Origin of the sequence: Chimaeribacter coloradensis, from assembly GCF_002858715.1 — a bacterium.
Taxonomy (GTDB): domain Bacteria; phylum Pseudomonadota; class Gammaproteobacteria; order Enterobacterales; family Enterobacteriaceae; genus Chimaeribacter; species Chimaeribacter coloradensis.
Map to the genome: position 1 here is coordinate 226,384 of NZ_PJZH01000002.1, position 56,440 is coordinate 282,823.

General features: G+C 58.5%; 54 protein-coding genes, 1 other RNA gene and 1 pseudogene (2 of these 56 running past the window's edge). 30 read left to right on the top strand and 26 right to left on the bottom strand.

Going from position 1 to position 56,440, the window contains the following annotated elements; all coding sequences use genetic code 11:
- Together secD and secF are read left to right on the top strand one after the other, a co-directional pair.
- On the top strand, window positions 1-1,688 hold the 3' portion of the coding sequence (secD, locus tag CYR32_RS03310; protein ID WP_101822562.1) for a protein translocase subunit SecD. Its footprint begins 160 nt before the window's first position; 1,688 of the gene's 1,848 nt are visible here — the last part of the coding sequence; its start codon lies beyond the left edge, outside the window; the stop codon is at window positions 1,686-1,688.
- Window positions 1,689-1,698: 10 nt separating this feature from the next.
- Entirely contained in the window at window positions 1,699-2,667 is a 969-nt protein-coding gene (gene secF, locus CYR32_RS03315) for a protein translocase subunit SecF (protein ID WP_101822564.1), read from the top strand.
- Between the two features lie 53 nt (window positions 2,668-2,720).
- On the opposite strand, the gene CYR32_RS03320 is transcribed toward secF, so the two are convergent.
- Window positions 2,721-3,323 carry a SadB/YajI family lipoprotein gene (locus CYR32_RS03320; protein ID WP_101822973.1) on the bottom strand — a complete coding sequence of 201 codons (603 nt, stop codon included), beginning with the start codon at window positions 3,321-3,323 and terminating at the stop codon, window positions 2,721-2,723.
- 196 nt (window positions 3,324-3,519) lie between these two features.
- On the opposite strand from CYR32_RS03320, the gene nrdR reads away from it, so the two are divergent.
- The 6 genes from nrdR to pgpA all read left to right on the top strand — a co-directional run bounded on the left by nrdR (window position 3,520) and on the right by pgpA (window position 7,796).
- Window positions 3,520-3,969: a transcriptional regulator NrdR gene (nrdR, locus tag CYR32_RS03325; protein WP_101822566.1), complete on the top strand. Its 450-nt coding sequence runs from the start codon at window positions 3,520-3,522 to the stop codon at window positions 3,967-3,969.
- Between the two features lie 8 nt (window positions 3,970-3,977).
- Window positions 3,978-5,126 (top strand): bifunctional diaminohydroxyphosphoribosylaminopyrimidine deaminase/5-amino-6-(5-phosphoribosylamino)uracil reductase RibD, encoded by a 1,149-nt coding sequence (gene ribD / locus CYR32_RS03330; RefSeq protein WP_101822568.1) that lies wholly within the window; start codon window positions 3,978-3,980, stop codon window positions 5,124-5,126.
- Window positions 5,127-5,268: 142 nt separating this feature from the next.
- Complete coding sequence (gene ribH / locus CYR32_RS03335; protein ID WP_101822570.1) at window positions 5,269-5,739, top strand: 6,7-dimethyl-8-ribityllumazine synthase; 471 nt, start codon at window positions 5,269-5,271, stop codon at window positions 5,737-5,739.
- 20 nt (window positions 5,740-5,759) lie between these two features.
- Window positions 5,760-6,176, top strand: coding sequence for a transcription antitermination factor NusB (nusB, locus tag CYR32_RS03340; RefSeq protein WP_101822572.1), 417 nt, complete (start codon window positions 5,760-5,762; stop codon window positions 6,174-6,176).
- Window positions 6,177-6,264: 88 nt separating this feature from the next.
- Complete coding sequence (gene thiL / locus CYR32_RS03345) at window positions 6,265-7,242, top strand: thiamine-phosphate kinase (RefSeq protein WP_101822574.1); 978 nt, start codon at window positions 6,265-6,267, stop codon at window positions 7,240-7,242.
- A 68-nt stretch (window positions 7,243-7,310) separates the two neighbouring features.
- Complete coding sequence (gene pgpA, locus CYR32_RS03350) at window positions 7,311-7,796, top strand: phosphatidylglycerophosphatase A (RefSeq protein WP_101822975.1); 486 nt, start codon at window positions 7,311-7,313, stop codon at window positions 7,794-7,796.
- A 58-nt stretch (window positions 7,797-7,854) separates the two neighbouring features.
- Here the strand turns inward: pgpA and CYR32_RS03355 are convergent, their stop codons facing one another.
- The 4 genes from CYR32_RS03355 to xseB all read right to left on the bottom strand — a co-directional run bounded on the left by CYR32_RS03355 (window position 7,855) and on the right by xseB (window position 12,040).
- Window positions 7,855-8,829, bottom strand: coding sequence for an aldo/keto reductase (locus tag CYR32_RS03355; protein WP_101822576.1), 975 nt, complete (start codon window positions 8,827-8,829; stop codon window positions 7,855-7,857).
- A gap of 131 nt (window positions 8,830-8,960) precedes the next feature.
- Complete coding sequence (gene dxs, locus CYR32_RS03360) at window positions 8,961-10,823, bottom strand: 1-deoxy-D-xylulose-5-phosphate synthase (RefSeq protein WP_101822578.1); 1,863 nt, start codon at window positions 10,821-10,823, stop codon at window positions 8,961-8,963.
- Between the two features lie 33 nt (window positions 10,824-10,856).
- Entirely contained in the window at window positions 10,857-11,786 is a 930-nt protein-coding gene (ispA, locus tag CYR32_RS03365) for a (2E,6E)-farnesyl diphosphate synthase (protein WP_101822580.1), read from the bottom strand.
- A gap of 5 nt (window positions 11,787-11,791) precedes the next feature.
- Entirely contained in the window at window positions 11,792-12,040 is a 249-nt protein-coding gene (xseB, locus tag CYR32_RS03370; RefSeq protein ID WP_101822582.1) for an exodeoxyribonuclease VII small subunit, read from the bottom strand.
- A 260-nt stretch (window positions 12,041-12,300) separates the two neighbouring features.
- Here xseB and thiI point away from each other — a divergent pair, with 260 nt between their 5' ends.
- Window positions 12,301-13,749 (top strand): tRNA uracil 4-sulfurtransferase ThiI, encoded by a 1,449-nt coding sequence (gene thiI, locus CYR32_RS03375; RefSeq protein ID WP_101822584.1) that lies wholly within the window; start codon window positions 12,301-12,303, stop codon window positions 13,747-13,749.
- Window positions 13,750-13,811: 62 nt separating this feature from the next.
- Here the strand turns inward: thiI and yajL are convergent, their stop codons facing one another.
- Window positions 13,812-14,420, bottom strand: a complete 609-nt coding sequence (gene yajL / locus CYR32_RS03380; RefSeq protein WP_101822586.1) for a protein deglycase YajL — start codon at window positions 14,418-14,420, stop codon at window positions 13,812-13,814.
- A complete protein-coding gene (gene panE, locus CYR32_RS03385; RefSeq protein ID WP_101822588.1) occupies window positions 14,383-15,294 on the bottom strand; it encodes a 2-dehydropantoate 2-reductase in 912 nt (303 codons plus the stop codon). The genes yajL and panE overlap by 38 nt, the downstream gene beginning before the upstream one ends.
- 197 nt (window positions 15,295-15,491) lie before the next feature.
- On the opposite strand from panE, the gene CYR32_RS03390 reads away from it, so the two are divergent.
- Window positions 15,492-15,983, top strand: a complete 492-nt coding sequence (locus CYR32_RS03390; protein ID WP_101815624.1) for a YajQ family cyclic di-GMP-binding protein — start codon at window positions 15,492-15,494, stop codon at window positions 15,981-15,983.
- Window positions 15,984-16,045: 62 nt separating this feature from the next.
- Here CYR32_RS03390 and CYR32_RS03395 read toward each other — a convergent pair whose 3' ends face one another.
- The 8 genes from CYR32_RS03395 to CYR32_RS03430 all read right to left on the bottom strand — a co-directional run bounded on the left by CYR32_RS03395 (window position 16,046) and on the right by CYR32_RS03430 (window position 25,101).
- Window positions 16,046-17,413, bottom strand: a complete 1,368-nt coding sequence (locus CYR32_RS03395; RefSeq protein ID WP_165698171.1) for an MFS transporter — start codon at window positions 17,411-17,413, stop codon at window positions 16,046-16,048.
- Between the two features lie 219 nt (window positions 17,414-17,632).
- Window positions 17,633-18,520: a heme o synthase gene (gene cyoE / locus CYR32_RS03400; protein ID WP_101822592.1), complete on the bottom strand. Its 888-nt coding sequence runs from the start codon at window positions 18,518-18,520 to the stop codon at window positions 17,633-17,635.
- A gap of 16 nt (window positions 18,521-18,536) precedes the next feature.
- Complete coding sequence (locus CYR32_RS03405; RefSeq protein ID WP_101822594.1) at window positions 18,537-18,869, bottom strand: cytochrome o ubiquinol oxidase subunit IV; 333 nt, start codon at window positions 18,867-18,869, stop codon at window positions 18,537-18,539.
- On the bottom strand, window positions 18,869-19,483 hold the full coding sequence (locus CYR32_RS03410; RefSeq protein WP_101822596.1) for a cytochrome o ubiquinol oxidase subunit III: 615 nt from the start codon (window positions 19,481-19,483) through the stop codon (window positions 18,869-18,871). The genes CYR32_RS03405 and CYR32_RS03410 overlap by 1 nt, the downstream gene beginning before the upstream one ends.
- A complete protein-coding gene (cyoB, locus tag CYR32_RS03415) occupies window positions 19,473-21,464 on the bottom strand; it encodes a cytochrome o ubiquinol oxidase subunit I (RefSeq protein ID WP_101822599.1) in 1,992 nt (663 codons plus the stop codon). The genes CYR32_RS03410 and cyoB overlap by 11 nt, the downstream gene beginning before the upstream one ends.
- 3 nt (window positions 21,465-21,467) lie before the next feature.
- Window positions 21,468-22,418, bottom strand: coding sequence for a cytochrome o ubiquinol oxidase subunit II (cyoA, locus tag CYR32_RS03420; protein ID WP_101822601.1), 951 nt, complete (start codon window positions 22,416-22,418; stop codon window positions 21,468-21,470).
- 477 nt (window positions 22,419-22,895) lie between these two features.
- On the bottom strand, window positions 22,896-24,377 hold the full coding sequence (gene ampG / locus CYR32_RS03425) for a muropeptide MFS transporter AmpG (protein ID WP_101822603.1): 1,482 nt from the start codon (window positions 24,375-24,377) through the stop codon (window positions 22,896-22,898).
- Between the two features lie 145 nt (window positions 24,378-24,522).
- Window positions 24,523-25,101, bottom strand: coding sequence for a lipoprotein (locus tag CYR32_RS03430; RefSeq protein WP_101822605.1), 579 nt, complete (start codon window positions 25,099-25,101; stop codon window positions 24,523-24,525).
- Between the two features lie 329 nt (window positions 25,102-25,430).
- Here CYR32_RS03430 and bolA point away from each other — a divergent pair, with 329 nt between their 5' ends.
- The 9 genes from bolA to CYR32_RS03480 all read left to right on the top strand — a co-directional run bounded on the left by bolA (window position 25,431) and on the right by CYR32_RS03480 (window position 36,175).
- Complete coding sequence (gene bolA / locus CYR32_RS03435; RefSeq protein WP_101815633.1) at window positions 25,431-25,745, top strand: transcriptional regulator BolA; 315 nt, start codon at window positions 25,431-25,433, stop codon at window positions 25,743-25,745.
- Window positions 25,746-26,175: 430 nt separating this feature from the next.
- On the top strand, window positions 26,176-27,477 hold the full coding sequence (gene tig / locus CYR32_RS03445; protein ID WP_101822607.1) for a trigger factor: 1,302 nt from the start codon (window positions 26,176-26,178) through the stop codon (window positions 27,475-27,477).
- Window positions 27,478-27,894: 417 nt separating this feature from the next.
- Window positions 27,895-28,518 (top strand): ATP-dependent Clp endopeptidase proteolytic subunit ClpP, encoded by a 624-nt coding sequence (gene clpP / locus CYR32_RS03450; protein WP_101815635.1) that lies wholly within the window; start codon window positions 27,895-27,897, stop codon window positions 28,516-28,518.
- Between the two features lie 154 nt (window positions 28,519-28,672).
- A complete protein-coding gene (gene clpX / locus CYR32_RS03455) occupies window positions 28,673-29,947 on the top strand; it encodes an ATP-dependent protease ATP-binding subunit ClpX (protein ID WP_072926501.1) in 1,275 nt (424 codons plus the stop codon).
- A 191-nt stretch (window positions 29,948-30,138) separates the two neighbouring features.
- Window positions 30,139-32,493 carry an endopeptidase La gene (gene lon, locus CYR32_RS03460; RefSeq protein WP_101822609.1) on the top strand — a complete coding sequence of 785 codons (2,355 nt, stop codon included), beginning with the start codon at window positions 30,139-30,141 and terminating at the stop codon, window positions 32,491-32,493.
- Window positions 32,494-32,695: 202 nt separating this feature from the next.
- Complete coding sequence (gene hupB, locus CYR32_RS03465; RefSeq protein WP_101822611.1) at window positions 32,696-32,968, top strand: nucleoid-associated protein HU-beta; 273 nt, start codon at window positions 32,696-32,698, stop codon at window positions 32,966-32,968.
- A 250-nt stretch (window positions 32,969-33,218) separates the two neighbouring features.
- Window positions 33,219-35,099 (top strand): peptidylprolyl isomerase, encoded by a 1,881-nt coding sequence (gene ppiD / locus CYR32_RS03470; protein WP_101822613.1) that lies wholly within the window; start codon window positions 33,219-33,221, stop codon window positions 35,097-35,099.
- Window positions 35,100-35,236: 137 nt separating this feature from the next.
- Window positions 35,237-35,599, top strand: coding sequence for a ComEA family DNA-binding protein (locus CYR32_RS03475; RefSeq protein ID WP_101822615.1), 363 nt, complete (start codon window positions 35,237-35,239; stop codon window positions 35,597-35,599).
- Window positions 35,600-35,758: 159 nt separating this feature from the next.
- Window positions 35,759-36,175 carry a YbgC/FadM family acyl-CoA thioesterase gene (locus CYR32_RS03480; protein ID WP_101822617.1) on the top strand — a complete coding sequence of 139 codons (417 nt, stop codon included), beginning with the start codon at window positions 35,759-35,761 and terminating at the stop codon, window positions 36,173-36,175.
- Between the two features lie 128 nt (window positions 36,176-36,303).
- Here the strand turns inward: CYR32_RS03480 and queC are convergent, their stop codons facing one another.
- Entirely contained in the window at window positions 36,304-37,002 is a 699-nt protein-coding gene (queC, locus tag CYR32_RS03485; protein WP_101822619.1) for a 7-cyano-7-deazaguanine synthase QueC, read from the bottom strand.
- A 110-nt stretch (window positions 37,003-37,112) separates the two neighbouring features.
- Entirely contained in the window at window positions 37,113-38,165 is a 1,053-nt protein-coding gene (locus tag CYR32_RS03490) for a PLP-dependent cysteine synthase family protein (protein WP_101822621.1), read from the bottom strand.
- Between the two features lie 124 nt (window positions 38,166-38,289).
- On the opposite strand from CYR32_RS03490, the gene CYR32_RS03495 reads away from it, so the two are divergent.
- The 5 genes from CYR32_RS03495 (at window position 38,290) to amtB (ending at window position 44,419) form a co-directional block, all read left to right on the top strand.
- Window positions 38,290-38,751: an Lrp/AsnC family transcriptional regulator gene (locus CYR32_RS03495; RefSeq protein ID WP_101822623.1), complete on the top strand. Its 462-nt coding sequence runs from the start codon at window positions 38,290-38,292 to the stop codon at window positions 38,749-38,751.
- 94 nt (window positions 38,752-38,845) lie between these two features.
- Window positions 38,846-40,615: a SmdA family multidrug ABC transporter permease/ATP-binding protein gene (locus CYR32_RS03500; RefSeq protein WP_101822625.1), complete on the top strand. Its 1,770-nt coding sequence runs from the start codon at window positions 38,846-38,848 to the stop codon at window positions 40,613-40,615.
- Window positions 40,608-42,410 (top strand): SmdB family multidrug efflux ABC transporter permease/ATP-binding protein, encoded by a 1,803-nt coding sequence (locus tag CYR32_RS03505; protein WP_101822627.1) that lies wholly within the window; start codon window positions 40,608-40,610, stop codon window positions 42,408-42,410. The genes CYR32_RS03500 and CYR32_RS03505 overlap by 8 nt, the downstream gene beginning before the upstream one ends.
- A 341-nt stretch (window positions 42,411-42,751) precedes the next feature.
- Window positions 42,752-43,090: a P-II family nitrogen regulator gene (gene glnK / locus CYR32_RS03510; RefSeq protein ID WP_002208627.1), complete on the top strand. Its 339-nt coding sequence runs from the start codon at window positions 42,752-42,754 to the stop codon at window positions 43,088-43,090.
- 39 nt (window positions 43,091-43,129) lie between these two features.
- Window positions 43,130-44,419: an ammonium transporter AmtB gene (gene amtB, locus CYR32_RS03515; protein ID WP_101822629.1), complete on the top strand. Its 1,290-nt coding sequence runs from the start codon at window positions 43,130-43,132 to the stop codon at window positions 44,417-44,419.
- Between the two features lie 205 nt (window positions 44,420-44,624).
- Here amtB and tesB read toward each other — a convergent pair whose 3' ends face one another.
- Window positions 44,625-45,485, bottom strand: a complete 861-nt coding sequence (gene tesB / locus CYR32_RS03520; RefSeq protein ID WP_101822631.1) for an acyl-CoA thioesterase II — start codon at window positions 45,483-45,485, stop codon at window positions 44,625-44,627.
- Window positions 45,486-45,759: 274 nt separating this feature from the next.
- Here tesB and CYR32_RS03525 point away from each other — a divergent pair, with 274 nt between their 5' ends.
- On the top strand, window positions 45,760-46,320 hold the full coding sequence (locus tag CYR32_RS03525; RefSeq protein ID WP_101822632.1) for a YbaY family lipoprotein: 561 nt from the start codon (window positions 45,760-45,762) through the stop codon (window positions 46,318-46,320).
- 30 nt (window positions 46,321-46,350) lie between these two features.
- Here the strand turns inward: CYR32_RS03525 and CYR32_RS03530 are convergent, their stop codons facing one another.
- On the bottom strand, window positions 46,351-46,662 hold the full coding sequence (locus CYR32_RS03530) for an MGMT family protein (RefSeq protein ID WP_101822634.1): 312 nt from the start codon (window positions 46,660-46,662) through the stop codon (window positions 46,351-46,353).
- A gap of 231 nt (window positions 46,663-46,893) precedes the next feature.
- Here CYR32_RS03530 and ffs point away from each other — a divergent pair.
- An RNA gene (gene ffs, locus CYR32_RS03535) (signal recognition particle sRNA small type) lies at window positions 46,894-46,990 on the top strand.
- A 462-nt stretch (window positions 46,991-47,452) separates the two neighbouring features.
- On the opposite strand, the gene CYR32_RS03540 is transcribed toward ffs, so the two are convergent.
- From CYR32_RS03540 to CYR32_RS03550, 3 genes are all read right to left on the bottom strand, one after another.
- The gene (locus tag CYR32_RS03540; protein WP_072926899.1) at window positions 47,453-47,656 is read right to left on the bottom strand and encodes an HHA domain-containing protein; all 204 of its coding nucleotides are present in this window, start codon (window positions 47,654-47,656) and stop codon (window positions 47,453-47,455) included.
- 51 nt (window positions 47,657-47,707) lie between these two features.
- Window positions 47,708-48,076, bottom strand: a complete 369-nt coding sequence (gene tomB, locus CYR32_RS03545; RefSeq protein WP_101822636.1) for an Hha toxicity modulator TomB — start codon at window positions 48,074-48,076, stop codon at window positions 47,708-47,710.
- A 157-nt stretch (window positions 48,077-48,233) separates the two neighbouring features.
- Window positions 48,234-48,587 carry a hypothetical protein gene (locus CYR32_RS03550; RefSeq protein WP_101822638.1) on the bottom strand — a complete coding sequence of 118 codons (354 nt, stop codon included), beginning with the start codon at window positions 48,585-48,587 and terminating at the stop codon, window positions 48,234-48,236.
- Window positions 48,588-48,889: 302 nt separating this feature from the next.
- On the opposite strand from CYR32_RS03550, the gene CYR32_RS21960 reads away from it, so the two are divergent.
- The 4 genes and pseudogenes from CYR32_RS21960 (at window position 48,890) to CYR32_RS03565 (ending at window position 51,512) form a co-directional block, all read left to right on the top strand.
- Window positions 48,890-49,021, top strand: coding sequence for a hypothetical protein (locus CYR32_RS21960; protein WP_277621932.1), 132 nt, complete (start codon window positions 48,890-48,892; stop codon window positions 49,019-49,021).
- A 68-nt stretch (window positions 49,022-49,089) separates the two neighbouring features.
- Window positions 49,090-49,758 (top strand): annotated as a pseudogene (locus CYR32_RS03555) (metal ABC transporter ATP-binding protein); the annotation flags it as partial.
- Entirely contained in the window at window positions 49,755-50,612 is an 858-nt protein-coding gene (locus CYR32_RS03560; RefSeq protein WP_101822642.1) for a metal ABC transporter permease, read from the top strand. The pseudogene CYR32_RS03555 and the gene CYR32_RS03560, both read left to right, overlap by 4 nt.
- Window positions 50,613-50,633: 21 nt before the next feature.
- Window positions 50,634-51,512: a metal ABC transporter substrate-binding protein gene (locus CYR32_RS03565; RefSeq protein WP_101822644.1), complete on the top strand. Its 879-nt coding sequence runs from the start codon at window positions 50,634-50,636 to the stop codon at window positions 51,510-51,512.
- Window positions 51,513-51,624: 112 nt separating this feature from the next.
- Here the strand turns inward: CYR32_RS03565 and ykgO are convergent, their stop codons facing one another.
- The 4 genes from ykgO to CYR32_RS03585 form a co-directional block, all read right to left on the bottom strand.
- Window positions 51,625-51,765, bottom strand: coding sequence for a type B 50S ribosomal protein L36 (gene ykgO / locus CYR32_RS03570; RefSeq protein WP_101822647.1), 141 nt, complete (start codon window positions 51,763-51,765; stop codon window positions 51,625-51,627).
- Between the two features lie 10 nt (window positions 51,766-51,775).
- Window positions 51,776-52,036 carry a type B 50S ribosomal protein L31 gene (locus CYR32_RS03575; RefSeq protein WP_101822648.1) on the bottom strand — a complete coding sequence of 87 codons (261 nt, stop codon included), beginning with the start codon at window positions 52,034-52,036 and terminating at the stop codon, window positions 51,776-51,778.
- 153 nt (window positions 52,037-52,189) lie between these two features.
- Entirely contained in the window at window positions 52,190-55,348 is a 3,159-nt protein-coding gene (gene acrB, locus CYR32_RS03580) for a multidrug efflux RND transporter permease subunit AcrB (RefSeq protein WP_101822650.1), read from the bottom strand.
- 16 nt (window positions 55,349-55,364) lie between these two features.
- On the bottom strand, window positions 55,365-56,440 hold the 3' portion of the coding sequence (locus CYR32_RS03585) for an efflux RND transporter periplasmic adaptor subunit (protein WP_101822652.1). It continues 136 nt past the right edge of the window; only the last 1,076 of its 1,212 coding nucleotides appear in the window; the start codon falls outside the window, past its right edge; the stop codon is at window positions 55,365-55,367.

The following is a 56,440-nucleotide window of genomic DNA, read 5'->3' on the forward strand; positions in this document are numbered from 1 at the left end:
AAAGTGCACTAGAGAAAGACCAGATCGCGAGCAAGTCGATCGCCCTGGAAAACGGCGCTATCCTTGCGCGCTTCAAAGATACCGACGTTCAGCTGCGTGCACGTGAAGTGCTGACCAGCGTGCTGGGCGACAACTATGTCATCGCGCTGAACCTGGCGCCGGCAACCCCAACCTGGCTCTCTGCCATCGCAGCGGAACCGATGAAACTCGGCCTCGACCTGCGCGGCGGCGTTCACTTCCTGATGGAAGTGGATATGGAAACGGCCATGGGCAAGCTGCAGGAACAGACGATGGACTCCCTGCGCAGCGACCTGCGTGATAAAAGCATCCCTTACGCCACCGTCCGCAAGCTGGACAATAACGCCGTGGAAGTGCGCTTCCGTGATGCCGCCACCCGTGACAACGCCATCAGCTACCTGACGCCGCGCCACCGTGACCTGGTGCTGAACGCCTCCGGTGACAACGCCGTGCGCGTAGTGATGACGGATGAGCGCCTGCGCCAGTCGCGTGAAGACGCGGTGCAGCAGAACATCAACATCCTGCGCAACCGTGTGAACCAGCTGGGCGTGGCCGAGCCACTGGTACAGCGCCAGGGCGCTGACCGCATCGTGGTTGAACTGCCGGGCATCCAGGACACCGCGCGTGCCAAGGAGATCCTGGGCGCGACCGCCTCACTGGAATTCCGCCTGGTGAACACCAACGTTGACGCCACCGCTGCTGCTTCCGGCCGCGTACCGGGCGACAGCGAGGTGAAAAACACCCGTGAAGGCCGCCCGGTTGTGCTCTACAAGCGTGTGGTGCTGACCGGTGACCACATCACCGACTCCACCTCCAGCATGGGTGAGTACAACCAGCCGCAGGTCGACATCTCGCTGGACAGCGCAGGCGGTTCGGCCATGTCTAACTTCACCAAGGACAATATCGGCAAGCCGATGGCGACCCTGTTCGTGGAGTACAAAGACAGCGGCAAGAAAGACGCCAACGGCCGCGGCATCCTGATCAAGCAGGAAGAAGTCATCAACGTGGCGACGATCCAGTCCCGCCTGGGTAACCGCTTCCAGATCACCGGCATTGACGATGCGAATGAAGCCCGCCAGCTCTCGCTGCTGCTGCGCGCCGGGGCGCTGATTGCGCCGATCCAGATCGTGGAAGAGCGCACCATCGGCCCGACCCTGGGGATGCAGAACATCCAGCAGGGGCTGCAGGCGTGCCTGTGGGGCCTGGTCGCGTCCATCGTCTTTATGGTGGTTTACTACCGTAAGTTTGGTGTGATTGCGACGACCGCGCTGATTGCCAACCTGATCCTGATTGTCGGCATTATGTCCCTGCTGCCGGGGGCGACCCTGACCATGCCGGGTATTGCCGGGGTGGTGCTGACGCTGGCGGTTGCCGTGGATGCGAACGTACTGATTAATGAGCGTATCAAGGAAGAGCTGAAGAACGGGCGTTCCGTTCAGCAGGCGATCCATGAGGGCTATAAAGGCGCGTTCTCCAGTATTATTGATGCCAACGTGACGACGCTTATCACCGCCATCATTCTTTATGCGGTCGGCACCGGGTCGATCAAAGGGTTTGCTATCACCACCGCTATCGGTGTGGCGACCTCGATGTTTACATCCATCGTCGGAACCCGTGCCATCGTCAACCTGCTTTACGGCGGCAAACGCATCAACAAGCTGTCTATCTGAGGAGTGCGTTGTGGCACAACAATATACTGTTGAACAACTGAATTACGGCCGTAAAGTCTATGACTTTATGCGCTGGGACAACGTGGCGTTCTGTATCTCCGGCCTGCTGTTGATTCTGTCGGTGGTTATCATGGGCGTGCGCGGGTTCAACTGGGGCCTGGATTTCACCGGCGGGACCGTGATTGAGATCAGCCTCAGCCAGCCGGCAAACCTCGATACCCTGCGTGAATCGCTGGAGAAAGCGGGCTTTGCTGAGCCGGTGGTGCAGAACTTCGGCAGCAGCCGTGACGTGATTGTGCGGATGCCGCCGGTCACCGGCAATGCCGGGCAGGAGCTGGGTAACAAGGTGATCTCGCTGGTAAACAGCCAGATTGACAAAAGTGCCTCGGTTAAGCGCATTGAGTTCGTCGGCCCGAGCGTGGGGAACGATCTGGCGCAGGCCGGCGGCATGGCGCTGCTGGTGGCGCTGATCTCCATCCTGATCTATGTCGGCTTCCGCTTTGAGTGGCGGCTGGCACTGGGTGCGGTTCTGGCGCTGGCGCACGACGTCATCATCACCATGGGGATCCTGTCTCTGTTCCGTATCGAGATTGACCTGACCATCATCGCCTCGCTGATGTCGGTTATCGGTTACTCGCTGAACGACAGCATCGTGGTCTCTGACCGTATCCGTGAGAATTTCCGCAAGATCCGTCGCGGCAACGCTTACGAAATTACCAACGTGTCACTGACCCAGACCCTGAGCCGTACCATCATGACTTCCGCCACCACGCTGGTGGTGGTGCTGATGCTCTACATCTTCGGCGGCGCGCTGCTGGAAGGCTTCTCCCTGACCATGCTGATCGGTGTATCGATCGGTACCGTCTCTTCGATCTATGTGGCCTCGGCGCTGGCGCTGAAGCTTGGCATGAAGCGTGAGCACATGCTGCAACAGAAAGTAGAGAAGGAAGGGGCCGATCAGCCGACTATCCTGCGCTGATCCACACGTGCTCCCTGTTAAAAACCCCGCGCTGCGGGGTTTTTTTATGGGCGTTATGGGGCAGGCGGCGCGTTTTCCGGCGGGGCTGAGGCAGAAGCCGGGGCAAGCACCACATCCCGCAGCCGGACAAAGCCCAGCTGTTCCGGGGCCTGGCCGCTGAACCGCAGTTCAATCGTCTGTTCGGTTTTCGGCAGCAGGGAAGGGGTGACGCTCACCGGCTGGGAGAGCATATCCACCAGCAGCGGCTTGCCGGTGGTCGGGTCAAGCTGGCCCCAGTCCACGGTGGCGGTAAACGCGGGCAGGGCGGTGCCGGATCGCGCACGGATGTGCATCAACGCCTGCGTCCCGCTGGCTTCCGGCGCGATGTGGCTCAGGGAGATGCTGATTTCGCCTGCGGCGCTTTTCAGCGCAGCGGGGCTGTTGGCCGCCGGCAGCAGATAGACGCCATCGGTGGAGGTGCGGTTCAGCTGGCTCTGCTGTTCCAGCGCGGTCGCCTCATCGGTCAGCGCCTGAAGCTTCTGGTTAAGCTGCACCACCTCCGATTTCAGCTTCGGCACCTGCGGGTTTTGTGCACAGGCGCTTAACATAACCGCAGAGGCCAGCAGGGCAACGCGGCCCCACGGGCGGGGGCGGCGCACAAGGTAACTGATTGTCATCATGGTAATTTCCTTTTCCAGATCCACTCCTTACAGCGTAGCCCGCCCGGCGGGGAAAGTCATGCAAAACGCCTGCGCTGCCGCCGCCGGTTAATACAAAAAATAACCACGCCTCAACAAATGGGCATCAGCCTTTGTAGTCCGCAGAGTTCGCGGTAAACTGTTCACCAGTCAGTAATGCTAAGCAGGAAGTTCCATGCACTGTCCATTTTGTGCCGCCGTTGATACGAAAGTGATCGATTCACGCCTGGTTGGGGATGGCTCGCAGGTGCGCCGCCGTCGCCAGTGTCTGGTTTGCAGCGAACGTTTTACCACCTTTGAAGTGGCGGAACTGGTGATGCCGCGGGTGATTAAAAGCAACGATGTGCGCGAACCCTTTAATGAGGATAAGTTGCGTAACGGTATGCTGAAGGCGCTGGAAAAACGCCCGGTCAGCTCCGACGACGTAGAGATGGCGATAAGCCACCTTAAATCCCAGTTACGCGCCACCGGCGAGCGTGAAGTCCCGGCCAAAATGGTGGGCGGCCTGGTGATGGACGCGCTGAAGCGGCTCGATAAAGTAGCCTATATCCGTTTTGCCTCGGTCTACCGCAGTTTCGAGGATGTCCGCGAATTTGGCGAAGAGATCGCCCGCCTGCAAGATTAAGGAAGCCTATGCAGCACGATGAATTTTACATGGCGCGGGCCTTTGAGCTGGCACGTCTGGGGCGATTTACCACCACCCCGAACCCTAACGTAGGCTGTGTTCTCGTGCGCGACGGTGAGATTGTCGGCGAAGGCTACCACCTGCGCGCCGGGGAGCCGCACGCGGAAGTCCATGCCCTGCGCATGGCGGGTGATAAGGCGCGCGGTGCCACCGCCTATGTGACGCTGGAACCCTGCAGCCACCACGGGCGTACGCCGCCCTGCTGTGACGCGCTGATCGCCGCCGGGGTCAGCCGGGTGGTGGCCGCGATGCAGGACCCGAACCCCGAGGTCGCAGGCCGCGGCCTCTACCGACTGAAACAGGCCGGGATTGAGGTGCGCCATAACCTGATGCTGGAGGAGGCGGAAGCGGTGAACCGCGGCTTCCTGAAGCGGATGCGCACCGGCTTCCCTTATGTCCAATTGAAGATGGGCGCGTCGCTGGATGGCCGCACCGCGATGGCCTCAGGCGAAAGCCAGTGGATCACCTCGCCGGAAGCCCGGCGTGATGTGCAGCGCTTGCGCGCGGAGAGTTCCGCCATCCTCAGCAGCAGCGCCACCGTGCTGGCCGACGACCCGTCACTGACGGTGCGCTGGGAGGAGTTAAGCAGTACGCTCCGCCGGCGTTACCCCTCGCCGAACGCTGCCCAGCTCTCTGCGGCGCACCCGGCAGAGGCCGCCGACCTGCGCCAGCCGCTGCGGGTGATTATCGACAGCCAGAACCGCGTGACGCCGCAGCACCGGCTGGTCAGCCAGCCGGGCCACACCCTGCTGGCCCGCCTTCAGGCCGATGAGCAGCCCTGGCCGGAGCGTGTGGAGCAGTGGCAGGTGCCGGCGCGCGACGGGCGCGTTGATCTGGTGCTGCTGATGATGCAACTGGCAAAGCGCCAGGTGAATTCGGTGTGGGTCGAGGCGGGGGCCGGGCTGGCCGGGGCGCTGTTGCAGGCCGGCCTGGTGGATGAGCTGATCGTCTACCTTGCGCCGACGCTGTTGGGCGACAGCGCGCGCGGCCTCTGTACGCTGCCGGGGCTGACCGCGCTGGCGGATGCGCCGCCCTTCGCCTTCAGTGAAGTGCGCCAGGTCGGCCCCGACCTGCGGCTGCGGCTGAAACCGGTGTGACATCCTGGCTTTGCCTGCGCCAAACCACCGCGAAGAAATCGTTTGCCCGGCAGGGGAAATGAAAAGCCCCTGCGCAGGCAAGGAAAGAGTGTGATAGAATCCGCCCCCCTGCGGGATATTGAACCCAAATTAAGGAAAACGTATGAACGTTATCGAAGGTGCTGTTGCGACGCCTGGCGCACGTGTGGCGATTGCCATCGCCCGTTTTAATAATTTCATCAATGACAGCTTGCTGGACGGCGCCGTTGATGCCCTGAAACGCATCGGTCAGGTTTCTGAAGACAATATCACCATCGTTTGGGTCCCCGGTGCTTATGAGCTGCCGCTGGCTGCCCGCACGCTGGCCAATACCCAGCGTTATGACGCGATTATCGCGCTCGGCACGGTGATCCGCGGGGGCACTGCCCACTTCGAATATGTGGCCGGTGAATGCAGTTCCGGTCTGGCAAGCGTTGCCATGACCAGCGAAATTCCAGTGACCTTTGGCGTGCTGACCACCGAAAGCATCGAACAGGCCATCGAGCGCGCTGGAACCAAAGCGGGTAACAAAGGGGCAGAAGCTGCCCTGACCGCACTTGAAATGATCAATGTCATCAAGGCCATCAAGGCCTGAATTTAGTTAAGGGGATTTCCGTGAAACCTGCAGCCCGCCGCCGCGCCCGTGAATGTGCCGTCCAGGCACTTTACTCCTGGCAAGTGTCTAAAAATGACATTGCCGACGTTGAATTACAGTTCCTGGCTGAGCAGGATGTCAAAGATGTCGACATTGCCTATTTCCGTGAGCTGTTGTCCGGCGTGGCAGTTAACGCGGCCAGCCTGGATGCCCTGATGGCACCGGTGTTGTCCCGCCAGCTGGAAGAGCTGGGCCAGGTGGAGCGCGCGGTACTGCGTATTGCGCTGTTCGAGCTGAGCAAGCGTGAAGACGTCCCCTACAAAGTGGCGATCAACGAAGCGATCGAACTGGCGAAAACCTTCGGTGCCGAAGAGAGCCACAAGTTTGTTAACGGCGTGCTGGATAAAGTCGCCCCGACAGTGCGTAAAAAACGCTGACGAGCCCGCAGGTTTCCTGCTGATTATCTGAACGCCACAAGGCCGGTTATCCGGCCTTTCTTATTTATCTCACGCGTTGGAATTGACGATGGCAAACGGTGAATTTGACGTCATTGCCCGTTACTTTGACCGGTTTAAGCATAGCCGCCGGGATGTGCAGCTGGGCATTGGTGATGATTGTGCCCTGCTGACGGTAGCGGAGAAACAGGTGCTGGCGATCAGCACCGACACGCTGGTGGAAGGGACGCATTTCCTGCCCTCTATCGATCCGGCCGATCTCGCCTATAAAGCACTGGCGGTAAACGTCAGCGATCTGGCGGCGATGGGGGCCGATCCGGCCTGGTTGTCGCTGGCGCTGACGTTGCCGAAGGTGGATGAGCCGTGGCTGGCCGCCTTCAGTGACAGCCTGTTCGAGCAGATCAACTACTACGGGATGCAGCTGATCGGCGGCGACACCACCCGCGGCAACCTGAGCCTGACCCTGACGGTACACGGCCTGGTGCCCGCCGGGCGCGCCCTGACGCGCAGCGGCGCGCGGGTAGGGGACTGGATCTACGTCAGCGGCACCCTGGGCGACAGCGCCGCCGGGCTGGCGCTGCTGCAAAACCGCCTCACGGTCAGCGACGACGCCGACCGCCGGGCGCTGCTGGCACGCCACCTGCGCCCCCAGCCGCGGGTGTTGCAGGGGCAGGCGCTGCGCGATCTCGCCAACGCCGCCATCGATATTTCCGACGGCCTGATCTCTGACCTCGGGCACATCCTCAACGCCAGCGCCTGCGGCGCGCGCATTGACCTGGATGCGATCCCTTACTCTGACGCCATGCGGCGGCAGGTAGATCCGGAGCAGGCGCTGAAATGGGCGCTGACCGGCGGCGAGGATTACGAGCTCTGCTTTACCGTGCCGGAGATTAACCGCGGGGCGCTGGATGTGGCCCTCCACCACACCGGTGCGCCTTTTACCTGCATCGGCCAGCTGGCCCCGCAGTCTGAGGGCATCCAGTACCTGCGTGATCACCGGCCGGTTGAGCTGGACTGGCATGGTTTCGATCACTTTATGGACCAATAGTCATGGCAAAACCGATGAAAGCGTCGCTGCAGGCGACGGAACAGGCGTTGGACGACGCCATTGACCAGATGGACGCGGCGAAAAAGCGGCTGCGGATGCGCAACCCGTGGCACCTGCTGGCGACCGGGTTCGGCAGCGGCCTGTTCCCGTGGGGGCCGGGCACGGCGGGGTCAGTGGCGGCGATCCCGTGCTGGATAGTACTGACTTACCTGCCGTGGCAGGTCTACTCGATGGTGGTGATGTTCAGCATCTGCATCGGCGTTTACCTCTGCCACCAGACCGCGAAAGATATGGGCGTGCACGACCACGGCAGCATTGTCTGGGATGAGTTCGTCGGCATGTGGATCACGCTGATGGCGATCCCGGTGCGGAGCTGGCAGTGGGTGCTGGCCGGGTTTGTGGTGTTCCGGATTTTCGACATCTGGAAGCCCTGGCCGATCCGCTGGTTTGACCGGAATATTCATGGCGGCATGGGCATCATGATAGATGATGTGATCGCCGGGGTGATTTCCGCGCTGGTCATCTACCTGATTGGCCACCACTGGCCGTTCTGACCGGTGAGAAAAAGAAAACGGGCGCCTGCGCCCGTTTTTTTATGGCCGTGGAACGGGGTCACTTGAACCCGGTCACCGCATGGGGCTGGTAGGCGCGCTCAAGCGCCGCGATCTCGTCCGCCGTCAGCGACAGATCCAGCGCGGCGACCGCATCCTCCAGGTGCCCCGGCCGTGAGGCACCGATAATCGGCGCTGTGACCACCGGCTTGCTCAGCAGCCAGGCCAGCGCGACCTGCGCGCGCGGCACGCCCCGCGTTTCAGCAATGGCGGCCACCTGGGCCGCGATCTCCGCATCCGCCGCGTCCGTGGCAGCGTAAAGGCTTTTGCCGTACTCGTCGGTTTCTGAACGGGCGGTGGTTTCGCCCCAGGGGCGGGTCAGGCGGCCGCGTGCCAGCGGGCTCCAGGGCAGCACCGCGATGCCTTCCTCCGCGCAGAGCGGGTGCATCTCCTTCTCCTCTTCGCGTTGCAGCAAATTATACTGATCCTGCATCGAGACGAAGCGCGCCCAGCCCTGTTTGCGTGAGAGATCCAGCGCCTGGCGGAACTGGGAGGCATGCATCGACGACGCGCCGATAAAGCGGACTTTGCCCGCCCTGACCACCTCATCCAGCGCCGCCAGCGTCTCTTCAATCGGCGTGTCGTAATCCCAGCGGTGGATCTGCAACAGGTCGATATAGTCGGTGCCGAGGCGCGTCAGGCTGTCATCCACCGATTGCAGGATCGCCGCACGGGACAGGCCGCCTTTGAGGTTGCTGAGGGGGAAAAAGACTTTGGTTGCCAGCACGATCTCCTCGCGCCGGGCGAAATCACGCAGCGCGCGGCCGACAATCTCTTCGCTGCTGCCGTCGGAGTAGCTGTTGGCGGTATCAAAAAAGGTGATGCCCGCCTCGATGGCCTGTTTCAGCAGCGGGCGGCTCTGCGCCTCCGGCAGTGTCCAGGGGTGGTTACCGCGGGACGGCTCCCCATACGTCATGCAGCCGAGGCACAGGCGTGACACCTTCAGGCCGGTGCTGCCCAGCGTGGTGTATTTCATGGTGATCTCCGGGATAGGTAAACAAATCAGGGCGATTGCCTAACTTTAGTTGGCCTGGGCGGGGATAGCGAACCGGGAAAGGTAACAAAAAAGGAAAAACGGGCGCACAGGGCGCGCGCCCGCAAACATCATCAGGCCAGCCAGTCCTGGATGCGGCGCTCAATACCAGCGGCATCCAGGCCGTAGTCCGCGCGCACCTCTTCCTGCGTACCCTGCGGGATGAACTCATCCGGCAGGCCGAGGGTCAGCACCGGCACCAGGCAGCGTTTTGCCATCAGCAGTTCAATCACCCCGCTGCCCGCGCCGCCCATGATGGCGTTCTCTTCCAGCGTCACCAGCACCTCATGGCTGGCGGCCATCTCCAGCACCAGCGCCTCATCCAGCGGCTTGACGAAGCGCATGTCCACCAGCGTGGCATTCAGCGCCTCCGCGGCTTTCTGCGCCTCCGGCAGCAGGGTGCCGAAGTTGAGGATCGCCACTTTTTCGCCTTCACGGCGCACCACGCCTTTGCCGATCGGCAGCATCGTCAGCGGCTCGCAGACCGCCCCGGTGCCGTTGCCGCGCGGGTAGCGTACCGCCACCGGCCCGTCAGCGTAATGGTAGCCGGTGTGCAGCATCTGGCGGCATTCGTTCTCATCGCTGGGGGTCATGATCACCATGTTCGGGATGCAGCGCAGGAAGGAGAGGTCAAACGCCCCCTGGTGGGTCTGGCCGTCAGCGCCGACAATGCCGCCGCGGTCAATGGCGAACAGCACCGGCAGCTTCTGGATCGCCACGTCGTGGATCACCTGGTCGTAGGCGCGTTGCAGGAAGGTGGAGTAGATCGCCACCACCGGCTTGTAGCCGCCAATCGCCAGCCCGGCGGCAAAGGTCACCGCGTGCTGTTCGGCAATCGCCACATCGAAATATTGCGCCGGGTACTCGCGGGAGAATTTCACCATGCCGGAGCCTTCGCGCATCGCCGGGGTGATCGCCATCAGCGTGTTGTCCTGCGCGGCGGTTTCGCACAGCCAGTCACCAAAGATTTTGGAGTAGGTGGGCAGGCCGCCCGCGCTTTTCGGCAGGGTACCGGTGGCCGGGTCAAACTTCGGCACCGCATGCCAGCTGATCGGGTCATTTTCCGCCGGGGCGTAGCCTCTGCCCTTTTTGGTCATGATGTGCAGCAGCTGCGGGCCTTTCAGGCCGCGCATGTTTTTCAGCGTCTGCGCCAGCGCCTGCACGTCGTGCCCGTCCACCGGGCCGATGTAGTTAAAGCCCAGCTCCTCAAACAGCGTGCCCGGCACCACCATGCCTTTCAGGTGCTCTTCGGTGCGGCGCATCAGCTCTTTGATCGGCGGCAGGCCGGAAAGCACCTTTTTGCTGCCTTCACGCAGGCGTGAATAGAGTTTGCCGGAGAGCAGCTGCGCCAGGTGGTTGTTCAGCGCGCCGACGTTTTCAGAGATCGACATCTCGTTGTCGTTCAGGATAACGAGCATGTCGGAGTTGATGTCCCCGGCATGGTTCATCGCCTCGAACGCCATCCCGGCGGTGATCGCCCCGTCACCAATCACGCAGACGGTGCGGCGGCCTTTGCCTTCGCGCTCCGCCGCCACCGCCATGCCCAGCCCGGCGCTGATGGAGGTAGAGGAGTGGCCCACGGAGAGCACGTCATAGTCGCTTTCATCGCGCCACGGGAAGGGGTGCAGCCCGCCTTTCTGGCGGATGGTGTTGATGCGGTCACGGCGGCCGGTCAGGATCTTGTGCGGGTAAGCCTGATGGCCCACGTCCCACACCAGGTGGTCGAACGGCGTGTTATAGACGTAATGCAGCGCCACCGTGAGTTCCACGGTGCCGAGGCCGGAGGCGAAGTGGCCGCTGGACTGGCTGACGCTGTCGAGCAGGTACTGACGAAGCTCATCACACAGCTTGGGCAAACTTTCTTTCGGCAACAGGCGCAGCTCTTCGGGAGTGTGCACCAGGGCCAGTGTCGGGTAATTAGCGAGATTAAGACTCATCAGATACTCGTATCAGAGGGTTTACGATACTCATCAGTTATCGCGTTCAATAATAAAACTGGCCAGCGCCTGTAAAGGGGCAGTGTTATACGATTCGGCCGCGAGCGGGGCCAGGGCGGCGAGGGCATCCTGATACAGGTCCCAGGCTTTGGTCTGTGCCTGTTCCAGCCCCAGCAGGGCAGGGTAGGTGCTTTTGCCCAGTTGCTGGTCAGCGCCCTGCCGCTTGCCGATCTTATCGGTATCGCCAATCACATCCAGAATATCGTCCTGCACCTGGAAGGCGAGGCCGATGGCCTGGGCATAACGGTCCAGCAGCGGCAGCGCCCGGCGGCCCGGCTCACCGGCGGCGTAGGCCCCTAACCGGACAGCCGCGCGGATCAGGGCGCCGGTTTTATGGCGGTGGATCTGCTCCAGCGCTGCCAGGCCCACCTGTTGGCCCTCGGCGGCCAGGTCAAGCGCCTGCCCGCCGGCCATCCCGGCGGCACCGCTGGCGGTCGCCAGTTCAGAAAACATACTTAATCTATCATGGATAGCCACGCCCGGCATCGGCGCATCGGCCAGAATGGAAAATGCCAGGGTTTGCAGCGAATCACCGGCCAGGATGGCACACGCCTCACCAAACTTCTTATGGCAGGTGGGCTGGCCGCGGCGCAGGTCGTCGTCATCCATCGCCGGCAGATCGTCATGGATCAGGGAGTAGGCGTGGATAGACTCCACGGCCGCAGCGGGCGCATCCAGCGCGTCGGCCCTCAGCCCGAACATCTCACCCGTCGCGTAGACCAGGTAAGGGCGCAGGCGTTTGCCGCCCAGCAGCGCACCGTAGCGCATCGCCGCGGTCAGCTCGGGATCGGGGCTGTGGCGCGCGGCGATGTAGCCGTCCAGCGCCTGATCAATACGTTGCTGGCACGCCTGAAGGCGCGCAGGGAAATCGGTCACAGCCGCCTGTGAGTCGTCGTGGTCCATAAAAGTTACTCAGCTTCCGGGGTAAAGGGGGCCAGCGGGGCGTCAGGATCGTTATCGTTCTCCAGCAGGATCTGTACCCGCTGTTCGGCCTGTTGCAGGGTTTGCTGCCCCTGACGTGCCAGTTGCACGCCGCGTTCGAATTCGTTCAGCGCCTCTTCCAGCGGCAGATCACCAGACTCAAGACGGGTAACGATCTGCTCCAGCTCGCCGAGGGCGGCTTCAAAATTGGCGGGTGGTACGGCTTTTTTTGGCATAGTTCTCTTTTACTGTCATAAGTTGGGCGGCGCGGCCGGTGGCATCACACCGCGCTCAGCGCAGGGCGCAGGCATGGGTATTATTGATCGCATAAAGTGCATGGTTTTGCGCGCAGCCTATCCTGTAATGATGATATACTGCGCGGCTTGAACAGTAGGGGTACGGCACAGGGCCCGCCCGCTATGACTCACTTTCTGATTTTAGATCGTTATTCACACACTGACGACCTACTCATTCACACCTTAAATGAAAGACCGCCATGAAGTTTATCATTAAATTGTTCCCGGAAATCACCATCAAGAGTCAATCAGTGCGTTTGCGCTTCATTAAGATTCTTGCCAGCAACATCCGCAACGTGCTGAAGGACCTGGATGAGACGCTGGCGGTGGTGCGCCACTGGGATAATATCGAAGTCCGCAGCAAAGATGAAAGCAAGCGTGATCTCCTCTGTGACGCCCTGACCCGTATCCCGGGTATCCACCATGTGCTGGAAGTGGAAGAGCGTAACTACACCGATCTGCACAACATCTTTGAGCAGACGCTGGAGGCGTACCGGGCTGAGCTGGAAGGGAAAACCTTTTGCGTGCGCGTGAAGCGCCGCGGCAAGCACGAGTTTACCTCCGGCGACGTGGAGCGTTACGTCGGCGGCGGCCTGAACCAGCACATCGACTCCGCGCGCGTGAACCTGACGCAGCCGGAAATCACGGTGAAGCTGGAGGTCAATGATGACAAACTGGTGCTGATCAAGGCGCGCCACACCGGCCTGGCGGGCTACCCGATCGGCACGCAGGAAGATGTGATGTCCCTGATTTCCGGCGGGTTTGACTCCGGCGTCTCCAGCTACATGCTGATGCGCCGCGGCTGCCGCGTCCACTACTGCTTCTTCAATCTCGGCGGCGCGGCCCATGAGATTGGCGTGAAGCAGGTGGCGCACTACCTGTGGAACCGTTTCGGCAGCTCGCACCGCGTCCGTTTTGTGGCGATTGATTTCGAGCCGGTGGTGGGTGAGATCCTGGAGAAAGTGGATGACGGCCAGATGGGCGTGGTGCTCAAGCGCATGATGGTGCGCGCCGCGTCGCAGGTAGCGGAGCGCTACGGCGTGCAGGCGCTGGTGACCGGTGAGGCGCTGGGGCAGGTTTCCAGCCAGACCCTGACCAACCTGCGCCTGATCGACAACGCCAGTGATACCCTGATCCTGCGCCCGCTGATCGCCCACGACAAAGAGCACATCATCAAGATTGCGCGTGAGATCGGCACCGAAGATTTTGCCAAGACCATGCCGGAGTACTGCGGCGTGATCTCCAAAAGCCCGACGGTGAAAGCGGTGAAAGGCAAGATCGAGGCGGAAGAGGCGCTGTTCAACTTCGAGATCCTTGACCGGGTGGTGAGCGAGGCGAAAAACGTGGATATCCGCGAAATCGCTGAGCAGACCCAGGAGCAGGTGGAAGAGGTGGAAACCGTCGCGGCCTTCGCGCCGACCGACGTGCTGCTGGACATCCGCTCCCCGGATGAGCAGGATGACCGCCCGCTGGCCGTGAGCGACGTCGAGGTAAAACCGCTGCCGTTCTACAAACTCAGCACCCAGTTCGGCGATCTCGACCAGAGCAAAACCTACCTGCTCTATTGCGATCGCGGCGTGATGAGCCGTTTGCAGGCGCTTTACCTGCGCGAGCAGGGCTTCGGCAACGTGAAAGTCTACCGCCCGTAACGCACCGGGCAGGGTAAAAAAACCGGGTTGCCGTAAGGCACCCGGTTTTTTTATGGGGACGATCACGCCTGGGCAGGCAGGTGATCCTGGTAATCGTAGATGCCCGGTGCCAGCACCAGCTGGGCCGCCACTTCCGCCGCCTTCGCTTTCCCCAGCAGCAGGTCAATCAGCTTCAGGGAGAAATCCATCGCGGTGCCCGGCCCCTGGCTGGTCAACAGCTTCACGCGCGGGTCGTAAACCACGCGTTTGTCCATCCACTTCTCCGGGCTGATCTTCTCTTTCAGCGCCGGGAAGCCGGTGATGTTGGCGATCGGGAAGAGCTGGTGGTGCTCCAGCACCAGCGCCGGAGCCGCGCAGATCGCCGCCACCAGTTTGCCGCTGGTGTGCATCTGGCGCACCTTTTCCACCAGCAGCGGGCTGTCGCGGAAGCATTCTGCGCCGGGCGTGCCGCCGGGCAGCACAATGGCGTCGTGCGGGTCATCCGCCACCGCCACCAGCGTGGTGTCCGCCAGCAGGCGCACCCCGCGTGAACAGACGATCTCGCGTGCGCCATCCCCGGCGACGCTGGCGGTGACCACCCTGGCCCCGGCGCGCACCAGCAGGTCAATCACCGTGACGGCCTCAATCTCTTCGCTACCAGGTGCCAGACAGACCAGAACGGTTACGCTCATACTCACTTTCCTTCTGTTTAATGTGTTCGAATAACCGGGTGTTCTCCGGCAGGTGCAGGCCGTGGCGACGGGCGCGGCGCAGCAGGTAACCGGTAATATAATCGATCTCAGTGTGGCGCTGGGCGCGGACATCCTGCAGCATTGAGGAGTGGTTGGCGGCGGTGCGCTCAATCACGTCATAGACATAGGCCAGCAGGGTGTCGGTGGCGGTATGGAACCCCTCAAACACCATCACCTGCGCCGCCTCCCGGCAGAGGCGCTCGATCTGTTCCGGGTAGGCGGTCAGCCCGCCGTTGGGGCAGCCGTAAATGGCGGTAAGCGGGTTAATCACGCAATTCACCACCAGCTTTTTCCAGTTGGCGGCGGCAATCGCATCGTGCCAGGCGACATCCGGCAGGGCGTGGTGCAGCGTCTCTGCCAGGTGGCTCATCGCCCGCCCGCGCGGCGAGGAGGGGCCGATGTGGGTTATGCCCCGCGCCACATGCAGGATGGTGTTGCCGTCGCGCCGGGCGGCGTGGGTCGTCACCCCCTGCAGAATCGGCAGGGTATTGGCGGGCAGTTCATCCTGCGTGCCCATGCCGTTGTGCAGCAGCAGCAGGGTGCAGTCGGGGTGGAGCTGCGGCAGCAGCGGGATCAGTGCGCCGGAGACCTGCCACGCCTTGAGCGTCACCAGCAGCAGTTCGCTCTCTGCCAGATGCACCGGGTCATTGGCAGGCAGGGTGTGGTTATGGGCGGTGCCGTCTTCGTCGATGACGTTGACCAGGCAGAAGGGCTGGGGCACCCGCAACCAGCCCTGGACATCATGCCCCTGGCGGCAGAGGGCGGAGAGCCAGACCTGCCCCAGCGCGCCACAACCCAGTACGGTGATTTTCATGTTTCCTCCCTTGGCCATGAGCGGCAACCGGTGCGGCTCTTCCGGCAGGCCCGCCTATCCGGGAGTATAGACTTTCCTGCCACTGGCGCGGGCAGTATGCCGCCTGCGCTGCCGCCATGCCAGAGGCAGCCGCGATTTTGCATCCGGCGGGGAAGCGGTTATCATGCTCGCCATGTCGGGTTAAGGGAGAAATGACAATGCCATCTTTCGATATTGTGTCTGAAATTGATATGCAGGAAGTCCGCAATGCGGTGGAAAATGCCAGCCGTGAGCTGACCAACCGCTGGGATTTCCGGAATGTGCCGGCCAGCTTTGAGCTGAACGAGAAGAACGAGTCGATTAAAGTCGCCAGCGAGTCTGACTTCCAGGTCAACCAGCTGATTGATATTCTGCGTGAAAAGCTGAGCAAGCGCGGGATTGAGGGCGGCGCGCTGGAGATCCCGGAGCAGATGGATCACAGCGGCAAAACCTACAGCGTGGAGGCGAAACTGCACTCCGGGATTGAAGCGGCGCTGGCGAAAAAGATCGTGAAACTGATCAAAGACAGCAAGCTGAAAGTCCAGGTGCAGGTGCAGGGTGAAGAGGTGCGGGTCACCGGCAAAGCACGTGATGATTTGCAGAGCGTGATGCAGCTGGTGCGCGGCTCCGATCTGGGCCAGCCGTTCCAGTTTAAGAATTTCCGCGACTGATCGCGACACCGTAACGAAAAAGAGCCGCATCAGCGGCTCTTTTTTTATGCCCAACGGGCGGCTCAGGCCACGTCGACCAGCTGCTCCAGCGTTTGCCGGTTGGTGATTTTGCTGTCGATTTTAATGTAGGCGCTGCGCTCTTCCGGCACCACCACCACATCGGCCACGCCCGGCTGTGCACGCAGCCGGGAAGCCAGCGCTGCATCATTCACGGCCAGGTCAGAAAGCATGATGCGCAGGCTGCTGACGTAGGGCGGCTCCTGCATGGTCGCGCTGACCAGGAACCAGACCAGGGCGATCGCCGCACAGGCCATAAACACTGCGCCGGCCCCGGCCAGGCCGAAGATCCAGCCGCCTAAACTGCCGCCGATCGCCACGCCGATAAACTGGCTGGTGGAGTAAACGCCCATCGCCGTGCCTTTGTAACCGGCCGGGGACTCTTTGCTGATCAATGACGGCAGGATCGCTTCCATCAGGTTAAAGGCGAGGAAGAAGAGCTGGATGCCTGCGATAATCACCCAGAGGTGATGGCCGCCGGCAGACCAGAGCACCAGCTCGGCCAGCAGCAGCACCGCCACACAGCTCATAAACACCTGCTTCATGCGGCGTTTCTTTTCGGCGTAGATGATGAACGGGATCACCGCGACGAACGAGGTCAGCATCGTCACCAGGTAGACCTTCCAGTGTTCGCTGGGCGGGAAACCGGCCTGTTCCATCACCCGCGGCAGCACCACAAAGCTGGACATCAGCAGAATGTGCAGGCACATGATGCCGAAGTTGAGCTTCAGCAGTTTGCGGTTGCCCAGCACCTTGGTGAAACTCCCTTTGACCATGCTGGATTCGCGGTTCAGCACATGGCGGGAGGCGTTGGGCACCACCATCAGCGTAATGGCGATGCCGCACAGCGCCAGCAGGGCGATCATCCAGAACAGGGCGTGCAGGCCCAGCGCGTGGGTAATGATCGGCCCAAGCACCATCGCAATCGCAAAGGTGATGCCGAAGCTGATGCCGATAAACGCCATCGCTTTGGTACGGTTCTGTTCACGCGTCAGGTCTGAGAGCAGGGCCATCACGGCGGCGGCAATCGCGCCGGAGCCTTGCAGGGCGCGGCCCAGGATCACGCCCCAGATGGAGTCCGTCACGGCGGCGATCACGCTGCCGAATGCAAAAATGCCTAAGCCGAACACAATCAGCGGCTTGCGGCCGATGCGGTCAGAAAGCAGGCCAAACGGGATCTGGAAAATCGCCTGTGCCAGCCCGTAAATGCCGATCGCGATACCGATCAGCGCTTCGCTGGCACCGGAGAGCGCCATGCCGTAGGTCGTCAGCACCGGCAGTACCATAAACATGCCGAGCATCCGTAAAGAGAATACTGTCCCTAATCCCCATGTCGCCCGGCTTTCCAGCGGGGTCATTTGGTTATCTTTCATTACCACCTCAAAATGACAAACTGCGTCATTGTAGTGTTGTTAAGGCATTGCGGTAAATCGCCGGATGTTTAGCAGATATTACCGTCAGGTTGCTCCTGAAACCATCAAGGCAAGCAGGCAGAAAAAACAGAGAGGAAGGGCGGAGAGGGCAGGGGAGGGGGGCAAAAAAAAAGTGAAGTGCCGGGGCACTTCACTTGATCAGATGCGCGGCGGCGCAGGTTACCAGACGTACGTCAGCAGGGTGCCGGTCGCCGGGACATTGAAGTCCACGGACATCATGACGCTCAGCGAGGTAATCGCCACGATAGAGAAGACGAACAGTTTGCGCGCCCAGACTTTATCGTTAGAGGTTTTGTACCCACGCAGGGCCATGCCCAGCCACCAGACGCTCACCGCGGCTGCCACCACCAGGTATTTATACCCGGCGTAGCCACCCAGCGAGAGCATCACGGTTGCCACCATAAACGCCAGGATATAGAGCGTGATGTGGTTCTTCGCGACCGAGATGCCTTTCACCACCGGCAGAACCGGGATGTTGGCAGCCTGATAATCCTTGAAGCGGAAAATCGCGATCGCGTAGGAGTGCGGCATCTGCCAGAGGCTGAAAATCAGCAGCAGAATCAACGCACCGGCATCAAACTCATTGCTCACCGCGCAGTAACCAATCACCGGCGGCGCAGCGCCGGAGAGGCTGCCAATCAGCGTGCCGTACACAGAGTTACGCTTCATGTAGAGGCTATACACCCCGACATAAATGATGAACCCTGCCAGCGCCAGCCACATGGACAGCGCATTGGCTGCGAAATAGAGCAACGCGCCGCCGGCAATACCCAACAAGGTCGCATACACCAGGCTGATTTTCGGCTGAATAAGGCCCTTCACCAGGACCCGGTTCTTCGTTCTCTCCATTTTCTTGTCGATGTCGCGGTCAATGTAGTTGTTAAATACACAGCCCGACGCGACAACCAACGAGACGCCCACCAGGGTAGCGAGGAAGAGGGGGTAATCAATGTTCCCTTTGGAAGCAAGGAGGAACCCCCCGACGACAGAAATTAAATTACCGAAAATAATTCCTGGTTTTGTTACTTGCAGGTATTGCTTAATCATCGTGCAACTCGGCTCGTTAACTGACCATCATATTGAGGTTGAGGTTGTACATAATCCAGAGTGAGCCCACAACGACGATGAGAATGATCATAGCGGTGAACAGGAACGCCACCAGGTTCCAGCGCTCTTCCGACGACGTGTTCATGTGCAGGAAGTACACCAGGTGCACCACAATCTGGATCACCGCCATCGCGACAACCGTGCCGAGGATGGTGGCATGAGAGGCAGTGCCGTTCATCACCATCCAGAACGGAATGATCGTCAGGATGACAGAGAGGACGAACCCAATCAGGTAGCTCTTCATGCTGCCGTGGCTGGCGCCGCCGTGCCCTGTAGAAGAATGACTCATTACATGGCCCCCATCAGATAGACAACGGTAAATACACAGATCCAAACAACGTCCAGGAAGTGCCAGAACAGGCTCAGGCACATCAGGCGGGTTTTGTTCACTGAGGTCAGGCCGCGGTTTTTCACCTGAATCATCATCACGATGATCCAGATAAGACCGGTGGTCACGTGCAGGCCGTGCGTCCCTACCAGGGTAAAGAAGGCAGAGAGGAAGGCGCTGCGGCCCGGCCCGAAGCCTTCGGCGATCAGGTGATGGAATTCATAGATTTCCATGCAGATGAAGCCGAGGCCGAACAGGAAGGTCAGGAACAACCAGGTGTTGACGCCGCTTTTGTTACCTTTGTTCATGGCCAGCATGGCCATGCCGTAGGTGATACTACTGAACAGCAGGCAGAAGGTTTCGACCAGAACGAACGGCAGTTCGAAAATGTCTTTACCAGAGGGACCGCCTGCGGTCCCGTTTACCAGTACCGCATACGTCGCGAACAAGCTCGCGAACAGTACGCAGTCGCTCATCAGGTAGATCCAGAAGCCAAAGACTTTGGTCCCACCTGCATCGTGGTGCCCATGCTCCGCATGGGCTACGTTGTGGTTAGTCAGAGTATCAGTTGACATGTTTCACGCCTGCTTTGCTGATTTGTTCAAAATGTTGGTTCTCAATACGCTCGATTTCGGCAACCGGCACATAGTAGTCAACATCGTTGTCGAAGCTTTTCGCGATCCAGGCCACAACCATCATCAGGAAGCCCACGATAGCCAGCCACCAGATGTCCCAGATAGCGGCGAAACCGAATACCAGGCTGCCGAAGGCAATGACGATACCCATACCGGAGTTTTTCGGCATGTGGATCTCTTCATACTTGGCCGGCTTCTTATACGCTTCGCCTTTTTCTTTCATGTCCCAGAATGCGTCACGGTCGTGAACATCCGGTACCACAGCGAAGTTATAGAACGGCGGCGGGGAAGAGGTCGCCCACTCCAGGGTACGCGCGCCCCACGGGTCACCGGTCAGGTCACGGTTCTGGTCACGGTCACGTACCGAGACGAAGAGCATGATCAGCTGGCAGAGGATACCGCAGGCAATCAGTGCCGCACCAAACGCCGCCACCATCAGCATCGGGTGGAATTCCGGGTCGATGTTCTGGCTCAGACGACGGGTCATCCCCATGAAGCCCAGCACGTACAGCGGCATAAAGGCCACGAAGAAACCGATGATCCAGAACCAGAAGGAGCGGACCGCCCATTTCTCATTCAGCATGAAGCCGAAGGATTTCGGGAACCAGTAAGTCAGGCCGGCGAAGCAACCGAACACCACACCACCGATGATAACGTTGTGGAAGTGGGCAATCAGGAACAGGCTGTTGTGCAGCACGAAGTCCGCACCCGGTACGGCCAGCAGCACGCCGGTCATCCCACCGATGGAGAAGGTGATGATGAAGCCAACGGTCCACAGCATCGCGGAGTTGAACTGGATACGGCCCTGATACATGGTGAACAGCCAGTTGAAGATTTTCACCCCGGTCGGGATGGAAATAATCATGGTGGCGATACCGAAGAAGGCGTTAACGTTCGCGCCGGACCCCATGGTGAAGAAGTGGTGCAGCCAGACGATGAACGACAGAACGGTAATCGCGATGGTTGCCCATACCAGGGAGGTGTAACCGAACAGACGCTTCTTGGAGAAGGTCGCGGTCACTTCCGAGAACACACCAAACACCGGCAGAACCAGGATGTACACTTCCGGGTGGCCCCATGCCCAAATCAGGTTGACATACATCATCATGTTGCCGCCCATATCATTGGTGAAGAAATGGGTGCCCAGATAACGGTCCATCGTCAACAGCGCGATGGTCACAGTCAGGATCGGGAAGGAGACGATGATCAGGATGTTGGTGCAGAGTGCCGCCCAGGTAAAGACCGGCATTTTCATCAGCGGCATACCCGGCGCACGCATACGCAGGATAGTCGCGAAGAAGTTAACACCTGTCAGCAGGGTACCGATACCGGAAATCTGCAAACTCCAGATCCAGTAGTCAACACCGACGCCGGGGCTGAATTCCTTACCGGACAGCGGCGGGTAGGCCAGCCAGCCGGTCTGCGCGAACTCACCCACACCCAGAGAGATGTTGATCAGCACCACAGCGGCAGCGGTGAACCAGAAGCTGACGTTGTTCAGGAACGGGAAGGCCACGTCGCGTGCACCAATCTGCAACGGCACGACGATGTTCATCAGACCAATAACGAACGGCATCGCCATGAAGAAGATCATGATCACGCCGTGCGCGGTGAAGATTTGGTCAAAGTGATGAGGCGGCAGGAAGCCCGCTTCCCCGGCAGAGGAGAGCGCTTGCTGGCCACGCATCATGATGGCGTCGGCAAAGCCACGCAGCAGCATGACGAACGCCAGGATGACATACATGATACCGAGTTTTTTGTGGTCAACGGAGGTCAGCCATTCCGTCCACAGGTACTTCCATTTGCCGAAGTAGGTGATGGCACCGACAAGGCCGGCCCCAAGAACCGCCACAACAGCAAGGGTAATCATAATGATGGGTTCGTGATAAGGAACCGCATCAAGCGTTAATTTTCCGAACATCTTTTATTCCTCGGCTCCGGCTTTTGCGTGCTCACCCATGTCCATGCCTTTGCTCATGTCCATACCGTCCGGCATGGCATCGATATCTTTGTGCGATTTCATCTCGCCCATAAATTTACCAATGACTTCCTGGAACAGACCTGATTTCACGCTGGAGAAGTACTCAACCGGATGTGCTTCGCTCGGCGCAGCCAGTTTGTTGAACTCATCAGTGCTGTTCAGGGTGTTAGGCGCCTGCTTCACTTTTGCCACCCAGTTATCAAACTCTTGCTGGTTTGGCGTAGCGATAGCATTGAACTTCATCCCGGAGAAACCGCGACCGCTGAAGTTGGAGGAGATCCCTTTATAGGTTCCTGCTTCATTAGCGATCAGATGCAGCTGAGTCTGCATACCGGCCATCGCGTAGATTTGTCCGCCCAGTTGGGGAATAAAGAATGAGTTCATTACCGTGTCAGACGTAACCTTGAACTGCACAGGCACGTTTTTCGGGATAGCGATCTCATTGACGGTGGCGATACCTTGTTCCGGATAGATAAACAGCCATTTCCAGTCCAGGGCGACCACTTCAATTGTCAGCGGTTTTTGGTCGCTTTCAATCGGTTTGAAGGGGTCCAAAGAGTGGGTGGTTTTCCAGGTTATCGTTGCCAGGATGGCAATGATAATGATTGGAACGGTCCAGACCACAGCTTCGATCTTGTTGGAGTGGGACCAGTTTGGACTGTACTTAGCGTCTTTGTTGGAAGCGCGATACTTCCAGGCAAAGGCGAAAGCCATAATGATCACTGGAATAACCACGATCAGCATTAAGCCGATTGCAGTCAGAATCAGTGTTCGTTGCTCATGTCCAATTGCTCCCTTGGGATCCATTAATGCCGTATTGCAACCACTAAGCATTACCGTGGAAGCAAATAAAGACAACATCCCAATACTTTTATTGTATTTCTCAAGTCTCATCTAACGACCTCAATTACAAGGGCTCTATTGTCGTTTCATGTGTGCGGGCATTTTACGGGAAGGTTGCAACACTGTAAACACGCTTAAGCGAGTGTCAGCAAGGTGTTGACACTTTATGTTAACATAGTCACACCTGTAACAGTAGGTGATGATTTCCTAATGGCAACAACGCGTTGTGACAACTAAGCTGCGGATTTTTAATCTATTTGCTGAAAAAATAACGGCTAAAGGCCGCGATTATTTCGCCAACCAGAAATGTTTAGAAATTCGAGGTTTAAATTATGTAAACAACTTGTGTAATTAAGGTGAAAAATAAAATAAATCTGATACCGAAAAAAAGCAGAACCCGGAAACACCCGGGTTAATTAGAAAGGCGTAGGGCAGGCGCGTTTTTCGCGGGCTAGCACAGAAATAGCAACCTGCACGTTTCTTTCTCTGTTATTTGTTCATTTTTTGAACTTGCGACGCCGGGCAAAATTACGTCACTGCCGCAGGCCGTCGCTGCGCGGCATAATCCAGCCCTGCCCCCCAGAGAATACCACCCAGGCCGAGCGCCATGCCCGCTTCAAATAACCCGGTCAGCAGCGTCCCCATGGCGAGGCCAGCCAGGGCCGATACCGCCAGCCCGGCCAGCCACAGCAGCAGCACCCCACAGCCCAGGGCAAACAGACGGAAGGCCCAGCGGTATGCCTGCGCAAAATGGGTGCGGGGGATGGCATCTTCATGGTGTTGCGCGTACTCCAGCGTGCTGCGGCAGGCGATCAGCAGCAGCAGCCCCGGCACCGCGGCCACAATGGAGAAGAGGTAGAACAGCGGCCAGCCATGCGCCTCCACAAACCAGCCCGCCACCGGGCCGACATAGACGCGGCCTACCGCTGACAACGCCGAGAGCAGGGCAAACTGGGTGGCGGAAAACGACTTGTTGCACAGCGCCATCAGCAGCGCCACAAAGGCTGCGGTGCCCATGCCGCCACACAGGTTTTCAAAGAAAATCGCCACCGCCATGCTGAGCAGGTGTTTATCGGTAACGGCCAGCAGCCAGTAACCGGCATTCGACACCGCCTGCAACAGGCCGAAGATCAGCAGGGCACGGAACAGCGACAGCCGCTGCATCAGCGCGCCGCCATAGAGCGCGCCGACAATGGTCGCTGCCAGCCCCAGGGTTTTATTGATCAGCCCCACATCGCCCGCCTCAAACCCGACGCCACGGATCAGAAAGGTGGTGCTCAGGCTGCCGGCGAAGGCATCGCCCATCTTGTAGAGCACAATCAGGCAGAGGATCAGCCAGGCATTGTTGCGGCCGAAGAAATCGCGCAGCGGGGCCATCACCGCCTGTTCCAGCGTGCGCGGCACCCCGGCGTGAGTCTCCGGCTCCGGTGCCCGCAGGGTGGTGACCACGCCTACCAGCATCAGGGCCGCCATCAGCCAGTAGGTCGCCTGCCAGCCGGCATAGCGGTCGGCCAGCCACAGCGCCAGCCCGCCGGAAACCAGCATCGCCAGCCGGTAGCCCAGCACCGACACCGCCGCGCCCGCGCCCCGCTGCTCTGCATTGAGCAGATCAGTTTTGTAGGCGTCGAACACGATATCCTGCGAGGCGGAGAGAAACGCCACCGCCACCGCCAGCGCCGCCAGCCACCAGAGATCCCTGGAGGGCTGCATAAAGCCCATCGCGAAGATCGCCCCAATCAGCAGAAGCTGGGTCAGCAACAGCCAGCCGCGCCGCCGCCCTAAAAACGGCGGCGTGTAGCGGTCCATCAACGGCGACCAGAAGAACTTAAAGACATACGCCTGGCCGACCAGCGAAAAGAAGCCGATGGTTTTGAGGTCAACGTTCTCCACCGTCATCCACGCCTGCAGGGTGCCGGAGGTCAGGGCCAGCGGCAGGCCGGAGGCGAAGCCGAGCAGCAGCATCACGATGCTGTTACGTTGGGTGAAAAGGCTGAGGGTTCGGCTGAGCATGGCTGGGTTCCGCAGGCTGGCAGATAAAGGAAAGAGAGGGCGGCATCAGCCGCTGGGGGTAAGGGCAGGCCGCGCAGGCGCGATACGCACCCTGTCCCTTAGAGCAGGCCGGCAGCCCAGGGGGGGGCCACCGGCCTGACGCGGATCAGCGGGCGTTCTGTTTGATGAACTCGCTGACGCTGGTGTCCTGTGCCATGTCGGCGATGACGTCACCCAGTACGGTGTTCACCGCATTGGTGATCTTGTCATTGGTGGCGGTAAACGCCCCCTGGACGTTATAGGTAGAGCGGTAGTTTTTCACCTGCTTGCTGCCGTTTTTCGCCGTGGCGATGATGGAGATGTCCGCCTTGGTGGTGATGTTGTAGCGCAGGTTACCTTCCTGGACATCGGCAAACAGGTTGTTGACCACGATCTGCAGGTCAACCGCGCCGTCGGCACCAATCATGTAGCCACGTGCGCTCATCTGCTTCTCCAGCACTTCCTGCAGCAGGAAGCGCAGATCGCGGGAGGGGGTCAGCGTCACCAGCTGGCCGTCACGGTTGACCTTCGCCAGGGCCTGATCCTGGCGCTGGTCTGCACCGTTGATGCTGACGGTCACGCCCATCAGGGTCGGGTCCTGGGTCGGCAACACCATTTTCGGCGTGACGTTAAGGGTATTGGTGCTGGTCGCGCAGCCGGCCAGCATCAGGACTGCCAGCAAAGGAAAGATCATTTTTTTAATCATGGTCACATCTCGTTCGTTATTAAGGATGGGCAATGCGCACTGGCCGACATCATAACATCGCCGTTCAGTGGGGGAAGATCCCGGCGGACAGTTTTGCACCTCTCCGCGCTTTTTTTACGCATTCCGGTGAGTCCGCGCGCCAATTTTTGCCTTTTCAACCGCATAAGTGGTTATGCTGACCCCGGCCGCCCCCCTTGCCGGGGGCGGGCAGGGGCTTTTTCAGCGTGATCGGTAACAAATTTACACAACCGGAGCGCTAACGGTTTAAAAACGGCTAATATTGAAACAGATAGGGCGCAGCTCTCTGCGGGTATAATAAGGAGAACTTAATGATTCGCGAGCAAATTGAAGCAAAATTAAGGGCGGCGTTTGAACCTGTTCATCTGGAAGTGGTGGATGAAAGCTATCGCCATAATGTGCCGGCCGGGTCTGAGAGCCATTTTAAAGTCATCATGGTCTCAGACCGGTTCGTGGGTGAGCGTTTCCTCACCCGGCACCGGGCCATTTATGGCGTATTGTCAGAGGAGCTCTCTGACGGGGTTCATGCCCTGGCGCTCCATACTTATACGCTGAAAGAGTGGGAAGGGTTACAGGACACCGTTCCCGCTTCACCGCCGTGCCGGGGAGCCGGTACGCTGGCTTAGCGGCCGCAGGCGGTTTACCCATTGGTGCCCCGGCTCACACGTTGTGGCTGGAACTTTTCACCGCAAATAGGGTATTAATAGAGTCGACTCGATAAAACGGCCTGCGGGCCGTTTTTGTTTCATGACGTTTGCGCGGATAACAGGCCGGTAACGCGGTGACGGGCAAATTGGCGAGTAAAACGCCGGAAGTGTGAGATTTAGCGCGTGATGGGCGCCGTCCCCTCCTCGACTCGCACGGCTTGCGCCGCTATAATGCTGCGTCTTATTTTCCGGAATGGTTTCGGGACGCTTCTGAAGACAGGGAATGGGTTCTGTAAAGCGGCCGTCCTGGTTCTTAGAAGCCGTTTTCAAAGTAAGCAGTCCCTGGGCTCTCATTTTGAGAACGGCTTCTGGAGTTGACCGAGCACTTTGATTTTTTTGAGGTAACAAGATGCAAGTTTCAGTAGAAACCACTCAAGGCCTTGGGCGCCGTCTCTCTATTACTGTACCGGCTGATGTTATCAATCAGGCAGTAAAAAAAGAGCTGATCAACGCAGCGAAAAACGTCCGTATCGACGGTTTCCGCAAAGGCAAAGTGCCGATGAACATCGTAGAACAGCGCTATGGCGCCTCTGTCCGCCAGGACGTGCTGGGCGATCTGATGCAGCGCAATTTTGTTGACGCGATCATCAAAGAGAAGATTAACCCGGCCGGCGCACCGAACTATGTGCCGGGCGAGTATAAAGAAGGTGAAGATTTCACCTTCGCGGTAGAGTTTGAAGTCTACCCGGAAGTGGAACTGAAAGATCTGGAAGGCATCGAGATCGAGAAGCCGGTTGTTGACGTGAAAGAAACCGACGTTGACGCCATGCTGGAAACCCTGCGCAAGCAACAGGCTGAGTGGAAAGAGACCGACGCCGCTGCCCAGGCAGAAGACCGCGTGACCGTTGACTTCAACGGTTCTATCGACGGCGAAGAGTTTGACGGCGGCAAAGCCTCTGACTTCGTGCTGGCGATGGGCCAGGGCCGTATGATCCCGGGCTTCGAAGAGGGTCTGGTTGGCCACAAAGCGGGCGAAGAGTTCACCATCGACGTGAACTTCCCGGAAGACTACCACGCGGAAAACCTGAAAGGGAAAGCTGCACAGTTCGCTATCGTGCTGAAGAAAGTTGAACAGCGTGAACTGCCGGAGCTGACCGAAGATTTCATCAAACGTTTCGGCGTGGCTGATGGTTCTCTGGAAGGCCTGCGTGCTGAAGTGCGTAAAAACATGGAGCGCGAGCTGAAAGGCGCCGTGCGTAACCGTGTTAAAACTCAGGCGATCGACGGCCTGGTTAACGCCAACCCGATCGACGTGCCGGCTGCCCTGGTTGACGGCGAAATCGACGTGCTGCGTCGTCAGGCTGCTCAGCGTTTCGGCGGCAACGAGAAACAGGCGCTGGAACTGCCGCGTGAGCTGTTCGAAGAGCAAGCTAAACGCCGCGTTGTGGTTGGCCTGCTGCTGGGTGAAGTGATCAGCAAAAACGAACTGAAGGCAGATGAAGATCGTGTGAAAGCACTGATCGAAGAGATGGCCTCCGCGTACGAAGATCCGCAGGAAGTGATTGAGTTCTACGGCAAGAACAAAGAACTGATGAACAACATGCGTAACGTCGCACTGGAAGAGCAGGCGGTTGAAACCCTGCTGGCCAAAGCAAAAGTCACTGAAAAAGAGACCTCTTTCACTGACCTGATGAACCAGGCGTCTGCCTGAGTGAATCGCTGAACCGGGTTCTGCCCGGTTCTCTCTGCCAGGCCCACGGAATCCCGTGGGCTTTCTTTTTTGCCCGCAGCCTTGTCACTAAATTTCTCATTCCTTTTGCCCCGATTTACACTATATTCAATATGTTGGTATGCCTGCCCGCACAATACGCCGGTTGCCGGCGACCGGGTCAGCTGTGCAGGAAGAGAAAGGGCAGGGGCAGTATGCGGCGGGCAAATTTCATTGGCGTGCTTGAAAAGCGCAGCCTTAGCCCCCACTGCTTAGGGGTACGGTTTCCATCGATCTGCATGAGGGGACGACCACCGTTTTCGGCAGGGGCGGCCGGGCGCTTGAGCATGGTCTTCAGCGGCCAACTCAAGTAGAATCGGTTTTAATGGCGCCAAAGTGAATTATTTCTAGGAGACGGTGATGTCATACAGTGGCGAACGAGATCAATTAGCACCTAACATGGCTCTGGTACCAATGGTGGTAGAGCAGACTTCCCGCGGTGAGCGTTCATACGATATCTACTCCCGCCTGTTGAAGGAGCGCGTCATCTTCCTGACCGGTCAGGTGGAAGATCACATGGCTAACCTGATTGTGGCGCAGATGCTGTTCCTGGAAGCGGAAAACCCGGAAAAAGACATCTTCCTGTACATTAACTCCCCGGGTGGCGTTATCACGGCCGGCATGTCAATTTATGACACCATGCAATTCATCAAGCCGGACGTCAGCACCATCTGTATGGGCCAGGCGTGCTCAATGGGCTCCTTCCTGCTGGCCGCCGGTGCCAAAGGCAAGCGTTTCTGCCTGCCGAACTCGCGGGTGATGATTCACCAGCCGCTGGGCGGTTTCCAGGGCCAGGCATCAGACATTGAAATCCATGCCAAAGAGATCCTGAAAGTCAAAGCGCGCATGAATGAGCTGATGGCGAAACATACGGGCCAGTCTCTTGAAGTGATAGAGCGTGACACTGAGCGCGACCGTTTCATGTCTGCAGAACAATCTGTAGAGTATGGCCTGGTCGATTCGGTATTGACCCATCGCGTCTGACGCTAATGAGTACGAACCGATGCGCTATACTGGGTGAAGCTACTGTGTTTTTTCGCAGTTAACGCATCGGCGGCCAGCAGCGGAGAGGTTCGTTAACTGGTCATGCTTCTGCCGTGTGTTGCGGCAGGACAGATACTAGAGAAGAGGTTTACTGATGACAGATAAGCGCAAAGACGGTTCAGGAAAGCTGCTGTACTGCTCTTTTTGCGGCAAAAGCCAGCATGAAGTGCGTAAGCTGATTGCCGGGCCGTCAGTGTATATCTGCGATGAATGTGTTGATCTGTGTAACGACATTATTCGCGAAGAGATTAAAGAAGTTGCGCCCCACCGTGAGCGCAGCGCACTCCCGACCCCGCACGAAATCCGCAACCACCTGGATGACTACGTCATTGGCCAGGAACAGGCGAAAAAAGTGCTGGCGGTGGCGGTATACAACCACTACAAACGTCTGCGTAACGGCGATTCCAGCAATGGCATCGAGCTGGGTAAAAGTAACATTCTGCTGATCGGCCCGACCGGCAGCGGTAAAACCCTGCTGGCTGAGACGCTGGCCCGTTTCCTGGATGTGCCGTTCACCATGGCGGACGCTACCACCCTGACCGAAGCCGGTTACGTGGGTGAGGATGTGGAAAACATCATCCAGAAACTGTTGCAGAAGTGCGACTACGACGTGCAGAAAGCACAACGCGGCATTGTCTACATCGATGAGATCGACAAGATCTCCCGCAAGTCAGACAACCCGTCCATTACCCGCGACGTCTCCGGTGAAGGTGTGCAGCAGGCGCTGCTGAAACTGATCGAAGGCACCGTGGCAGCTGTTCCGCCACAGGGCGGGCGCAAACATCCGCAGCAGGAGTTCCTGCAGGTCGATACGTCGAAAATCCTGTTTATCTGTGGCGGCGCTTTCGCCGGGCTGGATAAGGTGATCGGTCAGCGTATCAATACCGGGACCGGGATTGGCTTCGGTGCGGAAGTGAAGGGTAAATCTGAAAAAGCGACAGAAGGCGAGCTGCTGGCCCAGGCTGAACCAGAAGATCTGATCAAGTTTGGTCTGATTCCTGAGTTCATCGGTCGTCTGCCGGTGGTTGCGACCCTGAGCGAGCTGAGCGAAGACGCGCTGATTCAGATCCTGAAAGAGCCGAAAAACGCCCTGACCAAACAGTACCAGGCGTTGTTCAATCTCGAAGGGGTGGAGCTGGAGTTCCGCGATGAGGCCCTGAACGCGATTGCCAAGAAAGCGATGGCCCGTAAAACCGGTGCCCGCGGCCTGCGCTCTATCGTTGAAGGCGCACTGCTGGACACCATGTATGACCTGCCTTCTATGGACAGCGTTGACAAAGTGGTGATTGATGAGTCGGTAATTGCCGGCCAGTCTGAACCGATGCTGATCTACGGTAAGCATGAGGCCCAACAGGCTTCCGGCGAGTAATTAGCCAAACATTCAGCATGTTAAACATCAAATGGGGGAAATCATCCCCCATTTTTTTTTCCTCGCATTCTTGTCGTTGAATGTCAGATATTCATCCCCATATACTCAGTATCCTACTTGCTGAAACCCGGGAATCTGGTGTTTCACGAGATTTCTTTAACCTGGCGGAAGCTAAACTAAGAGAGAGCTCTATGAATCCTGAGCGTTCCGAACGCATAGAAATCCCCGTATTGCCTCTGCGCGATGTGGTGGTCTATCCGCACATGGTGATCCCGTTGTTTGTTGGCCGGGAAAAATCGATACGGTGCCTTGAAGCCGCAATGGATCACGATAAGAAGATCATGCTGGTGGCGCAAAAAGAGGCCTCAACGGATGAACCTGGCGTCAACGATCTGTTTTCTGTCGGTACGGTAGCGTCTATTCTGCAAATGCTGAAGCTGCCGGACGGCACGGTAAAAGTGCTGGTTGAAGGGTTGCAGCGTGCGCGTATTACCACGCTTTCCGATAACGGCGAGCACTTTGCCGCCGAAGCGGAGTACCTGGACTCGCCGGCCATTGATGAGCGTGAGCAGGAAGTCCTGGTGCGCACGGCCATCAATCAGTTTGAAGGCTACATCAAGCTCAATAAAAAAATTCCGCCGGAAGTGCTGACCTCCCTGAACAGCATTGACGATGCCGCCCGCCTGGCTGACACCATCGCCGCCCATATGCCGCTGAAACTGGCTGACAAGCAGTCTGTACTGGAGATGTTCGACATTACCGAACGTCTGGAGTACCTGATGGCGATGATGGAATCTGAGATCGATCTGTTGCAGGTGGAGAAACGCATCCGCAACCGCGTCAAAAAACAGATGGAAAAGAGCCAGCGTGAGTACTATCTGAATGAGCAGATGAAGGCGATTCAGAAAGAGCTTGGCGAAATGGATGACGCGCCGGATGAAAACGAAGCGCTGAAACGCAAAATTGACGCGGCCAAAATGCCGAAAGAGGCCAAGGAAAAAACCGAAGCTGAGCTGCAGAAGCTGAAAATGATGTCGCCGATGTCCGCTGAGGCCACGGTGGTGCGCAGCTACATCGACTGGATGTTGCAGGTGCCGTGGAATGCCCGCAGCAAGGTGAAAAAAGATCTGGTCAAGGCGCAGGAAGTGCTCGATACCGATCACTACGGCCTGGAGCGGGTCAAGGATCGCATCCTTGAGTACCTCGCCGTGCAGAGCCGCGTCAGCAAAATCAAAGGCCCGATCCTTTGCCTGGTGGGGCCGCCGGGGGTAGGTAAGACCTCCCTGGGCCAGTCCATTGCACGGGCCACCGGCCGCCAGTATGTGCGTATGGCGCTGGGCGGCGTGCGTGATGAGGCGGAAATCCGCGGTCACCGCCGTACTTACATCGGCTCCATGCCGGGCAAACTGATCCAGAAAATGGCGAAAGTCGGGGTGCGTAACCCGCTGTTCCTGCTGGATGAGATCGACAAGATGTCCTCGGACATGCGCGGCGACCCGGCGTCTGCCCTGCTGGAAGTGCTGGACCCGGAACAGAACGTGGCGTTTAACGACCACTATCTGGAAGTGGATTACGATCTCTCCGATGTGATGTTTGTGGCGACCTCAAACTCCATGAACATCCCGGCTCCGCTGCTGGACCGTATGGAAGTGATTCGTCTCTCCGGTTATACCGAAGATGAGAAGCTCAACATTGCCAAGCAGCACCTGCTGCCGAAGCAGATTGAGCGTAACGCGTTGAAGAAAAGCGAAATCACGGTGGAGGACAGTGCCATTGTCGGCATTATCCGTTACTACACCCGTGAAGCCGGGGTACGTAGCCTGGAGCGTGAAATCTCCAAACTCTGCCGCAAGGCAGTGAAACAGCTGCTGATGGATAAAACCCTCAAGCACATCACCATTTCCGGCGACAACCTGAAGGATTACCTCGGGGTGCAGCGCGTGGATTACGGCCGGGCCGACACGGAAAACCGCGTTGGTCAGGTAACGGGCCTCGCCTGGACGGAAGTGGGCGGTGACCTGCTGACTATCGAAACCGCCTGTGTGCCGGGCAAAGGCAAACTGACCTACACCGGTTCGCTGGGTGAAGTGATGCAGGAGTCGATCCAGGCTGCCCTGACGGTGGTGCGTGCGCGTGCGGATAAGCTGGGTATCAACCCGGACTTCTACGAAAAACGCGACATCCACGTGCATGTGCCGGAAGGCGCGACGCCGAAGGATGGCCCAAGCGCCGGTATCGCCATGTGTACTGCGCTGGTCTCCTGCCTGACAGGGAACCCGGTGCGTGCCGACGTCGCCATGACCGGTGAAATCACCCTGCGCGGTCAGGTACTGCCGATTGGCGGCCTGAAAGAGAAGCTGCTGGCTGCCCATCGCGGCGGCATCAAAGTGGTGCTGATCCCGGATGAGAACCGTCGCGATCTGGAAGAGATTCCGGATAACGTGATTGCCGATCTGGAGATCCACCCGGTTAAGCGCATCGATGATGTGCTGAACCTGGCGCTGCAAAACCCGGCATTTGGCGCACAGCCGGTCGCGGCTAAATAAGTTCCGATGCCATAAGCGTGATCAGAAGCGGGCAGGTCAGTATGATCTGCCCGCTTTTTTTATGCCTTTTACCCGGCAGACGCGCGCCGGCAGGGCGGGCGGCGGCGGCTTGCATAGGCCCGGCAGGCTTGATATAAAAGCAGCGCAGCCGCGCATCCAGGACTTTTCAGCGCGGCTAAAGATTTTAAAAGGGGATGAATAAGTGAATAAATCACAACTGATCGACAACATTGCCGCAGGGGCTGACATTTCTAAAGCCGCGGCAGGACGTGTTCTGGATGCCATTATCGAGGCGGTGACCGACAGCCTGAAGCAGGGCGAGGATGTGGCGCTGGTAGGGTTCGGCACCTTTGCCGTACGTGAGCGGGCAGCCCGTACCGGGCGCAACCCGCAGACCGGGAAAGAGATCGCGATTCCAGCGGCAAAAGTCCCGGGTTTCCGTGCAGGTAAAGCGTTGAAAGATTCAGTAAACTAATCAGCGGCAGGGTGTTTGTGTGACAGGCGCGGTTTGCCTCAAACTATCACCTGACGTCACTTGCCTGGTAAGGTAAGATACAAGGCGCATCAAAAACGATGCGCTTTTTTTATTTGCAGCACAGGCAGGATGCGGGTTTTAACCCGGTTTACCTGACCTTTCGCGCTACCGCGCAGCGGCGCAGGATGCGCCGGGCATCAATGCCTGCGCAGGGTTGTTAATCTCTACTACAGCGGAGTGTTGTCACACTATGATGGACAATTTACGCGCGGCCTCTAACCATGTCGTGCTCAAGATCATCCTGGCTCTCATTATCCTGTCCTTTGTTCTGACCGGGGTGGGCAACTACCTGATCGGTGGCTCCGGCGACTACGCCGCGAAGGTGAACGGCCAGGAGATTACCCGCGCCCAGTTTGAGCAGGCCTTCCAGAATGAACGTGCCCGTATGCAGCAGCAACTGGGTGAGCAATTTTCCGTACTGGCCGGCAACGAGCAATATATGCAGCAGTTGCGCCAGCAGGTGCTGAACCAGCTGATCGACGTTACCCTGATTGACCAGTACGCCAAAAAACTGGGCATCGCCATCAGTGACGGGCAGGTCAGGCAGAGCATCCTGAAGACGCCCGCCTTCCAGACCAATAACCAGTTCGATAACGAGAAATACCTGGCAATGGTGCGCGGCAGCGGCTACACGCCGGACGGCTACGCACAGGTTGTGCGCCGCCAGTTGCAGGCACAACAGCTGAACCAGGTGTACGGCGGCAGCGAATTTGTGTTGCCGGGCGAAACCGACAGCCTGGCTGCGCTGGTGTTGCAGGAGCGGGATGTCCGCGTGGCCGCGTTTGATACCGACGCCCTGGCTGCCAAACAGACGGCAACCGACGAGGAGCTGAAAGGTTACTACGATCAGCACCAGAATGAATTCATCGCCCCGCAGCAGCTGAAAGTCAGCTACCTGGAGATGGACGCCGCGGCCCTGCAGGACAAGGTAACCGTCACGGATGCCGACGTGGCCGCCTACTACGATCAGCATAAAAGCAGCTTTGGCCAGCCGGAGCGCAAGAAGTTTGCGGTGATTGTCCTGAAGTCCCAGGCTGACGCAGAGGCCGTACTGGCTGAGCTGAAGAAAGGCGAAGATTTTGCGGCGCTCGCCAAAACCAAATCCACCGATACTTTTACCGGCAAACGCGGCGGTGAACTGGACTGGATGGAGCCGGAAACCACGCTGGACGATTTTAAAAACGCCAACCTGACGGAAAAAGGCCAGATTTCCGGCGTGATTAAGTCCTCTTCGGGCTACCTGATCCTGCGTTTGAACGATCTGGAGCCGGCAAAGCTGAAGCCGTTGGATGAAGTGCGCAATGATGTGCTGGCCAAGCTGAAGCAGGAGAAAGCGCTGGACGCTTACTACACGCTGCAACAGAAAGTCAGCGAAGCCGCCACCAATGACAACGAGTCCCTGGCCTCGGCGGAAGAGGTGTCCGGCATTAAAGCGGTTCACACTGACTGGTTCACCCAGCAGACCCTGCCGCAGGCGCTGAACAGCAAGCCGGTAGTGGATGCCCTGTTTGATGGCTCGCTGTTGGGCGAGGGCGGTTCTCCGGGCAGCAACTCCAACGTCATCACCACAGATGGCGACCGCGCCTTTGTCGTGCGGGTGGATGCGCACAAACCACAGGGCGTGAAGCCGTTCGCGGAAGTGCGTGACGCCGTGGTGGCTCAGGTGAAACATCAGAAAGCCCAGGCGCAGGCGCAGGCTGAGGCACAAAAAGTGCTGGCTGAGCTGAAGCAGGGCAAAGGGGATGAGGCGCTGAAAGCTGCCGGCCTGAGCTTTGGCACCACGCAGAAAGTGTTGCGTTCCCAGCAGCCTTCCGCGTTTGAGCAGAGCATCTATGCCCTGCCGCACCCGCAAGCAGGCAAGCCGAACTACGGCGTGACCCAGGATGAAAAAGGCAACGTGGTGATCGTCGCCCTGGATGCCGTCAACCCAGGCAAGCTGCCGGCGGATGAAGTGGCGAACTTCTCCGGCCAGATCAAAGAGGGTGCCACCAACATCACCTTTGATGCGCTGATTGCCGGCCTGCGTCAGTCTGCCAAAATCAAAATGGGCAGCGCGGCACAAGTGCAGTAGCGCTTCCAGAAAAATGTAATCCGTTGCAACACACAAAGGCCGCTTTCGCGGCCTTTTCCACATCTATTATCTGGTCTTTGTATCTGTTTCTGCTTTTCGGCATGGTGTGCGTGCTGAACAACACAAGGAGAAACAGCATGAAAAAATTAGGTATTACCTCACTGTCCCTCGCCCTGGCATTGGGGCTGTCTACCCTGCCGGTGATGCTCCATGCCGCCCCCAACAGCGAAACCACCACGGCTGCGGCACCGGCTAAAAAAGCGGAAAAAGCCCCTGAAGCCAGGGCCGCGGCAGCGCCCCAGGAGGAGAAGGTCAACCTCAATACCGCAGATGCGCAGGCGCTCTCTGACGGGTTAAACGGCGTTGGCCTGAAAAAAGCGGAGGCCATCGTCCGTTACCGTGAGGAGTCCGGGCCGTTCACCGCGGTGGATCAGTTGCAGGAAGTCCCCGGCATCGGGCCGTCCCTGGTGGAGCGCAACCGTGACCGGATGGTTTTGTGAGGCGCTTCGCGTTGCCTTACGCTTTTCTTCACCGGATGAGGCTTTCTGCTACGCTCAGTAAGTGATCCGACCAGTGCGCCTGCGGGCGCACTTTACGCCGGTGTCAGGCTTTATCGCGATGCCGCGTCCACCGTTTATGTCAGGAGAGAAAGAGCCGCTATGCAGACCTTTATTAAAGTCCGGGGATTTCATATTGATGTTTACCAGCACGTTAACAATGCCCGCTATCTTGAGTTTCTGGAGGAAGCCCGCTGGGAGTGGCTGTCAGCGCTGGAGGGGTTTCAATGGATGAAAGCGCGCCAGATCGCCTTTATCGTGGTGAACATCAATATTAACTATCGGCTGCCTGCGGTGCTGGGTGACCTGTTGCAGATCGACAGCCGGCTGGAACGCCTCAACGGGCGCAGCGGGGTGGTCAGCCAGGTGGTGACGCGCAACGGGGACGCCATTGCCGATGCCGCACTGACCTTCGTCTGTATTGATCTGAAAACCCAGAAAGCGCTGCCGCTGGAAGGGGAGTTGCTGGAGAAGTTACGCCAGCTTGAACAGCAGGACAGAGACCTGCCTGCGGGCTGACCGGCATTGTGCCGCGATCGTCTCTCTGCGGCCCGATCTTTATCAGGAAGGGAAGATCCACTACACGCGGTAATGATCACACCCCGGCGCGGGGCGTGATCGGTATCAGAAAGAGGGGGCGAACCCGGTTACTGCAGGCCGCTTTTATGTTTCAGGCTAGCCATGACACCGGCACGGTCTTGCTGATAAACCGCCAGGCCGTTCGCCCGCAGGTGGCAGGCGGCGCATTCACCGCAGCCGTCACCCTGAATGCCGTTGTAACAGGTAAGGGTATCGCGGCGAATGCGCTCCAGCTGCCCGTAGTAGTCGGCCAGCGCCCAGGTTTCCGCTTTGTTCAGCCACATCAGCGGCGTTTCAAACCGGACATCCCGCGCCAGGCCGAGGGAAACGGCCTGGTTCAGCGCTTTGACGAATTCGTCCCGGCAATCCGGGTAGCCGGAGAAGTCCGTTTCGCAGACGCCGGTAATCACGGCTTCCGCCTCAATCTGGTAGGCGTAAATAGAGGCCAGCGTCAGGAACAGGATATTGCGCCCCGGCACAAAGGTGCTGGGCAACGCACCGGCGGCTTCGCTGCCATAGCTGGGGACCGGGATGTTATCCCGCGTGAGGCTGCTGATGGCCAGTTCATTTAACAGGCCGACATCCAGCACCTTATGCGCGCGCGCGCCCAGTGCTGCCGAGAGGGTTTGCGCCACCTCGATTTCTGCCCGGTGCCGCTGCCCGTAGTCGAAGGTGATGCAGTGTACTTCATCATACTGCGCCAGCGCCTGGATCAGGCAGGTGGTCGAGTCCTGGCCGCCACTGAACACCACTACTGCTCGTTTCATGTCATGCTTACCTTTTTATCATGCAAGCCCGGCTGGGGTTCTGCCGGGTATCAATCACTATAGGGTACTTTCCCCGGTGTGGTTTGAACAGCTGTGCGGCGGCGGGCGGCTTAACCGCCGGCAATACCCGGTATCAGGCGCTGCAAAAAGGGTGTGGTGTCGCCGATATGGGCGCTGACCCATTCATCGTTGTAGTAGGTGTCCGGGTAACGTTCACCGCTGTCACACAGCAGGGTCACAATCGAGCCTTGCTCACCGCGCGCCCGCATCTCAGTGGCCAGCAGCAGCGCGCCATAGAGGTTGGTACCGGTTGACGCCCCGGCCCGCCGCCCCAGCATGCGCGTCAGCCAGGTCAGCGCCGCCATGCTGGCAGCGTCCGGCACCTGAATCATCCGGTCAATGACGTCAGGGATGAAGGACGGTTCCACGCGCGGGCGGCCGATGCCTTCAATCCGGCTGCCGCAGGCGCGGGTAAGCTGGGGATTGCGCTGGTGGAAGTAGTCGAAAAACACTGAGTTTTCCGGGTCTACCACCACCAGTTGAGTGTCATGGCCCTGATAACGGATATAGCGCCCGAGGGTGGCGGACGTTCCGCCGGTGCCGGCCCCCATCACCACATAACGTGGGATGGGAAAAGGCTCGCGTGACATCTGGCGGTAAATGCTGTCGGCGATGTTATTGTTGCCGCGCCAGTCAGTAGCCCGTTCCGCATAGGTAAACTGATCCATATAGTGGCCGCCCAGATCGTGGGCCAGATGTTCAGAAGCGGCGTAGATCTGCCCGGTGTGCTCCACAAAGTGGCAGCGGCCGCCATAAAATTCAATCTGCTCGATTTTACGGCGGGCCGTCCCCGCGGGCATCACCGCGATAAACGGCAGCCCCAGCAGCCGGGCAAAATAGGCTTCAGAGATGGCAGTGCTGCCGGAAGAGGCCTCAATTACCGGGGTGTTTTCACGCAGCCAGCCATTGCAAAGCGCATAGAGAAACAGCGAGCGCGCCAGGCGGTGCTTCAGGCTGCCGCTGGGGTGTGTGCTCTCATCTTTCAGGTAGAGGGCAATCCCCGGGAAATCCGGCAGCGGCAGGCGGATCAGGTGAGTGTCGGCAGAGCGCTGGAAATCGGCGTCAATTTCGTGAATGGCGCGTCTGACCCAGGAAGCAGTCATAACATCTCCCGGCAAGGGCAGTGAATTGAGGGTAGCTAAGGGTACGCGGTTAGCGGGAAAAAAGGGTTGCTATCTTGCCTGTGAAATGGCGACATAGGAGAAAATTTTTCTCAGGAGGCCCCGTATGTTAGATAAAATCGATCGTACGCTGTTGCGCCGGCTGCAACAGGACTGCACGTTATCGCTTCAGGCGCTGGCCGAGTCGGTCAACCTGACGGCCACACCCTGCTGGAAACGGCTGAAAAGGCTGGAGGACAACGGGTATATCCGTGGGCGGGTGGCATTACTCGACGGGGAGAAACTGGGCCTGGGGCTGACAGCGTTTATGCTGGTCAAAACCCAGCAGCACAACCGCGAGTGGTATCAGCATTTTGTCAGCCAGACGGAGCAGATGCCGGAGGTGCTGGCCTTCTACCGGATGACCGGCGAGTATGATTACCTGCTGCAAATCCAGGTGGCTGACATGAAAAGCTACGACATTTTCTATAAAAAACTGGTAAACGGGGTGCCCGGGCTGATTGAGGTGACCTCCAGTTTTGCGATGGAAAGGATTAAATACACCACGGCCCTGCCGCTGCCGGAATAACCGGCACCACATCGCTTTTTTCCCCGCTTCTTCTATGCTGCTGGGGGGAAAGGGTCTGATGCAGGGACGCTTCATTTTTTGGGAATAACATCTTGTGAGATTGTTTGCACAACTAGGCTGGTATTTTCGCCGGGAGTGGCGTCGCTATCTCGGTGCGATTGCACTGCTGATTATTATCGCAGGGCTGCAACTGCTGCCGCCAAAACTGGTGGGCGTGATTGTGGACGGCATCACCCAGAAACGGCTCTCCACGGCAGCGGTGCTGGGGTGGATTGGCGTGATTCTGATGACGTCCGTGGTGGTTTATCTGCTGCGTTATGTATGGCGTGTGCTGCTGTTTGGTGCCTCTTACCAACTGGCGGTGGAGCTGCGCGAGCGGTTCTACCGCCAGCTCAGCCGCCAGCACCCGGCCTTCTACCTGCGCCATCGCACCGGTGACCTGATTGCCCGCGCCACCAATGATGTGGACCGGGTGGTATTTGCTGCCGGGGAGGGGGTGCTGACGCTGGTGGACTCGCTGGTGATGGGCTGTGCGGTGCTGGTGGTAATGAGCACCCAGATCAGCTGGCAGCTCACACTGTTGTCACTGGTGCCGATGCCGATCATGGCGATGGTGATCAAACGCTACGGCGATCAGTTGCATCACCGTTTCAAAGCGGCCCAGGCGGCCTTCTCGTCACTGAATGACCAGACGCAGGAGAGCCTGACCAGCATCAGGATGATCAAGGCGTTTGGGCTGGAGGATCACCAGTCCGGTCAGTTCGCGCGCGTGGCCGCCGATGCCGGGGCGAAAAACCTGCGGGTGGCGCGGGTGGATGCCCGCTTCGACCCGACCATCTATATCGCCATCGGCATGGCTAACCTGCTGGCGATTGGCGGCGGCAGCTGGCTGGTGGTAAACGGCACGCTGACACTCGGCCAACTGACCAGTTTTGTGATGTATCTGGGGCTGATGATCTGGCCGATGCTGGCGCTGGCCTGGATGTTCAATATTGTCGAGCGCGGCAGTGCCGCTTACAGCCGTATCCGTGGCTTGCTGAGGGAGGCACCGTCGGTGAAGGACGGCGACCAGCCGCTGCCGGCGGGGCGGGGCGAGTTGCAGGTTGAGATTGCGCGTTTCCACTACCCGGAAAACAGCCATGCGGCGCTGCATGATGTCAGTTTCCGCCTGCAGCCGGGGCAGATGCTCGGCCTGTGCGGCCCGACCGGGGCCGGGAAAAGTACCCTGCTGGGGCTGGTACAGCGCCAGTTTGACGTCAGCGAAGGGGAGATCCGGTATCACGGGCTTGCGTTGCAGACCATTAAACTGGATGCGTGGCGCGGGCGGCTGGCGGTCGTCAGCCAGACGCCGTTCCTCTTCTCCGACAGCGTCGCGCAAAACATTGCCCTGGGCCGCCCGGAGGCGACCCCGGCGCAGATTGAGCAGGCCGCCCGGCTGGCCAGCGTGCATGAGGATATTCTGCGCCTGCCGCAGGGTTATGAAACAGAAGTGGGCGAGCGCGGGGTGATGCTCTCCGGCGGCCAGAAGCAGCGGATTGCCATTGCGCGGGCGCTGCTGCTGGAGGCGGAGATCCTGATCCTGGACGATGCGCTCTCCGCAGTGGATGGCCGCACCGAACATGAGATTCTCAGCAATCTGCGGCAGTGGGGCAGTAACCGCACGGTGATCATCAGCGCGCACCGCCTCTCAGCATTGACCGAGGCCAGCGAAATTCTGGTATTCAACCAGGGCACCGTGATGCAGCGCGGCGATCATGAGACGCTGGCAGCCCAGCCCGGCTGGTACCGCGATATGTACCGTTATCAACAACTTGAAGCGGCTCTGGATGAACCGGCCGATCAGCAGGAGGCGCATGATGCCTAAGTTCCAGTCCATGTGGCCGACCCTGAAACGCCTGCTGGCCTACGGCTCCCCCTACCGTAAGCCGCTGATTCTGGGCGTGCTGATGTTATGGGTGGCGGCCGCCGCCGAAGTGGGCGGGCCGCTGCTGATCAGCTATTTCATTGATCATGTCGTCGCCCGCGGCAGCTTGCCGCTGGGGCTGGTTTCCGGCCTGGCTGCCGGTTATATCCTGCTGAACCTGCTGGCGGCGGCACTGCACTATTTCCAGTCGATCCTGTTTAACCGGGCTGCGGTCGGCGTGGTACAGACACTGCGCATTGACGTGATGGACGCCGCCCTGCGGCAGCCGCTGAGTGAATTTGATATTCAGCCGGTGGGCCAGCTTATTTCGCGCGTCACCAATGACACCGAAGTGATCCGCGACCTCTATGTCACCGTGGTCTCCACGGTGCTGCGCAGCGTGGCCCTGATCAGCGCCATGCTGGTGGCGATGTACAGCCTGGACTGGCGCATGGCGTCGGTGGCGGTCTGCATCTTCCCGGCAGTACTGGTGGTGATGGTGGTCTACCAGCGTTACAGCACGCCGATTGCCCGCCGGGTGCGCGGCTATCTGGCGGACATCAATGACGGCTTTAATGAAGTGATCAACGGCATGGGCGTGATCCAGCAGTTCCGCCAGCAGGCGCGCTTCGCGGAGCGCCTGAGCGCGGCCAGCTGGGCGCATTACCATGCGCGGATGCAGACGCTGCGGATTGAGGGTTTCCTGCTGCGCCCGCTGTTGAGCCTGTTTTCCACCCTGGTGCTGTGCGGCCTGCTGATGCTGTTTGGCTTCAGCGCCGTCGGCAGCGTGGGCGTGGGGGTGCTTTACGCCTTCATCAACTACCTGGGGCGGCTGAATGAGCCGCTGATTGAGCTCACCTCCCAGCAGTCGATCCTGCAACAGGCGGTGGTGGCCGGGGAGCGCATCTTTGAGCTGATGGACCGGGTGCAGCAGCAGTATGGCGGCGATGACCGGCCGCTGACCAGCGGCTGCATTGAGATTGATAACGTCAGCTTCGCCTACCGGGATAATAAAAACGTACTGGAGCAGATCTCGCTGGGGGTACCGTCACGCGGGTTTGTGGCGCTGGTGGGGCATACCGGCAGCGGCAAAAGTACGCTGGCGAACCTGCTGATGGGGTACTACCCGCTGAGCCACGGGCAGATCCGGCTGGATGGCCGGCCGCTCTCCTCCTTGTCACACCGGGCGCTGCGCCAGGGTGTGGCAATGGTGCAGCAAGACCCGGTGGTGCTGGCGGAGTCGGTGTACGCCAACGTCACCCTGGGGCGTGAGATCGATGAGCAGGAGGTGTGGCTGGCCCTGGAAACCGTGCAACTGGCGGAGCTTGTCCGTGATATGCCGGAAGGCATTCACACGCGGCTGGGCGAGCAGGGGAACAATCTCTCCGTAGGCCAGAAGCAACTGCTGGCAATGGCACGGGTACTGGTGCAGGCCCCGCAGATCCTGATTCTGGATGAGGCGACCGCCAACATCGACTCCGGGACGGAACAGGCGATCCAGCGCGCGTTGCGCGCCATCCGTGAGCGCACCACGCTGGTGGTGATCGCCCACCGCCTCTCTACCGTGGTGGATGCTGACACCATTCTGGTATTACACCGCGGCCATGCGGTGGAGAGGGGCACCCATGCGCAGCTCCTGGCACAACAGGGCCGTTATGCGCAGATGTACCAGATGCAACTGGTGGGTGAGCAGCTGGAAGCGGATGCCGGGCAACCTGCTGCCGCCAACGCCCCGCAGGAGCCGGTCTCCCTCTGATGCCTTCCGGCAGTGCCTGCTTCTGCGGGCACTGCCGCCTTCTTTTTTGCCCTCCCTTGCGTCGCTTCCCCTCGCTTTCGCACCATTATCAGGCAGTGATCCACGCCAAACCGGTACCCTTGCACACTTCTAAAGCGCATTGCACTAAAAGGAGGCGGGTCTATGCTTTCCTTGGGGTGACTTAAGTCAAATTACCCGGCCCGGCCGGCCGGGAAAGGGCGGACAGTGCCCCCCATCCCCTCTATTCACAGACGAAATCATTTATGGCACACCCTTTGCTTTAAACAAGCCATCGGGCGCATGTTTAACGCGACAGGGCTCTTAATTTGAGGAGTGGCAATATGAAGCTGGTTACCGTGGTGATCAAACCATTCAAACTGGAAGATGTGCGTGAAGCGCTCTCTTCTGTCGGCATTCAGGGGCTGACCGTGACGGAAGTCAAAGGCTTCGGTCGCCAGAAAGGCCATGCGGAGCTTTATCGCGGGGCGGAATACAGCGTTAACTTCCTGCCAAAAGTCAAAATTGATATTGCCATTGCTGACGACCAGCTGGATGAAGTGATTGATGTGATCAGCAAAGCTGCCTACACCGGAAAAATCGGTGACGGCAAAATTTTCGTTGCAGAGTTGCAGCGTGTGATTCGTATTCGTACCGGCGAAACCGACGAAGCAGCATTGTAATTTCAGGCTCGGATGAGTGAATAAGGGGATGGGTTTATAATGAAAAAACGTTTATCCATAATGGGCCTTGGCGCTGCGGCCATGCTGCCGTCACTGGCAATGGCCGCACCGCCGGCCGTCGCTGATAAAGCAGACAACGCCTTTATGATGATCTGCACGGCGCTGGTGTTGTTCATGACGGTGCCGGGCGTGGCGCTGTTTTACGGCGGCCTGTTGCGTTCCAAAAACGTGCTGTCGATGCTGACGCAGGTAATGGTGACCTTCGCGCTGGTGTGTGTGCTGTGGATGCTCTACGGCTACAGCCTGGCTTTCAGCGAAGGCAACGCCTTCTTTGGCGGCTTCCAGACGGCGCTGCTGAAAGGCATTACCGTTGATAGCCTCAGCGGGACGTTTGCCCAGTTCATTCATGTCGCTTTCCAGTGCTCGTTCGCCTGCATCACCGTGGCGCTGATTGTCGGCGGTTTCGCGGAACGTGTCCGGTTCTCGGCGGTACTGATTTTCACCGTGATCTGGCTGACCTTCTCCTACCTGCCGATTGCCCATATGGTATGGGGCGGCGGCTTCCTGGCCGCTGACGGCGCGCTGGACTTCGCCGGCGGCACCGTGGTGCACATCAACGCCGCGATTGCCGGCCTGGTCGGGGCATATCTGTTGGGTAAACGCGCCGGTTTCGGCAAGGAAGCGTTTAAACCCCACAACCTGCCGATGGTCTTCACCGGCGCAAGCATCCTCTATGTCGGCTGGTTCGGCTTCAATGCCGGTTCCGCCAGTGCGGCCAACGGCATCGCCGCGCTGGCATTCGTCAATACCGTGATGGCAACGGCAGGGGCGATTCTCTCCTGGATTCTGGTGGAGTGGATGGTGCGCGGCAAGCCTTCCCTGCTGGGTGCCTGCTCCGGCTGCATCGCCGGGCTGGTGGCGATTACCCCGGCCGCCGGTTATGTGGGCGTCGGCGGTGCCCTGATTATCGGGCTGGTGGGCGGTGTGGCCGGCCTGTGGGGCGTGGTCATGCTCAAACGCTGGCTGCACGCGGATGACACCTGCGACGTCTTCGGTGTGCACGGCGTGTGCGGCATTACCGGCTGTATTCTGACCGGGGTCTTCACCTCCTCCTCACTGGGCGGTGTGGGCTATGCCGAGGGTGTCAGTATGGCGCATCAGGTCTGGGTCCAGCTGTTCAGCGTCGGCCTGACGCTGGTCTGGTCCGGCGTGGTGGCCTTTATCGGCTACAAAATTGCTGATATGGTGGTAGGGCTGCGTGTTCCGGAAGATCAGGAGCGCGAAGGGCTGGATGTAAACAGCCACGGCGAGAACGCCTACAACCAGTAATGGCGGCGGGATAGACAGGGCAGTGCGCTAAAAACAAGAAAAACAGGTGGCACCGGCACAGCGTGAGATTCCCACACGGTGCCGGGTAAAAGGCACCGGACAACATGCAAAAACATCACAGAGTGTGAAGCAATAATAATGATGATAGAGGGGCGGTGGCGCAATCCACCGCCCTTTTTTTATGCCTGTCAGCCTGGCCTGGGGATCAGCTGCGGCGGCGGATCACGCCTTCCTGCACCGTAGAGGCGACCAGCACGCCGTCACGGGTGTAGAACTGGCCGCGCACAAACCCACGCGCGCCGGAGGCGGAGGTGCTCTCTACCGCGTAGAGCAGCCAGTCATCCAGCCGGAACGGGCGGTGGAACCACATGGAGTGGTCAATGGTGGCGACCTGCATCCCCGGTTCCAGGAAGCCTACCCCGTGCGGTTGCAGGGCGGTCGGCAGGAAGTTGAAATCAGAGGCGTACCCCAGCAGATACTGGTGGGTGCGAAGATCGTCCGGCATTTCGCCATTGGCACGGAACCAGACATGGCGCTCAGGTTCTGCCACCTTACCCTGCAACGGGTTATGAAACGCCACCGGCCGCATCTCAATCGGCCGCTGCCCGATGAACTTGTCCCGCACTTTCTCCGGGATCAGGTGGGCAAATTTCTGCGCAATCTCCGTCTCGGACATCAGCGCCTCCGGGGGCGGCACTTCCGGCATGGTGTTCTGGTGCTCAAACCCCGCCTCCTGGCACTGGAAGGAGGCCGTCATATAAAAGATAGGTTTGCCGTTCTGCACCGCTTTGACCCGCCGGGCGCTGAAGCTGTTGCCGTCGCGCAGGATCTCGACGTCATAAATAATCGGTTTGCTGCTGTCACCGGGGCGCAAAAAATAGCTGTGGAAAGAGTGGATACCGCGCTCCGCGGGGACGGTCTGTTTAGCCGCATACAGCGCCTGACCCACAACCTGGCCGCCAAATACCTGACGCAGGCCCAGATCTTCACTCTGGCCGCGGAACAGCCCCTCTTCGATTTTTTCCAGATCGAGCAGATCCAGTAAATTTTTCAATGCCTGACTCATGGGGGGATCTCATTCAGGTTGGAATAACGTGGGCATGGGGCCGGCATTTTCCGCCGCCACGCGTGCCCTTTAACAGACATAGCCCGTTATCAGCCACAGTCTTCCATTAGCATAGTAGTGGATTTAGCGGGGGTGAAGAAGGGTGGCGGGCAGGGGGCCGCAGGAATTTTTCAGGGTTATGTGCCACAATTATTGGGTAAAGTGGTTAATGCCACTATCCCGACGCCGGCGTCAGCTGCCGGCAAAGAGGTAATCATAACAAGGAGTGCAATTGATGAAACTTTGGCAGATTGTAGGTGGAACCGCGCTGTCTTTGACCCTGGCCGGATGTGCGTCTCAGTCGGCACCGCCGCCGTCACCGCCGCCGGGTAATGGCGCCCCGTCGACCGCTGCGATTCAACAGCCTTCCGTCAACGGGACAATTAATATCAGCCAGCGCGTGACGCTGCCGCCCGATGCGGTGCTGACCGTAACACTTTCTGATGCCTCCACATCGGACGCGCCGTCGAAAGTCATCGCGCAGAGCGTGGCACGTACGGAAGGTAAACAGGCACCTTTCCCCTTTGTGCTGCCGTATAACCCACGCGATATTAAACCCGATGCCCACCTGATCCTGAGTGCAGCCATTACCCAGAGCAATGGCCAGATGATGTTTATGACGGATTCTATTCAGGAAGTCATCAATAACGGCAAAGCCGCGCAGATTGCGCTGAAGCTGGTTCCGCTGGCCTCTGTGCCGATGACCGCCAAGCCGTCTACTCTGGGGCCGTTGGATACCTCGCCAAATAACCCTGTGCCTTCCAGCCTGAACCCGGCACCGTCACCGATGCCATAAGGGCCCGGCCGGCAGCAGCGCCTGCCGGCCTTATCCTTTCCAGCCAAACCGGCTTAAATCGATCGCACTGTCCGGCCCAAACAGGATGCCTTCTGACAACAGGGCCTGCCGCTGGCGCTGGAAATCTTCCCCTTGTAATGAAATCCCGCCATGGCGGTTCACCACCCGGTGCCAGGGCAGGCGGCTTCCTTCAGGCAACCGCCGTAATACGCCCCCCACCTGGCGCGCCGCCCGCGGTGAGCCGGCCAGACGCGCAACCTCACCATAGGTGGTGACCCGCCCCTCAGGAATAGCGGCAACAATGTGGTAAACACGCTGGTTAAAATTACCCGGTTCGTTCATCTCTGCTCCTGAAAAAGGGGGTAAAAAGGTGAGCCGCTATTTAAAAGTAAAACAGAGGGGCAGAAAAGGGTGGATCAGGCAGAAATACCCTGCCGGCCGCCGCCGGCGGGGGAGGGGCTGCCGGCCGATCGTTTAAGAAAGCAACGGTCGGCCGGTAATGGGTTGCTTTTGCAGGGGGGTTCCCTGATAATGCTCCCCGCTCCAGAGTATTGGAGCCGTCAATGGAGGCCCTGTTGGTTCTCCCGCAACACTAACTTGTGAACTCGGTCAGGTCCGGAAGGAAGCAGCCGCAGCAGGCGTCGTGTGTGCCGGGATGTAGCTGGCAGGGCCTCCACCCAATTCTGCACTGCCTCATTATTCTTCCTTCTGATATTCCTCTGCTTTTTTTATTATGCGATGCATTCTGCGCGCATATCGCCACGCCTTTACCCTTTTCCAGAAAATAAAGATGACTGCGCCCGGCTGTTCTGTGACATGCCTGTAATGCATTTTTCTAAAAATAGCCCGTTTTGCCGCTTTTATGTGCGGAATTAATCAGTTTTATTAATGTAAGTGCATAAGCAGGGCATGTTTACTCGCAGGGAAATAATGTTAGCAGACAACGCGTGGCCTGCTTGCCATATTTACTCAGAAAAAGCGAACGCGGGGCGACGCCATGAAAAGGCAGGAAAAGAGAAGAAAGGAATAAGCCAGAGATCAGGAAGGTAGTGAAAGGCTCTGCGCTAAGTGATTGAAGCCGATAGAAGTATCGGCTCAACGTTATTTATCTTAACGGAACGCTAAGCGGCAATTAACGGACATACTTCCAGACAGAGGTCGGAACTTTGTCGTAGAGTTTATTCATGGTCAGCTCAGCGAGGCGGTGATCGGCCGCGGAATAAAACATCTCAAGCTCGTCATCGGAAAGTTCATACTTATTCTTTTCAATAACACGCTCTAATGTGTCTATTGTTGTGCATTTACGTAAACGCATCAGGTAATCGATCTTTTTCATCATAGTCATAATGGTTCTAATCTTATATAAGTAGATGGTAGGAATTATCTATTAAGTTCTGATCAGGGTACAGATATTCTCTTCTGAGAACATTCCGAATAATCGTCTTTTCGTTTTTTGCCACCGCTTTAAATCGGCGGTACTGACGCCATAATTACCAAACAGCGTGTAAGTGTCATCAAGATACTCTTCGACCCGGTCAGCCAGCGTAAGTTCATCCTGATATTTTATTTTAAAACTCATGACGAAAGAAGCAATATGTTCAATGAGTTCGTTCAGTTGCAGATTAACCTCAGAAGTCGGGTCATTTACCCAGCCATGGTGGCTGTCCCCCAGGGTGGCAATTCCTTCGTCATACAGATTTTCACACAAGAACTTCAGTTGGGCCACGTCATGACGTTTAGGCGAATACTCATCCATATCATCTCCTCCGTTAGGTCGTTATTCATGTTGATAACACTAAGTGAGTAATTTAATAACCGACAGATGAGAGATCATTTTAATCTGTGATGGCTGATGTCCTTACGAATAAATATAAAACATTTTCCAGTATCGTGGGAGGAAGAATTACTCAAAATTACAATTCATCGGAAGGTGACGGGCGGCTGTTATCAATGATATTGAAACAGAGCTGGGAGCCTGAATGTGTAAAGGTGATTCTTTCTTCCTTATGCTCAACGGCGTCAATATCCAGGCAGCCGTTAAAAATTGTCCAGCGGTAGTGATAAGTCATTGAATAATCTGAGCCGGAAAGGGGCACTATCTGGGTAACCCTCAGACTGCCGGGTTCATACCGGGCATTATCTGAATAATAGCTCAAATTCCCGACCAGCGTATCTTCAAGCTGAGAAATATGCGCGTCGACTATTTTTTGGATGTCAGAAACAGAAAGTGCTGCCTCGTCAGAGGGTAAAGAAATACACCGTTGCATTTATTCATCATGTTTTATTGATGCGTATTTGTAGTATTGCACACTCCTGAACCTTTTGTCAGCGCGGAACCGGGACTTTTTTGCCGGCACCTGCTTTCTTATCCTACTGAAAATTAGCGGTTTTATTGGCAGGACATAAAAAATTACTCTTTAATTGCCGGTTTCTGCATCACCAATAACAAATTTTCAGATTCCGGCCAGGGTGCGCTGGTGTTGCCTCACGGCTTTTGATCTTTCTCATCGTTGAATCGGGCAAGTTTTTGTGATGTTATAATATAACAATTACTGATGCCGGATTCGTTATGACTCTTTTCCATGTTTCGCCTGACCGCCTGAACTGGCTGATGGCCTCTGCCCCGGCGCGCGGCCTGGCCGCGGTTTTGCTGTTGGCGCTGCTGTGGGCCGCCATTTACTGGGCGAACCTCTTGCCATGATTACCCTCCGCCACCTCACTGCCGGGTACGGGCGGCAGCCTGTGACCCTTCCGCTTAACGGTGTTTTCCGGCCCGGATCGCTGACGGCCGTGATCGGCGCTAACGGCAGCGGCAAATCCACACTGCTTAAAACGCTGGCCGGGTTGCAGCCCCCGGTTTCCGGGGCGGTGCAGCTGGCCCGCAGCGAGCGTCGTCAGCTCGCTTTTCTGCCGCAGCAGGCCGATCTCGACCGCCAGTTTCCTTTGCTGGTGGAGGATGTGGTGGCAATGGGGCTATTACGGCACCGCGGCGTATTCGGGCGGTTTACCCGTCACCACCGGCAGCAGGTTGTGCAGGCGTTGGGGCAGGTGGGCATGGCCGGGTTTGCCCGTGAGCCGATAGGCAGGCTTTCTGGCGGGCAATTCCAACGTGTGCTGTTTGCCCGCCTGCTGGTGCAACAGGCACCGTTAATCCTGCTGGATGAGCCCTTTACCGGCATCGATGCCGCAACGGTCCGGCTGTTGCTGGATCTTATCGCCGGGTGGCACACGCAGCAGCGTACCGTGATCGCCGTATTACACGATATTGAGATGGTCAGCGCCTGTTTTCCACAGACGCTCCTGCTTCACCCGCAGGGTAACGCCTGGGGGAATACGGCGCAGGTGCTGGTTCAGCAGCATGGCCGGGCCGCTGAACCCCCGGTTGAAAACGGGCCTGTTGCCGGGAAGAGGCTGTCGTGGGGGGAGGCCGCCTTATGACGTTGCATCTGCTGAGCGACCCTTTCCTGACCTTCGGGTTTATGCGCCGTGCGCTGGTTGCCTGTCTGGCCCTGTCACTCAGCGCTGCGCCGCTGGGCGTTTTTTTGCTGTTGCGGCGCATGAGCCTGGTGGGGGATGCCCTTTCCCATGCGGTGCTGCCCGGCGCGGCGATAGGTTATTTGCTTTCCGGCATGTCTCTGGTGGCGATGGGCATCGGCGGTTTTATTGCCGGTCTGGCTGTTGCCATGCTTTCCGGCTGGGTCAGCCGCCATACGGCCTTAAAAGAAGATGCGAGTTTTGCCGGTTTCTATCTTGGATCGCTGGCGTTGGGGGTGACGCTGGTCTCCCTGCGCGGCTCCAGTATGGATCTGCTGCATGTGCTGTTTGGCTCTATCCTGGCAGTGGATGCCCATGCCCTGTTGCTGGTGGGGGCGATTGCTTCGCTCTCTCTGCTGGTGCTGGCGGTGCTTTACCGCGCGCTGGTGATCGAATCTTTCGATAAAACTTTTCTACAGCTCAGTGCCGGGCGCTGGCTGCCGGTGACTCACGCGGCATTTCTGGCGCTGGTGGTGATTAATCTGGTGGCCGGCTTCCAGATCCTCGGCACCCTGATGTCCGTGGGGCTGCTGATGTTACCGGCTGCCGCCGCCCGGCTATGGGCGCGCACTTTGCCGGCAACCCTGCTGACGGCTATCGCGTTTGGCATGGCCGCCAGCCTGGCCGGGTTGCTCTGGTCCTATTACGCCTCGATCCCCGCCGGCCCGGCCATTGTGCTGAGTGCCGCTCTGCTGTTTTTTATCTCAGTTTTATTTGGCCGGTGCGGCGGTTTTTTCGCCGCTGCCCGGTCGTTATAGTGTGTCAGATAAGGAGATTTCATGAAGTATTTACCGGTGGTGTTGACTACGGCTGCCCTGTTGTCTGCCCCCTCAGCGATGGCAAAAACCGTGGAGACCGTGGCCAGTTTTTCCATTCTGGGTGATATGGTGCAGCACATCGGCGGGGAACATGTGCACGTCACGACCCTGGTCGGGCCGGACGGCGATCCGCACAGCTATGAACCCCGCCCGCAGGACAGCCAGGCGCTGGCCAAGGCGGATCTGGTCTTTGTCAGCGGGCTGGGGCTGGAAGGGTGGATGGATCGCCTGATCGGGGCCTCCGGGTATCACGGGCATCCGGTGGTGGCTTCGGCAGGCGTGAATACCCGTCAGATGGAAGAGGACGGGAAAACCATCACCGATCCCCATGCCTGGAACAGTATGCAAAACGGCATCCTCTACGCCCGGCATATTATGGATGCGCTGATCGCCGCTGACCCGCAGGATGCGGACTATTTCCGGCAGCACGGCACGGCTTATATCACGCAGTTACAGCAGCTTGACCAGTGGGCCAAACAGCAGTTTGCCCAGGTACCGGCAGAAAAACGCAAGGTACTGACGAGCCATGATGCGTTTGGCTATATGGGGCGCGAGTATGGCGTCACCTTTATGGCCCCGGTGGGCTTCTCCACTGAGGCACAAGCCAGCGCCAGTGACGTCGCGGCATTGATCGGGCAGATCAGGCAGCAGCATGTTTCGGCCTATTTTATTGAAAACCAGACCGATCCGCGGCTGGTGAAACAGATTGCCGCGGCCAGCGGCGCGCAGCCTGGCGGGGAACTCTATCCGGAGGCGTTGTCACCTTCCAATGGCCCGGCCCCTACCTATGTCCGGGCATTTCAGCATAATGTGACCGCCCTGGTCAGCAGCATGAAATAAGGATGATCCCGTCGCGTATGCCGCGGCGGGATGACGTTATCGGCACATAAAAAAGCCCCGCTGGGCAGCCGCGGGGCTTTTTACGTTATCAGAATGGCTTAATCAGAACAGCTTAGCGGCGTTTTTTCCGGCCTTGCACTGCTTTGAAGCGTGGGTTGCTTTTACAGATGACATACACACGGCCGTGGCGGCGGACCACTTTGCAATCTTTATGGCGAAGCTTGGCTGAACGCAATGAACTGAGTACCTGCATGGTGTCCTCCTCAGGCAGATTTAGGCGTCAGGAAACGGCCAAACCGCTGCTGGAAGCGTGCGGTGCTGCCCTCTTTGGAAAACTCTTTCTGTTTCCCGGTGTAGTAGGGATGGGAGGCAGAAGAGATTTCAATTGCCACGTAGGGCATTTCGCGGCCTTCCCACTCAATGGTGCGGTCAGTACGCATCGTTGACCCTACGGCAAAGTAGGTATCGCTGCTGGTGTCGTGAAACACCACGGTACGGTAATCGGGATGAATGCCGGTGCGCATCATGCTCTCCTTTTGGGTATGTTATAACATAACAATTGATGTGCCCAGTATTGCGCAAAGCAGGGCGGATAGCAAGCCCATTGCGGCCCGGCAGTAAACCGCAGGCAAAAAAAAGCCGCGCAGTGCGCGGCTTTTAAGTTCAAAAAGCGTGGGTTAGTGCTTGTTCAACGAAACGTCAGGGGTGTGGCTATGCTCCACATCGTCTGATTTTTTGCTGAAGCGGCGGCGAACCACCACAAAGAAGACCGGCACGAAGAAGATCGCCAGGATGGTGGCGGTCACCATCCCGCCCATTACCCCGGTACCTACCGCATTTTGCGCGCCGGAACCGGCACCGGTCGAGATAACCAGCGGTAACACACCCAGGATAAAGGCCAGCGAGGTCATCAGGATCGGGCGAAGACGCATCCGCACCGCTTCCAGGGTCGCTTCAATCAGCCCTTTGCCCTCTTTGTCCATCAGATCCTTGGCGAATTCCACAATCAGGATGGCGTTCTTCGCCGACAGACCAATGGTGGTCAACAGCCCTACCTGGAAGTAGACGTCGTTGCTCAGGCCACGGAAGGTCGCGGCAAGCAGCGCCCCGATCACCCCGAGCGGCACCACCAGCATAACGGAGAACGGAATCGACCAGCTTTCATACAGCGCCGCCAGGCAGAGGAACACCACAATCAGCGAGATGGCATACAGGGCAGGGGCCTGGTTACCCGAGAGCCGCTCCTGATAAGACATACCCGTCCAGTCGTAGCCGATACCGGTCGGCAGTTTCGCCGCCAGTGACTCCATCATCGCCATGGCTTCACCACTACTCTTACCGGGCGCAGGCTGGCCCAGCAACTCCATAGACGGCAAGCCGTTATAGCGTTCAAGGCGCGGCGAACCGTGCTCCCAATGGGAGGTGGAGAAGGAGGAGAACGGCACCATCTGGCCATTGCTGCCGCGCACATACCAGTTGTTGAGATCGCTCGGCAACATGCGGTATTGCGCCTGCGACTGCACGTAGACTTTCTTCACGCGGCCGCGGTCAATAAAGTCATTCACGTAGCTGCCGCCCCAGGCAGAGCCCAGCGTGGTGTTGATGTCGGAGATAGAGACACCCAGGGCTTCCGCTTTCTCCTGATCGATTTCCAGTTTGAACTGCGGGGTATCCTCCAGGCCGTTCGGGCGCACACCCACCAGCAGGTCACTGTGCTGGGCAATCATGCCGAGCAGCTGGTTACGCGCTTCGGTGAGTTTGTTGTGGCCCAGGTTAGCCTGGTCAATCAGCTGGAAATCGAAGCCGGTAGCCGTACCCAGCTCAACAATCGCCGGGAGGTTGAACGGGAAGACCATGGCATCTTTAATGGCGGAGAAGGTGCCCATCGCCCGCCCGGCAATCGCCGGTACTTTATTCTCTTCACCGCTGCGTTCAGACCAGTCTTTCAGGCTGACGAAGGCGATACCGGTGTTCTGGCCCTGGCCGGAGAAACCGAAGCCGTTAACCGCAAACACCGAGTTCACGTTGGCTTTCTCTTTCTCCAGATAGTAGTTGGTTACCTCATCCAGCACTTTTTGCGTCCGCTCCTGGGTGGCCCCGGCCGGCAGCTGAACCATGGTCAGGAACACCCCCTGATCCTCTTCCGGCAGGAAGGAGGTCGGCAGGCGGACGAACAGCAGCGCCATCCCGACCACAATCACCAGGTAGACCAGCAGATAGCGGCCGGTGCTGCGCAGGATATTGCCCACGCTGTCGGTGTAGTGGTTGGTGCTGCTTTCGAACATCCGGTTGAACCAGCCGAAGAAGCCTTTCTTGTCATCATGGTGGCCTTTCGGCACCGGCTTCAGCAGGGTGGCACAGAGTGCCGGGGTCAGGATCAGTGCGACAATCACCGACAGCACCATCGCGGACACGATAGTGATCGAGAACTGACGGTAGATTACCCCGGTCGAGCCGCCAAAGAAGGCCATCGGGATAAACACCGCAGAGAGCACCAGCGCAATCCCCACCAGCGCGCCCTGGATCTGCTCCATCGATTTTTTGGTGGCCTCTTTCGGCGGCAGGCCCTCTTCGACCATCACACGCTCGACGTTCTCCACCACGACGATGGCGTCATCCACCAGCAGGCCGATCGCCAGCACCATACCGAACATCGTCAGGGTGTTGATCGAGTAGCCGAAGGCAGCGATGACCGCAAAGGTCCCGAGCAATACGACCGGTACCGCAATGGTCGGAATCAGCGTCGCACGGAAGTTTTGCAGGAAGAGGTACATCACCAGGAACACCAGCACGATCGCTTCGAACAGCGTTTTCACCACTTCGTTAATCGAGATCTGGACGAAAGGCGTGGTGTCGTACGGGTAAACCACCTGCATCCCATTCGGGAAGAAGGGTTTGAGTTTGTCCAGCGTGGCTTTTACTGCTTTGGAGGTGTCCAGGGCGTTGGCACCGGTCGCCAGTTTGATGCCGAGGCCGGCAGCCGGCTGGCCGTTGAAGCGTGCCACCACGCTGTAGTTTTCACCGCCCAGCTCAATGGTTGCCACGTCACGCAGGCGCACCTGGGAGCCGTCCGGGTTCACTTTCAGCAGGATTTTACCGAACTCTTCCGTCGAGGTAAGGCGCGTCTGCGCAATGATGGAGGAGTTCAGCTGCTGCCCTTTTACCGGCGGCGTCCCGCCCAGCTGACCGGCGGCCACCTGGTTATTCTGCACCGTAATGGCGTTAATCACGTCCACCGGGGTGAGCGCAAAGTTGGTCAGCTTGTTCGGGTCCATCCAGATGCGCATCGCATACTGGGAACCAAACAGCTGCACGTCACCCACACCGCTGGTACGGCTGATCGGGTCCTGAATATTCGACGCCACATAGTCCGCAATATCTTCCTGCGTCATGGTGCCGTTGTTATTCACGAAACCGGCCACCATCAGGAAGCTGCTGCTCGACTTCTGTACCTTGATCCCCTGTTGCTGCACTTCCTGCGGCAGCAGCGGCATCGCCAGCTGCAGCTTGTTCTGCACCTGCACTTGGGCGATGTCAGCATCCGTGCCGGAGGCGAAGGTCAGCGTCAGGGTCACACTGCCGGACGAGTCACTGGAGGAGGCCATGTACATCAGGTTATCGATGCCGTTCATGTTCTGCTCGATAACCTGCGTCACGGTATCCTGCACCGTCTGCGCGTCAGCACCCGGGTAGTTGGCGGAAATTTCAATCGCCGGAGGCGCAACCGTCGGATATTGCGCAATCGGCAGCTTTAATATCGACAGGCCGCCCGCCAGCATAATAATGATGGCGATAACCCACGCAAAAATGGGGCGATCTATAAAGAACTTAGCCATGTATTACCGGCTCCTATTAAGACTTCGAGGCGTTGTCGGACGATGCCTGCTGCTGTTCACCTGCGGGTTGCGCCGGCGCATCAGCGCTCACTTCCTGTACCTTCACCTGCGCGCCCGGCTTCACCTTCTGCAGGCCGGTCACGATGACGCGGTCACCCGCTTTCAGGCCCTCGGTGACCAGCCATTTATCCCCAATCGCCTGGGAGGTCTTCAGGGTACGGTTCTCAACTTTGTCACCGGCACCTACCACCATCGCGGTGGCTTCACCACGCGGGTTGCGGGTAATGCCCTGTTGCGGCACCAGCAGCGCATTTTCATTCACGCCCTCATCCAACCGCGCACGCACAAACATCCCCGGCAGCAGGATATGGTCCGGGTTCGGGAACACGGCACGCAGGGTGATGGAACCGGTGGTTTCGTCCACGGTCACGTCAGAGAACTCCAGCGTCCCTTCCTGTTTGTACTGGCTGCCGTTTTCCATCAGCAGCGTCACTTTGGCTTTGCCGTTCTGCTGCTTCAGCGACCCTTCCGCCATCTCCTGCTGTAGACGCAGGAAATCGGTGCTGGACTGGGTAACGTCAACATAGATCGGGTCAAGCTGCTGTACGGTGGCCAGGGCATTGGTCTGCCCGCTGGTGACCAGCGCGCCTTCGGTGACGCTGGATTTGCCGATACGGCCGCTGATAGGGGAGGTGACTTTGGTGTAAGCCAGGTTGATACGCGCGGTTTCCACGGCGGCTTTGGCAGCGAGCACCGAGGCATCGGCGGAGCTGGCGTCGGCCTGCGCCTGATCGTAATCCTGTTTACTGATGTAGTTAGTCCCGAGCAGGGGCTTATAACGGTTCAGTGTCACACGGGCGATTTGGGCAGTGGCCTCGGCCTTGGCCAGATCGCCTTTGGCACTGTTATAGGAAGCCTGATACGTTGCAGGATCGATCTGATAAAGGGAGGTGCCTGCCTGAATATCACTGCCTTCAACAAAGTTGCGCTTAAGAATAATGCCGCTGACCTGGGGGCGGACCTCTGCCACGCGGAAAGCAGTGGTACGGCCGGGCAATTCAGTGGTGATATTCAGCGGCGCGGTTTTCAGCG

Bases quoted from the DNA above. Each gene is read 5' to 3' on its own strand.
- ispA (WP_101822580.1), bottom strand. From the start codon at position 11,786: ATGGACCACGACGACTCACAGGCGGCTGTGACCGATTTCCCTGCGCGC.
- bolA (WP_101815633.1), top strand. From the start codon at position 25,431: ATGATTCGCGAGCAAATTGAAGCAAAATTAAGGGCGGCGTTTGAACCT.
- CYR32_RS03505 (WP_101822627.1), top strand. From the start codon at position 40,608: ATGCCTAAGTTCCAGTCCATGTGGCCGACCCTGAAACGCCTGCTGGCC.
- CYR32_RS03405 (WP_101822594.1), bottom strand. From the start codon at position 18,869: ATGAGTCATTCTTCTACAGGGCACGGCGGCGCCAGCCACGGCAGCATG.
- CYR32_RS03550 (WP_101822638.1), bottom strand. From the start codon at position 48,587: ATGCAACGGTGTATTTCTTTACCCTCTGACGAGGCAGCACTTTCTGTT.
- CYR32_RS03320 (WP_101822973.1), bottom strand. From the start codon at position 3,323: ATGACAATCAGTTACCTTGTGCGCCGCCCCCGCCCGTGGGGCCGCGTT.
- ykgO (WP_101822647.1), bottom strand. From the start codon at position 51,765: ATGCAGGTACTCAGTTCATTGCGTTCAGCCAAGCTTCGCCATAAAGAT.
- CYR32_RS03525 (WP_101822632.1), top strand. From the start codon at position 45,760: ATGAAACTTTGGCAGATTGTAGGTGGAACCGCGCTGTCTTTGACCCTG.
- ampG (WP_101822603.1), bottom strand. From the start codon at position 24,377: ATGCTCAGCCGAACCCTCAGCCTTTTCACCCAACGTAACAGCATCGTG.
- nrdR (WP_101822566.1), top strand. From the start codon at position 3,520: ATGCACTGTCCATTTTGTGCCGCCGTTGATACGAAAGTGATCGATTCA.
- dxs (WP_101822578.1), bottom strand. From the start codon at position 10,823: ATGAGTCTTAATCTCGCTAATTACCCGACACTGGCCCTGGTGCACACT.
- pgpA (WP_101822975.1), top strand. From the start codon at position 7,311: ATGGACGCGGCGAAAAAGCGGCTGCGGATGCGCAACCCGTGGCACCTG.
- ribH (WP_101822570.1), top strand. From the start codon at position 5,269: ATGAACGTTATCGAAGGTGCTGTTGCGACGCCTGGCGCACGTGTGGCG.
- ribD (WP_101822568.1), top strand. From the start codon at position 3,978: ATGCAGCACGATGAATTTTACATGGCGCGGGCCTTTGAGCTGGCACGT.
- cyoE (WP_101822592.1), bottom strand. From the start codon at position 18,520: ATGATTAAGCAATACCTGCAAGTAACAAAACCAGGAATTATTTTCGGT.
- CYR32_RS03540 (WP_072926899.1), bottom strand. From the start codon at position 47,656: ATGAAAAAGATCGATTACCTGATGCGTTTACGTAAATGCACAACAATA.
- tesB (WP_101822631.1), bottom strand. From the start codon at position 45,485: ATGAGTCAGGCATTGAAAAATTTACTGGATCTGCTCGATCTGGAAAAA.
- thiI (WP_101822584.1), top strand. From the start codon at position 12,301: ATGAAGTTTATCATTAAATTGTTCCCGGAAATCACCATCAAGAGTCAA.
- amtB (WP_101822629.1), top strand. From the start codon at position 43,130: ATGAAAAAACGTTTATCCATAATGGGCCTTGGCGCTGCGGCCATGCTG.
- CYR32_RS03395 (WP_165698171.1), bottom strand. From the start codon at position 17,413: ATGAAAGATAACCAAATGACCCCGCTGGAAAGCCGGGCGACATGGGGA.
- CYR32_RS03530 (WP_101822634.1), bottom strand. From the start codon at position 46,662: ATGAACGAACCGGGTAATTTTAACCAGCGTGTTTACCACATTGTTGCC.
- CYR32_RS03430 (WP_101822605.1), bottom strand. From the start codon at position 25,101: ATGATTAAAAAAATGATCTTTCCTTTGCTGGCAGTCCTGATGCTGGCC.
- CYR32_RS03490 (WP_101822621.1), bottom strand. From the start codon at position 38,165: ATGACTGCTTCCTGGGTCAGACGCGCCATTCACGAAATTGACGCCGAT.
- ppiD (WP_101822613.1), top strand. From the start codon at position 33,219: ATGATGGACAATTTACGCGCGGCCTCTAACCATGTCGTGCTCAAGATC.
- clpP (WP_101815635.1), top strand. From the start codon at position 27,895: ATGTCATACAGTGGCGAACGAGATCAATTAGCACCTAACATGGCTCTG.
- cyoB (WP_101822599.1), bottom strand. From the start codon at position 21,464: ATGTTCGGAAAATTAACGCTTGATGCGGTTCCTTATCACGAACCCATC.
- xseB (WP_101822582.1), bottom strand. From the start codon at position 12,040: ATGCCAAAAAAAGCCGTACCACCCGCCAATTTTGAAGCCGCCCTCGGC.
- CYR32_RS03355 (WP_101822576.1), bottom strand. From the start codon at position 8,829: ATGAAATACACCACGCTGGGCAGCACCGGCCTGAAGGTGTCACGCCTG.
- CYR32_RS03560 (WP_101822642.1), top strand. From the start codon at position 49,755: ATGACGTTGCATCTGCTGAGCGACCCTTTCCTGACCTTCGGGTTTATG.
- clpX (WP_072926501.1), top strand. From the start codon at position 28,673: ATGACAGATAAGCGCAAAGACGGTTCAGGAAAGCTGCTGTACTGCTCT.
- thiL (WP_101822574.1), top strand. From the start codon at position 6,265: ATGGCAAACGGTGAATTTGACGTCATTGCCCGTTACTTTGACCGGTTT.
- CYR32_RS03410 (WP_101822596.1), bottom strand. From the start codon at position 19,483: ATGTCAACTGATACTCTGACTAACCACAACGTAGCCCATGCGGAGCAT.
- tomB (WP_101822636.1), bottom strand. From the start codon at position 48,076: ATGGATGAGTATTCGCCTAAACGTCATGACGTGGCCCAACTGAAGTTC.
- cyoA (WP_101822601.1), bottom strand. From the start codon at position 22,418: ATGAGACTTGAGAAATACAATAAAAGTATTGGGATGTTGTCTTTATTT.
- CYR32_RS03575 (WP_101822648.1), bottom strand. From the start codon at position 52,036: ATGCGCACCGGCATTCATCCCGATTACCGTACCGTGGTGTTTCACGAC.
- CYR32_RS03565 (WP_101822644.1), top strand. From the start codon at position 50,634: ATGAAGTATTTACCGGTGGTGTTGACTACGGCTGCCCTGTTGTCTGCC.
- CYR32_RS03495 (WP_101822623.1), top strand. From the start codon at position 38,290: ATGTTAGATAAAATCGATCGTACGCTGTTGCGCCGGCTGCAACAGGAC.
- queC (WP_101822619.1), bottom strand. From the start codon at position 37,002: ATGAAACGAGCAGTAGTGGTGTTCAGTGGCGGCCAGGACTCGACCACC.
- yajL (WP_101822586.1), bottom strand. From the start codon at position 14,420: ATGAGCGTAACCGTTCTGGTCTGTCTGGCACCTGGTAGCGAAGAGATT.
- CYR32_RS03480 (WP_101822617.1), top strand. From the start codon at position 35,759: ATGCAGACCTTTATTAAAGTCCGGGGATTTCATATTGATGTTTACCAG.
- panE (WP_101822588.1), bottom strand. From the start codon at position 15,294: ATGAAAATCACCGTACTGGGTTGTGGCGCGCTGGGGCAGGTCTGGCTC.
- CYR32_RS03390 (WP_101815624.1), top strand. From the start codon at position 15,492: ATGCCATCTTTCGATATTGTGTCTGAAATTGATATGCAGGAAGTCCGC.
- CYR32_RS21960 (WP_277621932.1), top strand. From the start codon at position 48,890: ATGACTCTTTTCCATGTTTCGCCTGACCGCCTGAACTGGCTGATGGCC.
- lon (WP_101822609.1), top strand. From the start codon at position 30,139: ATGAATCCTGAGCGTTCCGAACGCATAGAAATCCCCGTATTGCCTCTG.
- CYR32_RS03475 (WP_101822615.1), top strand. From the start codon at position 35,237: ATGAAAAAATTAGGTATTACCTCACTGTCCCTCGCCCTGGCATTGGGG.
- tig (WP_101822607.1), top strand. From the start codon at position 26,176: ATGCAAGTTTCAGTAGAAACCACTCAAGGCCTTGGGCGCCGTCTCTCT.
- glnK (WP_002208627.1), top strand. From the start codon at position 42,752: ATGAAGCTGGTTACCGTGGTGATCAAACCATTCAAACTGGAAGATGTG.
- acrB (WP_101822650.1), bottom strand. From the start codon at position 55,348: ATGGCTAAGTTCTTTATAGATCGCCCCATTTTTGCGTGGGTTATCGCC.